Genomic DNA, 56425 nt, shown 5'->3' with positions numbered 1-56425 from the left:
GGGGAGTGCTCCGTGGCGGGGGCGGCCGGGAGCGGGACGACGGCCGGGGCGTCGGCCAGGTCGCCGTACAGGTAGTGCGAGACCGTCGGCGCCACCAGGGCGGCCAGCTGGTCCGCCGGCATGCTCGCGAGCGGCTCGAGCTCGAAGACTCGGCGCAGCAGGCACAGGCCGAGGACCTGGCTCACCACCAGGGACACCCGCTCCCGGGCCTCGTCCGGGGGCAGGTCGCCGACCAGGGCGGTGGCGACGGCGCGCAGCACGGTCGCTCCGAAGAAGTCGCGCAGCAATTCGGTGTCGCCCTTCGTGGCCACCGCGCGGCGCATCATGCTGACCATCGCCGGTCCGGTGTCCGGGGAGTCCCACACCCCCAGGAGCGTCTGCACCAGACGCAGCGGTGCCTCCTCGGCGCCGGTGGCCGCGATCTGCCCGGCCAGGGCCACGGGGTCGATGGGAATCTCCAACGCCGCGCGGAACAGCCCCTCCTTGTTCCCGAAGTAGTGCAGCACCAGCGCCGGGTCCACCGCCGCACTCTTCGCGACCGCACGGATCGAGGTGCCGGCGAACCCCTGCTCGGCGAAGAGCTCCCGGCCGGCCTCCAGGATCGTCTGCCGCGTCTCGGCGCGACCCGGGCGACGTCCGGTCCGGCCCCCGCGGTCGGGGGCGGACGACCCGTCGCCGGGGGCGAGGGCGTCGGAGCGTCGGTCGTCACGGGTCATCGCTGCTCCAGGGTGGAGGAATTCAACACCTGTTGAGTCAACGGTAGACCCGGATTCCGGGGAAGGCCACAGATTTCGGGCGCGGGGCTGTCGGTTTCCCCGGCCGACCGGCGAATCCTGAACTTGTCGGCCGAAACTTCGCCTGACAAGTTCAGCGATCCCCGGTCGACCGGGGAAACCACCACCCGCCGGGCACCCCCGCGCGCCCGCCCGCAGTCCGCGCCGCCGGAGGCGCGAGCCGACGAGCTGCCTCGGCCGGGCGGTCAGCCGTGCACGAGGGCGAACGTCGCCAGCGCGTGCACCAGCGACTTGCCCTCCTGCTCCACCTCGGCCTCGCACACGGTGATGTTCTCGCCGCGCTTGTGCACCTTGGCGCTCACCTCCAGCGGCCCGGGCTTGCCGGGGCGCAGGTAGGTGATGCTGAGCTGGCTGGTCGCCGGGGTCTCATCGCCGATGGCGCTGCGCACGGCCGCGCCCATCGTGGTGTCCACCAGCGTCGCGAGCAGCCCGCCGTGGACGGTGCCGGCCGGGTTGAGGTGGCGCTGCTCCGCCTGCAGGGTGAGCGTCGCCGTGCCGTCGGCGGCCTCCGGAGCCTGGGCGCCGATGAGTTCGATGAATCCGAGGTCTGTGTCAGTCACGCGGCGCCAGTACCCATCCGCGCGCTCCCGACTCAGGAATCCGCCGATGGGCTGCGGTCGTCACGCCCCAGCGTTGCGGGGCCTTCGCTTCAGCTGATGAGGAGTCGGCCCAGCGCGATCAGGGCGATGGCTGCGAACAAGGTGCTGAGCCCGTCGAAGCGGAAGGCGCCCGGTGTCCTCCCGACGATCACGATCGTTGCGCGGACCAGCAGCACCACGCCGACGAGCATGAGGAGGACGCCCGCTCCGTCCGCGGTGCTCATCGGTCCTCAGATGAGCTCACTGAAACGCTCCACCTTCTCCTGGGGGCCGGACACGATGACGATGTCGCCGTGACGAACGACGGTGGCCTCGGTGGCGTGGGTGAAGTCCTCGCCGGCGCGCTTGACGCCGACGATCGTGACGCCGTGCTTCGTGCGAACCCCCGACTCGCCCAGGCTGACGTCGAGGACGTGGCGCGGGGGTGTGGTCTTCACGATCGCGTAGCCGTCGTCGAACTCGATGTAGTCCAGCATCCGTCCCCGGACCAGGTGGGCGACGCGCTTGCCCATGTCGTGCTCGGGACGCACCACGTGGTGGACGCCGATCTGGTTGAGGATGCGCGCGTGGGAGTGGCTGATCGCCTTGGCCCACACGTTGGGCACCGCCAGGTTGAGCACCACCGAGGCCGAGAGCAGGCTGGCCTCGAGGTCGTTGCCGACACCGATGACGGCTCGGTCGAACTCGTGGACGGCGAGCTGGCGCATCGCCTCCTCGTTGGTCGAGTCGGCCTCGACCACGTGGGTGAGGCGCCCGGCGAGCGACTGCACGATCTTGCGATCGCAGTCGATGCCGAGGACCTCGGTGCCCTCCTTGACGAGCTCGAGGGCCAGGGACCTGCCGAAGCGCCCCAGACCGATGACGACGACTCCGCTGGTGTGCTTGGACCTAGCCAATGAGAGGCCGCCCTTCCGGTAGCTCGTACAGACGTTGCCGCTCGCGCATCGCGAGAGCGGAGACCAGGGTGATCGGGCCGAGCCGGCCCAGGAACATCAGTCCGGTGAGGATCAGCTGGGCCGAGGCCGGCAGGTGCGGCGTGATCCCGGTCGACAGGCCCACGGTCGCGAACGCGCTGACCGCCTCGAAGAGGACCGCGTCGGTCGACACTGCGGTGAGCTCCAGCAGGGCCAGCGTCGCGGTCGTCACCGCCGCGACCGACAGCAGCGCGACGGTGAGCGCCTGCCGTGTCGCGCGGTCGTCGATGCGCCGGTCGAAGGCGTCCACGTTGCGCTCGCCGCGCACCTCGGCGTAGATCACGTAGAACAGGACCAGGAACGTGGTGACCTTGATGCCACCGGCCGTGCCCGCGGAGCCACCGCCGATGAACATCAGCACGTTGGTGCCCAGCAGCGTGCCCTCGTGCATCTGTCCGTAGTCCAGCGAGTTGAAGCCCGCGGTGCGCGGCATCACCGCCTGGAAGAACCCGGCCAGCAGCCGGCCCGGGGCGTCGAGTGCGCCCAGGGTGCCGGGGTTGCTCCACTCGTTGGCGGTGACGAAGAGGGTTCCACCCGCCAGCAGGACGCCGGTCATCGCCAGGGTCATCTTGGTGTGCAGGCTCCACAACCCCGGGGCGCGCAGCTGCTTGCGGAGCTCGAAGAGGACCGGGAAGCCCAGGCCGCCGGTGATCACCGCGACCGCGATCGGCAGGCAGATCCACGGATCGGCGACGAACCCCATCAGATTGTCGGAGTAGAGGGCGAACCCCGCGTTGTTGAAGGCCGAGACCGCGTGGAAGACGCCGTGGTAGATGGCGGTGGGCAGCGCCTCGTCGTACCCGAGGCGGAAGCGGAGAGTGAGGCAGAGCGCGGTCGCTGCCTCGAAGATCAGGCTCACCTTCACGACGCCCTTGATCACCGAGCGCACGTCGCCCAGGCCGACCGCCTTCGTCTCGGCGGCCGCGGTCAGGCGGGTGCGCAGCCCCATCCGCCGCGACACCAGCAGCCCGAGGAGCGAGGCGAGGGTCATGATCCCGAAGCCGCCGATCTGGATCAGCAGCAGGATGACGCCCTCCCCGAAGCCCGACCAGTACGACGGGGTGTCGACGACGGCGAGACCGGTGACGCAGACCGCGCTGGTGGCGGTGAACAGGGCGGTCACGATCGGCGCGCCACCGTCGCCGGTGCGTGCGACCGGCAGCATCAGTAGCACGGTCCCGGCTGCCACGGCGGCGGCGAACCCGAGCACCACGGCTTGCGAGGGATGGCGGACCAGTCGCCGCGACGAAGGCCGGCTGCGTGAGAGGCCCAGCAGCTCCGGCACGGCGAGACACTCCACTGGGTCGAGGTTGCTGGGAAGCGGAGGCCGCTTCAGCGCAGGTCGCGCCTGTCCGCCCCCACCCTGCCCCGTAGCGGGGGCACCGCGGCGCCAACAGGCGTTAAGACGGCGTCAAGATCTGCCGCTCCTGGACGTGGGGCCCGGGCTGCGCCGGTCATCGCCCCCGGAAGACCGGCCTGCGCTTCTCCGCGAACGCCCGCGGCCCCTCCTTGGCGTCCTCGGAGGCGAAGACGGCGGCGCCCACCCGGGCATCGTCGCCCCAGCAGTCGTCCTCGTGCCTGCCCTCGGAGTCGCGCATGGTCTTGAGGATGGCCTGTACGGCGAGCGGACCGTTGGCCACGATCTGGTCGGCGATCTCGTGCGCCTTCGCCAACGCCGTGCCGTCGGGCACAACGTGCCCGATCAGGCCGATCTCCTTGGCCTCGGCAGCCAGGACGTGGCGGCCGGTGAGCAGCAGCTCGGCGGCCACGGTGTAGGGGATCTGGCGGACCAGGCGCACGGCGGAGCCGCCCAGTGGGTAGAGGCTCCACCGGGCCTCGGAGACGCCGAACTTGGCGGACTCGCCGGCGACGCGGATGTCGGTGCCCTGCAGGATCTCGGTGCCTCCGGCGATCGCCGGGCCCTCGACGGCCGCGATCAGCGGCTTGCTGAGGCGGTAGCTCTTGAGCAGCGACTTGATCCGCGAGGGGTCGAAGTCGCCGGAGGCGAAGCTGTCGCCGGGGGCCGTGCGGGTCATCGCCTTCAGATCGGCGCCGGCGCAGAAGTAGCCGCCGGCCCCGGTCAGGATCACCGCACGGACATCCGCGTCGCTGTCGGCGCGGTCCCAGGCCTCGCTCATCAGGGCGAGCATCTCGCCGGACAGCGCGTTGCGGGACTCGGGCCGGTTCATGGTCACGATGAGCTTGTGGTCGGCGTACTCGACCAGGCAGTGCGGCTGCTCGGCGGTGGGTGTGGGCTCGGGGATGGTGTCGGTCACCGGTGCTCCTGGATGGCGAGAGGAAGGGCGGGCGACCGTCCCAGCGGGCTGTGGGGCCGGGTCGCGGCGTACTCGGGAGCCTAGCCATAAACGAGAACGTGTTCTAGTCTCACGCTCATGCGCACCGACATCTGCGAGCAGTTCGGCATCGACTACCCGATCTTCGCGTTCACTCCCTCCGAGCACGTCGCGGCGGCCGTCTCGCGCGCCGGTGGCCTGGGCGTGCTCGGCTGCGTGCGGTTCAACGATCCCGAGGAGCTCGAGAGGACGCTCACGTGGCTCGACGACAACACCGACGGCAAGCCGTACGGCGTGGACATCGTGATGCCGATGAAGGTGCCGACCGAGGGCACCTCGCTCGACCTGGCCGCGATGATCCCCGAGGAGCACATCTCCTTCGTCGAGCGCACCCTGCAGAAGCTGGGCGTCCCGCCGCTGCCCGAGGGCGAGGGGCGCGAGGGGGTGCTCGGCTGGCTGCACTCGGTGGCCCGCTCCCACCTCGACATCGCGCTCAACCACCGTCCGGTGCTGATCGCCAACGCATTGGGTTCCCCGCCCAAGGACGTCATCGACAAGTGTCACGAGCGCGGGGTGCAGGTCGCCGCCCTCGCCGGCGCGGCCAAGCACGCGGTCAACCACGTCCGCAACGGCGTCGACATCATCGTGGCGCAGGGCTACGAGGCAGGCGGGCACACCGGCGAGATCGCCAGCATGGTGCTCACTCCCGACATCGTCGACGCCGTGGGTCCCGACGTGCCGGTGCTCGGCGCCGGTGGCATCGGCTCGGGGCGGCAGGTGGCGGCGTCGCTGGCGCTGGGGGCGCAGGGCGTGTGGACCGGGTCCATCTGGCTCGGCACCACGGAGTACCAGAACCTGCAGTCGCACGACGGCTGGACCGAGGCGTTCACCCGCGCCACGTCGAGCGACACCGTGCGTACCCGGGTCTACACCGGCAAACCGGCCCGCCTGCTCAAGACGAAGTGGACCGAGGCCTGGGCCGAGGAGGGCGCACCGGAGCCGCTGCCGATGCCGCTGCAGAACCTGCTCGTCGCCGAGGCGCACAGCCGGATCAGCGCGTCGGGGGACCCGGACGTGATCTCGATGCCGATCGGCCAGATCGTGGGCCGGATGAACGAGGTGCGCCCGGTCGCGGACGTGATGGCGGACCTGGTCGCGGAGTTCGACCAGGTCGTCGCCCGGCTCGACTCGCTGCGCGGGGCGGCCGCTCCTCTCTGAGCGGGGCCGCTCAGGAGCGGTCGGCGACCCGCTCGGCCAGCGCCACGGCTGCCCGCTGCGCCATCGTGGCGGTCTCCGGGTCGGCGGCGGCCTGCTCCGGCACCAGCCCGGCCAGCAGGCCGGCCGGCTGGGTCAGCCACACCCACGCGCGCCACGGCTCGATGCCGGCGGCGAGCAGCGGTTCGAGCAGCGGGGCGAGGTCGGGGCGGGGCTCGCCGTCCTCGGTGAGCTGGAAGGCGGGCACCAGCGTGCGCTCGTCGGCCGGGACGACCAGCAGCCGGTGGTTGTTCGCGGCCTTGTGCACGGCGAAGCGGGTGGCGTCGGCCGAGGTCCCGCGCACCTCGGCCAGGGTCTCGTAGGTGAACCAGTCGCTGGCCAGCAGCTGCTGGCGCAGCCGGGCCAGGCGGGCCAGCTGCAGCAGCGCCACCGGCACCGCGTGCTCGGGCTCGGATCCGTCCTTGTGCAGCATCGCGTCGAGCTGCTCGAGCTGCTCGAGGCTCAGCGGCTGCTGGGTGTTGGGGTCGGTCCAGGCCGCGCGCCCGTCCGCGTCGCGGGTGAACGTCGGCAGGCCGGCCTCGGTGAGCTGGTCGGTGAGGTGCAGGTCCTCCAGCCAGGTGGCCAGGCGCTCGCCGAGCTCGGTTGCGCGTTCGTCGGGGGAACCGTCCTGCGAGGTCATGGGACCAGCCTGCCGCATGTCCGTCCCGCGGGGTCTCGCGGGCTCCGTCCGACCGCGGCGGGGGCCATGATGGGGGGAGCGTCGACATCCGCCGGGAGGCACCCGTGACCGAGACCATCGCAGGCATCCAGATCCCCGACACCGAGCTGGCCCGCGCGGCGACAGCGCTGGTGCGTGAGGCGAACGACGACCCGGCGCTGGGCGACGCGCTGTTCCACCACTCCCGTCGCGTCTTCCTCTGGGGCATGCTCAAGGCCCGGGCGCGCGGACTGCAGGTCGACCCCGAGCTTGCCTACGTGGGCGGGATGTTCCACGACCTGGGGCTCACCCGCCGCTACCGTCAGGCCGATCAGCGCTTCGAGATCGACGGTGCCGAGGTCGCCTTCGACTTCCTGCGCGAGCATGGCCGCTCGGAGTCCGATGCGGGCGACGTGTGGCTGGCCATCTCCCTGCACACCACCCCCGAGGTGCCGTTGCGGCTGGCCCCCGAGGTCGCCGTGGTCACGCTGGGCGTGGAGACCGACGTACTCGGGCTGGGGTTGGCGGAGATCGGCGAGGAGGTCAGGCGCGCGGTGCTCGAGGCCCACCCGCGCCCCGACTTCAAGCGCCGGATCCTGCGCGCCTTCTACGAGGGGATGGCCGATCGCCCGGACACCACCTTCGGCACCATGAACGACGACGTGCTGGCGCACTTCGACCCGCACTTCCGGCGGCGGGACTTCGTCGACGTCATCCAGAACAGCGCCTGGCCGGAGTAGGGCCGGGCCGGGCGCGCTGGGTGCGCGCTGGGGCAGAACCACCGACGCGGGGCTGGGCGGCGCGCGTGCTCCAGGGCACGCCCGCGATCGGAACTTCCCCCGTGGACGGTCCGTTGAACGAGCATCATGCGCAAGAAGAAGCCCCGACCAGGCCAGGCCATTCACACTCGAACTGAGGCGCCTCGAGGCGCCGTGGCGGGGATGGGTGGCCGATGATCACGATCCTGTCGCTCCTGCTGGGTCTGCTGGTGGTGTTGGCCATCACCGCCGCGACCGGCTACTTCGTGGCTCAGGAGTTCGCCTACATGGCGGTCGACCGGTCCCGACTGAAGGCGCGCGCCGCCGCCGGGGACGCCACGGCCGCGCGTGCGCTGCGAGTCACCCGACGGACCTCGTTCATGCTCTCGGGCGCCCAGCTGGGCATCACCGTCACCGGGCTGCTGGTCGGCTACGTCGCCGAGCCGCTGATCGGTGACTCCCTCGGCACGATGCTGGGCGGTGTGGGCGTCCCGACGGCGGTCGGCGTCGGGATCGGCACGGTTCTGGCGCTGGTGTTCTCCACGCTCGTGCAGATGCTCTTCGGTGAGCTGTTCCCCAAGAACCTGGCCATCTCCCGCCCCGGTCCGGTGGCGGACTGGCTGGCCCGATCAACACTGGCCTACCTGAAGGTGACCGGCCCGCTCATCTGGGTGTTCGATCAGTCCTCCAACCTGTTGCTGCGCGCCCTACGCATCGAGCCGGTGCACGACGTCGAGCACTCCGCGTCGGCACGCGACCTCGAGCACATCGTGGCGGAGTCACGCGCGGCCGGCGACCTGCCCGAGGAGCTGTCCGTGCTGCTCGACCGGGTGCTGGACTTCCCGACCCGAGACGTCGAGCACGCGATGGTGCCGCGCAACCGAGTCGACGTCGTCAGCGTCGGGACCGAGGTCTGCGAGGTACGCCGGCTGATGGCTGCCGGACACTCCCGCTACCCGGTCACCGACGCAGAGCAGGGCATCGTCGGCGTCGTCCACCTCGTTGACGTACTGGACGCCGCCCCCGGTGCCACGCTGGCCGATCTGGTGCGCCCGGCGCTCGTCGTACCGACTCGGATGGCGCTGCCGGACGCGCTCGAGGAGCTGTCCCGCACCCGCAACGAGCTGGCCGCCGTGGTCGACGAGTACGGCGGGTTCGTCGGCGTGCTGACCTTGGAGGACCTCGCCGAGGAGCTGGTCGGTGAGCTGACCGACGAGCACGACCGCGCCGAGCCGATCGTGGTCAACGACACCGGCGGCTCCTGGCTGATCCCGGGGGACCTCCCGCTCGACGAGGTCGAGCGGACCCTCGACCAGGACCTGCCGGAGGGTGACTACCAGACCCTGGCCGGCCTGGTCATCGCCGAGCACGGCCGGCTGCCCGAGGTCGGCACCCTCATCGAGATCCGACTGCCCGATGACCCGGCCGACCTGGCCCACGACGAGGAACCGGGTCCCCGCCATGCGCGCTTGGAGGTGATCGAGGTCGAGCAGCACGTCCCCTCGGTCCTGCGCATCACCATCGAGCAACACCCGGCCGAGGAGAAGTCCTGATGGAGAACCCGATTCTGGTGGCCGTCGCCACCGTTGTCATCATCGCCGCGAGCGCGTTCTTCGTGGCTGTCGAGTTCGCGCTGATGGCCGCCAAGCGGCACCGCCTCGAGGATGCGGCTCCCGACAGCCGGTCCGCTCGGGCGGCGTTGCGCAGCTCCTCGGAGCTCACCGTCCTGCTGGCCGGCTCCCAGCTGGGCATCACGATCAGCGTGCTCGCCCTGGGCGCGATCACCAAGCCGGCGGTCCACCACTGGCTCACGCCCCTCTTCGAGGGTTGGGGCGTCGCGGTCTGGCTCGCCGACGTGACCGGGTTCGTGCTGGCCCTGGTCGTGGTCAGCTTCCTGCACCTGGTGGTCGGCGAGATGGCCCCCAAGTCCTGGGCGATCGCACATCCGGAACGCTCGGCCACGATGCTGGCGATCCCGATGCGCGGCTTCATGTGGCTGACTCGGCCGCTGCTGCGCGCGCTCAACGAAGCGGCCAACTGGTGCCTGCGCAAGGTGGGGGTGACGCCGATCGACGAGATGGGGGCAGGGCAGGACCTCGCCGGGCTGCGTCAGCTCGTCGAGCACTCCGCCAACGTGGGCGCGCTGGACGCGTCGTACTCGGTCCAGCTCTCGGGTGCGCTGGAGCTCGAGACCCTCACCCTCGGAGACCTGGTGCGGGCCACCCCGACCACGGCCGTGCCCGAGGGGGCCCGGATCGCCGACGTGCAGGCCGCCAGCCGGCGGACCGGCCATCTGCGGATCCTGGTCGGAGGCGCCGAACGACCAGTCGGTGTCGTCCACGTGCGTGACACCCTCGAGTCGGACGAGACCGAGCCGATCACCGCCGTGACGCGGCCAGTGCTCACCCTGTCCGCCGACACCAAGGTGTACGCCGCCCTGGCGCGGATGCGCGAGACCAGCAACCAGCTGGCCGTCGTGACCGACCCGAGCGAGGGCGACCGGATGCGTGGTCTGGTCACCATCGCCGACCTGCTGCAGCGACTGTTCCCGCTGCGCGAACAGCCGGCGTAGCCGACCCGGACGTGGCGGCTGGCTGCAGGTTTCCCCGGCCGACCGGGGAAGCCTGAACTTGTCGGCCGAAATTTCGCCTGACAAGTTCAGCGATCCCCGGTCGGCCGGGGAAACCACCAGGGGCAGAAAGGCCCAAGACCCGGCGTCAGGCCCGCGCCACCACCGCGTACGCCGTGCCTCGCTCCTCGCGCACCCAGAGCGGGTCGGGGGCGGCCGTGCCCTGGCGGACCAGCTCGCGCTTGAGGATCTTGTGCGTCGCGGTGCTCGGCAGGTCCGCGGCGATCCGGACGTAGCGGGGCCAGGCCGTGGGGGAGAGGTCGCCCTGTGCGGTGAGGAAGGCCTCGAGCTCGGCCGGCTCGAGGCGCGCGCCGTGGTTGAGCACGAGCGCGGCCATCACCTGGTCGCCGTCCCGCGCGCCGGGCACGGCGTAGACGGCCACCCGATTGATCTTCCGCAGCCGCATCAGGATCCGCTCGAGGGGCGCGGGAGCGAGGTTCTCGCCGTCCACCCGCAGCCAGTCGTCGGTGCGCCCGGCCAGGGAGACGAAGCCGTCCGCGTCGCGGTAGGCGAGGTCGCCGCTCCAGTACATCCCGTGCCGCACCCGCTGGGCGGTGGCGCGCTCGTCGTTGTAGTAGCCGGAGAACCAGCAGGCGCCCTCGGTGTTGACCAGCTCGCCGATCGCCTCCGCGGGGTTGGCCAGCGCGCCGTTCTCGTCGAAGAGCGCCCGGGGGCACTCCGCCGCGGTGGCGGGGTCGTAGACGGCGACGCCCGCGTACGGCTGGCCCACCGAGCCCGGCGGTGTCTCGTCGACGCGCAAGATGACGACCGCCGCCTCGGTCGAGGCGAACCCGTCGCGCACCTCGCAGTCGAAGCGGCGCCCGAAGTCCGCGATGTCACGCTCGTCGGCCTCGTTGCCGAACGCGACGCGCAGCGGGTTGTCGGCGTCGTCGGGCCGCTCGGGCGTCGCCAGCACGTAGGCGAGCGGCTTGCCGACGTAGTTCATGTAGGTGGCGCCGTAGCGGCGGACGTCGTCGAGGAAGCGCGTGGCGCTGAACTGCGCCAGCGCCATCGCCGCTCCCGTGCAGATGCCGACCGCCCACCCGGCCAGGAGCGCGTTGGAGTGGAACAGCGGCATCGACAGGTAGCAGACGTCGGCGCCGGTCAGGGTGTACCTGTCGCGCAGCGTCATCCCCGCGATCAGCACCATCACGTCGCTGAGCGGCACCGCCTTCGGGTCGCCGGAGGTGCCCGAGGTGAAGATCAGCATGAACGTGTCGAAGGGCTCGCTCTCCCGGTGCACGACGAGGTCGCGCGGAGCCGCGGACAGCAGTTCGGCGTAGGCCGCGCTGGAGGTGTCGACGACCCGGACGTCCCCGAGGTCGAGGCCGTCGAGCAGCGAGTGGTGCTCGGCGTCGGTGAGCAGCACCTGGCACTCCGCGAGCCGTACGTCGCGCGCAAGGCCGGCGCCGCGGCGGGTGGTGTTGATGCCGCACAGCACGAAGCCGCCCAGTCCCGCGGCGGCCAGCGCCCGCGCCATGTCGGGGGTGTTGCCGAGCAGGACGCCGACGTGCAGCGGCCGGGCCGGCGCGGCGACCCGGATCAGCGCCCGGGCGAGCTCGGCGGCTTCGGCCAGGTGCTCGCGCCAGGTCCAGCAGCGATCACCGAACCGCAGCGCGGGGGTGTCGTCGTCGAGTCTGGTGCGCAGCAGCTGCTGCACGGTCTCCTGCACCATCGGTCCTCCAGGGTCCGGGTGCGCCCAGCGCACGACGTGGGCCTAGAGGTACCAGATTTCGCCGCCCGATGTGCGGTGAGTCACGTTGTCACACCGGCTCGGTCGCCAGCGCACGCCCGATCGCCCGTGCCTGCTCGGTGGTGCCCCCGAAGGCGAGCTCGAAGCGCTTGGCGGCGGTGAAGTAGCGGTGCGCCTCTGCGTCGAGGTCGATGCCCACCCCGCCGTGCACGTGCACGGTGGTGTGCGCGACCCGGTGCCCGGCGTCGGCCGCCCACAGCTTGGCGGTGGCCACCTCGGTCGTCGCGGGCAGCCTCTCGTCGAGGCGCCAGGCGGCCTGCCACAGGGTGAGCTGCTGACCGAGCACGTCGATGTAGCCGTCGGCCAGGCGCTGCGAGACCGCCTGGAAGGAGCCGATCGGCCGGCCGAACTGCTCGCGGGCGCGGGCGTACGACGCGGTCAGCGCCGACGCCCCCTCGGTCACCCCGAGCTGCTGGGCGCAGGCCGCGAGCACCAGCAGGTCGCGCAGCCGCCCGTCCACGGTGCCGTCCGCCGGCCCGACCAGCCGGTCCCCGTCGAGCTCGGTGTCGTCGAGCTCGAGGCGGGCGACGGTGTCGCCGTCGGAGACCCGGCCACCGACCAGCCGCGCCCCGGCGTCGTCGGGGAGCACCAGGAAGACGCCCACTCCGCGCGGCGTCTGCGCAGGCACCAGCAGCGCGTCGGCGTCCATCCCGGCTGGCACCACGACCTTCGTGCCGCGCAGGCGGTGCCCGGTGCCGCCCGGCGTCGGGGTGGCCGTGGTCGTCGGCCGCACCGGGCAGAAGGCGTGCTCCTCGGAGACCGCCGCGGTGAGCAATACGGCGCCCGAGGCCGCGCCCGGGAGCCAGTGGTCCTGCTGGGCGAGGCTGGCGTGCTCCGCGAGCAGGCGCCCGGCGGGCCCGTGCCAGGCCAGCGGCACCGGCGCCACCCGGCGGCCGACCTCGACCAGCACCCGGCAGAGCTCGATCAGCCCGAGCCCGGCACCGCCGTGCGTCGCGGGCAGCGCCAGCGACAGCAGCCCCGCCGAACCCAGCTCGGCCCACAGGTCCCGGTCGAAGCGGTCCCCGCCCTGCTCGACGGCGCGCATCCGCTCCGGGGTGGCCCGGTCGGTGAGGATCTCGGCCGCCAGTGCGGCTGCCGACTCCTGCTCGGCGGTGAAGGTGAAGTCCACGGTTCCCCTATCGCTTCGCGGCCGGCAGGCCGAGCCCGACGTAGCCGATGATGTCGCGCTGGATCTCGTTGGTGCCGCCGCCGAAGGTCATTACCAGCGACGAGCGGTGGTAGCGCTCCAGGCGCCCGGCGAGCACCGCTCCGGGGGAGTCGCCGGTCAGCGCCGCGGACGGGCCGACCACCTCCATCAGCGCGCGGTAGACCTCGGTGGCCAGCTCGGAGCCGTAGACCTTGGTGGCCGAGGCGTCGGCCGGGGAGAGGTCGTCGACGGCCGCGGCGAGGCGCCAGTTGAGCAGGGTCAGCATCTCGACGCGGGCATGCGCGCGGCCGAGCAGCACCTGCACCCACTCGGCGTCGACGACGCGCTGGCCGTCGGGGGTCTTGGTCTCCTGCGCCCAGCGCCGGACGAGCTCCAGGGAGTGCGCCAGCGGAGCCGAGGAGGTGAGGGCGACCCGCTCGTGGTTGAGCTGGTTGGTCATCAGCGACCAGCCGCCGTTGAGCTCGCCCACCAGGTTGCCGGCCGGCACCCGGACGCCGGAGAAGTAGGTGGCGCTGGTGCCGACCCCGGCCAGGGTGTGCACCGGGGTGTAGGAGAAGCCCGGCGCGTCGGCCGGGACGAGGAGCATCGACAGGCCCTTGTGGCGGGGCAGGTCGGGGTCGGTGCGGCAGGCCAGCCAGATCCAGTCGGCGTACTGGATCAGCGAGGTCCACATCTTCTGCCCGTCGATCACCCACTCGCCGTCGTCGAGCGTGCCGTCGAGCACGGCCCGGGTGCGCAGCGAGGCCAGGTCGGTGCCGGAGTCGGGCTCGGAGTAGCCGATCGAGAAGTGCAGCTCGCCGGCCAGGATCCGGGGCAGGAAGTAGCGCTTCTGCTCGTCGGTGCCGTAGCGCATGATCGTCGGCCCGACCGTGTTCAGCGTCAGGTAGGGGATGGGTACGCCGGCGACGGCCGCCACGTCGGTGAAGATGAGCTGCTCGATCATCGACCGGTTCTGCCCGCCGTACTCCTCGGGCCAGCCGATGCCGAGCCAGCCGTCGCGGCCGAGCTGGCGGACGACCTCCTTGTAGACCTCGCCGTCGCCGAACTCGCCGGAGGCGGCGGCGAGCGCGGCCCGGCGCTCGGGGGTGACCAGCGCGGCGAAGTACTCGCGCAGCTCCTCGCGCAGCGCCTGCTGCTCGGTCGTCAGTGCCACGTGCATCGCGCTCTCCCACACCAGCCGAGCACCCCGGGGGGGTGAGGGCGACGAGGGTGGCGCCCGCACCCGGCAAACTATAACCTGTTCTCGTTTTGGTCCACCGTCCGCGCGCCGACACCCCGGAGGCAGCACCATGACTGAGACCCGCCTGCTCGACCACGGCACCCCGCCCGAGCGCTTCGCCCGCGGCTGGCACTGTCTCGGCCTGGTCCGGGACTTCGCGGACGGGGAGCCGCACGCCGTCGAGGCCTTCGGCGGCAAGCTCGTGGTCTGGAGCGACACTGCCGGCGAGGTGCACGTGCTCGACGGCTACTGCCGCCACATGGGCGGCGACCTGACCCAGGGCACGGTCAAGGACGACGAGATCGCGTGCCCGTTCCACGACTGGCGCTGGGGCGGCGACGGGAAGTGCAAGGCGATCCCCTACGCCCGCCGCGTGCCGCTGCGTGCGCGCACCCAGGCCTATCCCACCGCCGTGCGCAACGGCCAGCTGATGGTCTGGCACGACGCCGAGCACGGCCCCGCCGACCTGACGATCCTGCCGCCCGAGCTCGACGGCGTGGGCGCCGACGCCTGGACCGACTGGACCTGGAACGTCCTCGACGTGCCCAGCGCGCACTGCCGCGAGATCGTCGACAACGTGGTGGACATGGCGCACTTCTTCTACATCCACTTCGCCTTCCCCACGAGCTTCCGCAACGTGTTCGAGGGGCACACGGCCTCGCAGTTCATGGAGTCGACCGGGCGTCCGGACATGGCCGGCGCCGGGTACGGCGACGAGAGCCTGGTGCTGAGGTCCGAGGCGACCTACTTCGGGCCGTCGTACATGGTCAACTGGCTCAACGTCGACTTCAAGGGCTTCGAGACCGAGGTCGTGCTGGTGAACTGCCACGTGCCCACCTCCGACAACTCCTTCAAGCTCCAGTACGGCCTGTGCGTGCGCAAGCCCGAGGGCCTCGACGAGAAGACCGCGCAGTACATCGCGAAGAAGTACTCCGACATGTTCGGCGACGGCTTCATGCAGGACGTGGACATCTGGCTGAGCAAGGCGCCGGTGCAGAACCCGCTGCTCTGCGAGGAGGACGGGCCGGTCTACCAGCTGAGGCGCTGGTACGAGCAGTTCTACGTCGACGTCGCCGACGTGACCCCGGAGATGACCGAGCGCTTCGAGTTCGAGGTCGACACCACCAAGGCCAACGAGTTCTGGCGCGCCGAGGTGGCCGAGAACCTCGCCCGCAAGGCCGCGGAGGACCGGGCGGCCGGCTCGGACGACGCGAGCGGCACCGCCGGACCCGACACGCCGCGCGGCGTGATGACGGGCACCTGATGGCCTCGTTCGTGCCGTCGCGCGCGGAGACGCTGGAGGACCAGCGCCTCTACACCCAGGCCCGGCTGGTCGAGGTGGACTGCCTCGACTGCCTGGCCCGGGTGGGGGTCAAGAAGAACAGCGAGCACCACACCTCCATCCAGTGGCCGGAACCCGCGCTCGCGCAGTGCCAGGAGTTCGCGAAGATGTCCTCGGCGCCCGGTGGGCGCCGCGTGCACGCGCCCTGCCCCAGGCTGGCCGCGAGCATCGAGTCCGCTGTACGTGACGGGGCGATCCCGATCGGAGCCGAAGATGGATACTGAGTCCTTCACCCTCGAGGTGCTGGACGTGGTCGTCGAGACCGCGGACGCGCACTCGATCGTGCTGGCCCTGCCCGACCGGGGCCGTGAGCACTTCGCCTACACGCCGGGCCAGTTCCTCACCGTCGCGGTGCCCAGCGACCAGACCGGGATCGCCGCGCGCTGCTACTCGCTGTCCAGCAGCCCCGGGGTCGGCGATGAGTCGCTGACCATCACCGTCAAGCGCACCGCGGACGGCTACGCCTCGAACTGGCTGTGCGACAACGTGCGCCCCGGCGACACCCTGCGGGTGCTGCCGCCGAGCGGGATCTTCAGCCCCAAGAGCCTCGACGCCGACCTCCTGCTGTTCGCCGGCGGCAGCGGGGTCACCCCGATCATCTCGATCGTGCGGACCGCCCTGGCGCAGGGCAGCGGCCGGATCGTGGTGTTCTACGCCAACCGCGACGAGCCCAGCATCATCTTCAAGGACGCCTTCCGCGAGCTCTCCGCCGCGCATCCCGACCGGCTGGTCGTCGTGCACTGGCTCGAGACCGTGCAGGGGCTGCCGACCCAGGAGCAGCTCAAGGCGTTCGCCGCGCCGTTCACGTCGTACGACGCGTTCGTGTGCGGGCCCGCGCCGTTCATGAAGGCCGCGGTGAGCGCGCTCAAGGAGCTGGAGCTGCCGCGCGAGCGACGCCACCAGGAGAAGTTCGTCTCGCTGGGCGGCAACCCGTTCGGAGAACTGGCGGACGTCCAGGAGGCCGAGCACGAGATCCAGGCCGCCGAGACCGACGACGACGACGCGGCCGCCGACGTGCTGGCCGTGGCTCCTCAGGCGCCGGTCAAGGTCGAGGTCGAGCTCGACGGCACCGACTACAGCTTCGACGACTGGCAGCCGTCGGTCACCCTGCTCGACCACCTGGAGGCCAAGGGCGTCCCGGCGCCGTACTCGTGCCGCGAGGGCAACTGCTCGGCGTGCGCCTGCCGGGTGCTCGAGGGCGAGGTGAAGATGCTGCACAACGAGGTGCTCGACGCCGAGGACCTCGCCGACGGCATCCGGCTGGCCTGCCAGGCGGTCCCGGTCACCGACACCGTGAAGGTCACCTACCACTGAGGGGTCCACCCCCAGGCTGCGTTCGCACAAGTGTTCGAACCCGTGGCACCATAGGGGAGTGGCCGGTGGGATGAACAAGCGCGGTGGGGGGATCCCCATGGCGGAACGGGTGCGGCTCGGTGCGACCTCCGATCCGGGCCCGGTCGAGCCCCCGTCGGAGGAGGGTCCGGCCAAGCACTGCTGGGTCGCCGACGCGATCGACCGACACGGCGTGAAGCGGCCGGGGCTGCTCGTGGAGTGGCGCCAGGCGCCGGTCGGCTGGGAGGGGCGCGTGCTCTACGCCGCGATGCTGCGCCCGGGGGAGTGGGCCGTGGTCGAGGAGTGGCTGCCGGCCGAGCTGCTGACGCCGCGCTGAGCGACGCCCCGTAGCCTCGGCACGTGGTCGCTGATGCCGAGATCGTGCCGGAGGGTCCGACGTCCTTCGTCGTCCGGGTGGGCGGCACCGACCAGTCCCACGTCGACCTCGCGGACCCGACCCGGCTGGTCTTCGACTACGTCCGGCGGATGGCCGACGTGGTCGACGCACACCGCCCCGCCGGCGAGCCGATGTCGGTCGTGCACATCGGAGGGGCCGGCCTGACGCTGGCGCGCTACGTCGCCGCGACCCGTCCCCGCTCCGGGCAGATCGTGCTCGAGCCCGCCGAGGAGCTGACCGCGCTGGTCCGCGATCGGCTACCGCTGCCGCGCCGCAGCGGCATCAAGGTGCGCCCCGTCGACGGAAGGGCCGGGCTGCCGGCCCTGCGTGACGCCTCCGCCGACCTCGTCGTGCTGGACGCCTACGCCGGCGCGCAGGTGCCCGGCGAGCTCGTCACGGTGGAGTGCTTCGCCGAGGTCGCCCGGGTGCTGGCGCCGGACGGGCTCTTCCTGCTCAACCTCGCCGACCGCGCGCCGTTCGCCTGGACCCGCCGGGTGGTGGCGGGGTTGCGGACCGACTTCGCGCACCTGCTGCTGAGCGCGGAGCCGGCCACCCTGCGCGCGCGCCGGTTCGGCAACCTGCTCGTGGTCGCCTCCCGCGCCGACGTGCCCGAGCTGGCCCTGCGCCGTCGGGCCGCCAGCTCGGAGCACCCCTACCGCGTGCTCGGCGCCGCCGAGCTGAGCGACTCCTTCGGGGGCGGCGCCCCGCTGTGCGACCAGGCGACGGCGCCCTCACCGGCGCCTACCCGCTGACCGGCAGTTCGGCGCCTACTGGGCTCTCCCTCTTGACCACCCGCGGGAGGCGGCAGCCCCTGCGGTCCAAGGCGCCGCTCGCCGCCCGCCTACCCGCAAGTAACTGGAGGATCGCACGCACCAGGTGCACGGGAATCTCCAGTTACCTGCCGGTCACCTGAGGGAGTCCACCGTTCGCAGGCCTCACCGGCGTACGGCCGTCCGATCCGGACACACCCGTCAGCTCAGGCAAACGGCGGGGTCACCATCCGCGCTCGCGCCACTCCTTCAGATGGGGTCGCTCTACACCTAAGCGAGAGTCGTTGCCGTGTCCGGGGTAGAACCACGTGTCGTCGGGCAGCGTGCCGAAGATCTTGGTCTCCACCTCGTCGACGAGCTGGGCGAACGCGTCCGCGTCGCCGAAGGTGTTGCCGACCCCGCCGGGGAACAGCGAGTCGCCGGTGAACAGGTGCGGGTGCCCCTGCGGGTCGTCGTAGACCAGGGCGATCGAGCCGGGGGTGTGGCCGGCGATGGCGAGCACGCGCAGCGTCTGGTCGCCCACGCCGATGGTGTCGCCGTGTGCCACCCGGCGGGTCACCTCGACGCCGGTCTGCTCGGTGATCGCGTCCGCGTCGGGAGCCCCGGCCACCACGGCCGCGCCGGTGGCAGCGACCACGTCGGCCAGCGCGCGGTGGTGGTCCCAGTGCTGGTGCGTGGTGACCACGGCGCTCAGCCCGGCGTCGCCGATCAGCGGAAGCAGCCGCTCGGGCTCCGCCGCCGCGTCCACCAGCAGCTGCTCGCCGGTGGTCAGGCAGCGCAGCAGGTAACAGTTGTTCGACATCTTCTCGTCGACCGCGAGCTTGGTGATGCTCAGGCCGGGGAGCTCGCGGGTGTCGGGGGAGCCCCCGGGGGTCACTTCGCCGGTGTACGTCGCCATGCGCCGATCCTAGGCAGGGTGCCGCCGCTGGTGCGGAGCGCAGCGCCGGCCGCGGACGGGTCGGCGCGCCCGGTCAGCCACCAGGCCAGCTCCGGCGCCCCGCCCGAGACCACCGGCCCCTCGCCCTCGCCCACCTGCCAGGTACGGCGCAGGTCGGTCGCCTCGATCCGGAACGGGCCGGACTCGACGAGGTCCGCGGCCAGCTCGTCGAGCAGGCCGGTGAGGAAGTCGGTGGGCCACGCGCCCGGCCCGTAGTCGAGGCCGAGATCGGCATGGTGCACCTCGACCTCGCGCCGGCGCCCGGGGACGATCGCCGCGCCGGGGACCCGCGGCCCGCCCGGCACCCGGGGCACTCCCGCGGCCCAGGCCTCGGCGGGCACCCGGGTCACGGCCTCGTGGAACAACGCTGACTCGGCGAGCAGTCGGCCGCGCAGCGTGGCGGCATCGGCGGTGGCCAGTCCGTCGATGTCGGCGTCACGCTGGGCGGCGGAGGCGTAGAACGCCACCTCCTCGCCGCGGGCGAGCCCGTCCAGCGCAGCGGCCAGACCCGCGGCGTTCAACGCGAGGTGGGCCACCACGTGGGCGCGCGACCACCCCGGCAGCACCGACGGCGCGCGCAGCTGCTCCTCGGAGAGCGCGTCCACGGAGCGGAGCAGCCGGCGAGTGGACTCCTGGCAGGCGGCCAATGCGTGGGCATCCATGGGTGACATTCAACACCTCGCGTGCGGGCATGGCGCGCCTCGTAGGATCGTTGACACGACAGGCGTGGCGGGTTGCACTCGACCCCGTGATGGCGAACACTTGTTCGAACCCGGCGCCGTGTGCTGCGCCCGTCGCGTCTCGAGACGCCGACCCGACCCCGACCCTAGGAATGCTGTGACCGACCAGATCCTCATCCGGGGTGCTCGTGAGCACAACCTCAAGGATGTCTCACTCGAGCTCCCGCGAGACTCGCTCATCGTGTTCACCGGACTGTCGGGGTCCGGCAAGTCGAGTCTCGCCTTCGACACGATCTTCGCGGAGGGACAGCGCCGCTACGTCGAGTCGCTGTCGGCCTACGCCCGTCAGTTCCTCGGGCAGATGGACAAGCCCGACGTCGACTTCATCGAGGGGCTCTCACCCGCCGTCTCGATCGACCAGAAGTCCACGTCGAAGAACCCGCGCTCCACGGTCGGCACGATCACCGAGGTGTACGACTACCTGCGCCTGCTCTACGCCCGCGCCGGTCGCCCGCACTGCCCCACCTGCGGGGCGCCCATCGAGCGGCAGACGCCCCAGCAGATCGTGGACCGGATCCTCGACCTCGAGGAGGGGCGGCGGTTCCAGGTGCTCGCGCCGGTCATCCGCGGGCGCAAGGGCGAGTACGTCGAGCTGTTCAAGCAGCTGCAGACGCAGGGCTTCTCCCGCGCCCGGGTGAACGGCGAGACGCACGCGCTCGACGACCCGCCCAAGCTGGACAAGCAGAAGAAGCACACCATCGAGGTGGTCGTGGACCGCCTCGCGGTCAAGGAGTCCTCCAAGCGTCGGCTCACCGACTCCGTCGAGACCGCTCTCGGCCTGGCCAGCGGGCTGGTGGTCTTCGATTTCGTCGACCTGGACGCCAAGGACCCCGGTCGGGAGATGAAGTTCTCCGAGAAGATGTCGTGCCCCAACGACCACGCCATCGACACCGACGACCTCGAGCCCCGCTCGTTCTCCTTCAACTCCCCGTTCGGCGCCTGCACCGTGTGTCACGGCATCGGCACCCGGATGGAGGTCGACCCCGAGCTCGTCGTGCCGGACCCCTCGGCCACCCTCGGCGAGGGCGCCATCCAGCCGTGGAGCGGCGCCCACGTCGCGGACTACTTCCTGCGGATCCTCGGCGCCCTCGGCAACGAGCTCGGCTTCGACCTGAACACCCCCTGGGAGCAGCTCTCCGCCAAGGCGCAGAAGGCCGTGCTGGACGGTCACCCGACCAAGGTGCACGTGCGGCACCGCAACCGCTACGGGCGCGAGCGCTCCTACTACACCGAGTTCGAGGGCGTGCGCAGCTACATCGAGCGGCGCCACAACGAGGCGGAGACCGACACCAGCCGGGACCGCTTCGAGGGGTTCATGCGCGAGGTGCCCTGCCCGGCCTGCGGCGGCAGCCGGCTGCGTCCGGTCTCGATGGCGGTCACCCTGGGCGGCAAGAACATCGCCGAGGTGTGCCGGATGCCGATCAACGAGACCGCGGAGTTCCTGCGCGAGCTCGACCTGAGCGAGCGCGAGCGCCAGATCGGCGAGCGGGTGCTCAAGGAGATCCAGGAGCGCCTGAACTTCCTGCTCGACGTCGGCCTGGACTACCTGTCGCTGGACCGCCCCTCGGGCTCGCTGTCCGGCGGGGAGGCTCAGCGGATCCGGCTCGCCACCCAGATCGGCGCCGGGCTCGTCGGCGTCCTCTACGTCCTCGACGAGCCCTCGATCGGGCTGCACCAGCGCGACAACCAGCGACTCATCGAGACGCTGGTGCGGCTCAAGGAGCTGGGCAACACGCTGATCGTCGTCGAGCACGACGAGGACACCATCCGGGCCGCCGACTACGTCGTCGACATCGGCCCCGGGGCCGGGGAGCACGGCGGCCAGGTCGTCCACGCCGGCTCGGTGAAGGGGCTCTACGAGCACCCCGACTCGCTGACCGGGCAGTACCTCTCGGGGCGCCGCGAGATCGCGGTGCCGCAGATCCGACGGCCGAAGACCAAGGGCCGCGAGCTGACCGTGCACGGCGCCCGGGAGAACAACCTGCACGACGTCGACGTGTCGTTCCCGCTGGGCATGTTCGTCGCCGTCACCGGCGTCTCCGGGTCGGGCAAGTCCACCCTGGTCAACGACATCCTCTACACCGCGCTGGCCAAGCAGATCTACAACGCCCGCACCATCCCGGGCCGGCACCGCAAGATCACCGGCACCGAGCACATCGACAAGGTCATCCACGTCGACCAGTCGCCGATCGGCCGCACGCCGCGGTCCAACCCCGCGACGTACACCGGCGTCTTCGACCACGTCCGCAAGCTCTTCGCCTCCACCCCGGAGGCGAAGATGCGCGGCTACCTGCAGGGTCGGTTCTCGTTCAACGTCAAGGGCGGGCGCTGCGAGGCCTGCCACGGCGACGGCACCATCAAGATCGAGATGAACTTCCTCCCGGACGTCTACGTCCCCTGCGAGGTCTGCCACGGGGCGCGCTACAACCGCGAGACCCTCGAGGTGCACTACAAGGGCAAGACCATCGCCGAGGTCCTCGACATGCCGATCGAGGAGGCGGTCGACTTCTTCGGTGCGGTGCCCGCGATCGCACGCCACCTGAAGACCCTGGTCGAGGTGGGCCTGGGCTACGTGCGCCTCGGCCAGCCCGCGACCACCCTGTCGGGCGGCGAGGCGCAGCGGGTCAAGCTCGCAGCCGAGCTGCAGAAGCGCTCCACCGGACGCACCGTCTACGTGCTCGACGAGCCGACCACCGGCCTGCACTTCGAGGACATCCGCAAGCTGCTGCTGGTGCTGGGCCGACTGGTCGACCAGGGCAACACCGTGTTGGTCATCGAGCACAACCTCGACGTGATCAAGACCGCCGACTGGCTCGTCGACATGGGCCCCGAGGGCGGTTCGCGCGGCGGCATGGTCGTCGCCGAGGGCACCCCGGAGGAGGTCGCCACGCACCCGGACAGCCACACCGGCCGATACCTGGCGCCGCTGCTCGAGGGGCGTCACGCCACCGCCTCCGAGGCGGTGGACGCGCCGGCGCCCGTGGTGAAGGTGACCAAGGCCGCGGCCAAGCGCGCGGCCGCGCTGGAGCGCGCCGAGAAGGCCGCGGCCAAGAAGGCGGCTGCGGAGAAGAAGCCGGCGAAGAAGGCGGCCGCCAAGAAGGCCGCCGCACCCCGGAAGGCGGCGCGCAAGACGGTGGCGCCGAAGGGCTGAGCGGCGTGACTAGGCTGCGGTGCGAGGTACGTCAGATGAGGAGTGCAGGATGACCCACGAGTTCCAGCCCAGCCGCAGGATCGTCTTCCACGGGTTGGGGGCGCTGGCCGTGGCGGCAGCGCTCGCCGGCTGCGCGGGTGATGACGACTCCGAGCCGGGCTCCGGCTCGAAGGAGGACGGCGGCTCCTCGGGCGGGGCGAGCTCCTCGGGCGGCGGGAGCGCGGCGGCAGGCGAGTCGCTGGCCACCACCGACGAGGTGCCGGTCGAGGGCGGTGTGATCCTGGTCGGCGCCAAGATCGTGGTGACCCAGCCCAGCGAGGGCGAGTTCAAGGCCTTCTCCGCGATCTGCCCGCACCAGGGACAGCTGGTCACCGACGCCGGTGACGGCACGATCGTCTGCTCCTACCACGGCAGCGAGTACGACGCCGCCACCGGCGACGTCACCCAGGGCCCGGCCACCACCGGGCTGACGCCGGTGGAGATCAAGGTCGAGGGCGACCGGATCCTGCTGGTCTGAGCACCGACGGCGGCTGCGGTTCCGACGGCGGCTGCGGCGCCGACGGGGACCGCGGCGCCGGACGCTGAGCCGAGGTCCGGCAGGCGAGCCGCCACCGGGCGTCGCGCGGGCTCGGGCGGCGGTCCAGCCTGCGGTCGAGCAGCTCGCGTGCCTCGTCGTAGCGGCCCGCCCGCAGCAGGGCGCAGATCCGCGTCTCCTCGAGGATCTCGCGCTGGGCGTCGGAGCCGCCGAGGCGCCAGCTCACCGCGCTCAGCCGGGCCAGGCCGTCGGCCGCCTGTGAGGGCTGCCCGCGGTGCAGGGCGAGCAGGGCGCGTGCCAGTGGAGCCACCACCTCGCGATGGGTCGGGTGCGCGTGGGCGGCGCTGCGCGCGGCGAGCCGCTCGAGTCCGCAGCCGTCGCCGAGGGCGAGCAGCGCCACCGCGGCGTGCATCGCCACGAACGGCGTCGCCGGCCGCGCGAGCACCTCAGGGCCGACCGCCGCCGCGACGTCGTCGAGCGAGGGGACGTCCTCGGCCCCCGGGGTGAGCGCCCAACGCCACACCAGCGACCCGGTGTCCACCAACGCCCGACTGCCCGGAGCGCTCGACGGCGTCAGCTGGGAGCGGTGGCGAGCCCGGACCGCCGGCAGGTCTCCCAGCGACAGCTCGTGCAGCGCGGCGTGCCAGGAGAAGTGGCTACGTCCGTCGCTGCCGGCGCCGTGCGTGCTCACCCAGTCGTCCATCCAGGCCAGGCCGGCGCCGTGATCACCGGTCTCGTAGTGCGCGTGGGCCCGGGCGTGCGCCGAGTGCCCGGCGGTGGGCTCGACCGCGAGCGAGCAGTTCGCCAGGTCCATCGCCTCGTCGTGGCGGCCCTGCTCCTGGCGGACGAAGGCCAGCATCCCGGCGAACCACCAGTCGTCGCCGTAGGCATCGGCGGCGCCCTCCACGAGGCTCCACGCCTCGGCCGGCACCTCGGTCGCCCCGGAGAACGCGATCGTCGGCACCGCCACCGACAGCAGCAGCGCGTCGCGCGGACAGTTGCGGACCTGCGCCAGCAGCGGAGCGGAGTCACCCCGGACATGGGCGATCACCGCCTGCACGTGGCGCCGCTCGCGCTCGGTGGCCCGGCGCGCGTGCAGCTCCGCGTCGCGCAGCCGGGCCGCCACGTCGACCGGCACGCACATCTCGTAGCCGAGCAGGGCCAGGGTGGAGTGCGCCAGCGCGAACGTGGGATCCAGGGCCAGCGCCTCGGCGATCGACCCGGCGGCTCCGCTGCGCAGGCGCAGCACCTGCGAGAGCCCGCGGTTGTACGCCGCGGCCGCCTCGCGGCTGGTGGTCTGGGGGAGCCCGTACAGGTCGTGATGCCGCATATAAGTACAGTAAACCAGTAGACAAAGATTCGCTGGCATTCCTGACGGGTGCGGGTCGCGGCCCTGTCCCCGCCGCCCCGTAGGGTTGTCGGGTGACGCCCGCTCGACCCTCCCCACGCTCCCGGGGACCGCTCTCCTACCGTCCGGAGCCGGGGTCGATCCCCACCCAGCCGGGCGTCTACCGGTTCCGGGACCCGCGTGGGCGGGTGATCTACGTGGGCAAGGCCAAGAACCTGCGCGCCCGTCTCTCGTCGTACTTCCAGGACATCGGGGGCCTGCACCCGCGCACCGCCACCATGGTCACCACCGCGGCCAGCGTGGAGTGGACGGTGGTCAACACCGAGGTCGAGGCGCTGCAGTTGGAGTACTCCTGGATCAAGGAGTACGACCCGCGCTTCAACGTGAAGTACCGCGATGACAAGTCCTACCCGTGGCTCGCCGTGACCGTCGGCGAGGAGTTCCCGCGGGTGATGGTCGGCCGCGGCGCCAAGAAGAAGGGCACCCGCTACTTCGGCCCCTACAGCCACGCCTGGGCGATCCGCGAGACCGTGGACCTGCTGCTGCGGGTCTTCCCGATGCGCTCGTGCTCGACCGGCGTGTTCAAGCGGTCCGCGCAGATCGGGCGCCCCTGCCTGCTGGGCTACATCGACAAGTGCTCGGCGCCGTGCGTGGGCAACGTCAGCGCCGAGGAGCACCGACGGATCGTCGAGGACTTCTGCGACTTCATGGGCGGGCAGACCACGGCGTTCGTGCGACGCGTCGAGAAGGAGATGTACGCCGCCTCCGAGGCGCTCGACTTCGAGAAGGCGGCCCGCCTGCGCGACGACCTCGGGGCGCTGAACCGGGCCCTGGAGAAGCAGGCCGTGGTGCTCGGCGACGGCACCGACGCCGACGTGATCGCGTTCGCCCAGGACCCCCTCGAGGTCGCGGTCCAGATCTTCTACGTGCGCGGTGGGCGCATCCGGGGTCAGCGCGGGTGGGTGGCCGACCGGGTCGAGGAGGGCGAGACGCCCGAGCTGGTCGAGAACTTCCTGCTCCAGCTCTACGCCGGCGACGCCGGCGACGCGATCCCGCGCGAGGTGCTGGTGCCGGCGCTGCCGCCCGACGTGGAGACCCTCGAGCAGCTGCTCGGGGAGCTGCGGGGCAGCCGCGTCGCGATCCGGGTGCCGCAGCGCGGGGACAAGAAGTCGCTGCAGGAGACGGTGGCGCGCAACGCCGAGCATGCCCTGAACCTGCACCGCACCAAGCGGGCCAGCGACCTGACCACCCGCAACCGGGCGCTGGAGGAGATCCAGCAGGCGCTGGAGCTCGACGAGGTGCCGCTGCGCATCGAGTGCTACGACGTGTCGAACCTGCAGGGCACCGAGGTGGTCGCCTCGATGGTGGTCTTCGAGGACGGCCTCGCCCGCAAGGGGGAGTACCGGCGCTTCGTGATCCGCGGCGTGGAGGGGCAGAACGACGTCGCCTCGATGCACGAGGTGATCACCCGGCGCTTCCGTCGCCTCCTCGACGACCAGGCCAAGACCGGCGAGGTGACGACCGGGGGCGAGGTCGCGGCGGAGTCGGGGCCGATGCTGGTCGATCCCGACACGGGCCGACCGCGCAAGTTCGCCTACGTGCCCGGGCTGGTCGTCGTGGACGGCGGCCCGCCGCAGGTGACGGCCGCCCAGCGGGCCCTCGCGGAGCTCGGCATCGACGACATCCCGGTGTGCGGGCTCGCGAAGCGGCTCGAGGAGGTGTGGGTCCCCGGGGAGGAGGATCCGGTGATCCTGCCGCGCTCGAGCGAGGGCCTGTACCTGCTGCAGCGCATCCGCGACGAGGCGCACCGCTTCGCCATCAACCACCACCGCGGGCGCCGCTCCAAGACGATGGTCGAGAGCGCCCTGGACGGGGTGCCCGGGCTGGGTGAGGTGCGCCGCAAGACGCTGCTCAAGCACTTCGGCTCGCTGCGCAAGCTCAAGGGCGCCACCCTCGAGGAGATCGCCGCGGTCCCGGGCATCGGGCCGCGCACGGCGACCGCGATCAAGGAAGCCGTCACGCAGCCGGCGCCGACCGGCCAGACTGTCCGCATCAACACCGCAACCGGCGAGATCGAGGAGGACTGATGACCCCGACCAGCGAGGCAGCCAGCGAGGTGCCGCGGGATCCGGCGCCGGCCACGGCGGGGGAGCTGGTGATCGTCACCGGGATGACCGGCGCCGGGCGCAGCACCGCCGCCAAGGAGCTGGAGGACCTCGGCTTCTTCGTCGTCGACAACCTGCCCCCGCGCCTGCTCAAGGACGTCGTGGAGCTGGTCGACGAGAGCCGGGGGAGCACCCAGCCCATCGCGGTGGTCGTCGACGTGCGATCGGGGTCGTTCTTCGGGTCGCTGCAGTCGATCCTGGCGCGCTCCGCGACCGGACGGCGCACGACCCTGCTCTTCCTCGAGGCCACCGACGAGGTCCTCGTGCGACGCCAGGAGGCGGCGCGCCGCCCGCACCCGCTCCAGGCCGAGGGGCGCCTGCTCGACGGGCTGCAGCGCGAGCGCGTCGTACTGGCCGATCTGCGCAGCAACGCCGACCTGGTGATCGACACCAGCAGCCTCAACGTGCACCAGCTCACCGACCGGGTGGCCGAGGCCTTCGGGACCCCGGACGCCACCCGGCTCAAGGTCAACGTGATCAGCTTCGGCTTCAAGTACGGCATCCCGGTCGACGCGGACTTCGTCGCGGACATGCGCTTCCTGCCCAACCCGCACTGGGTCCCCGAGCTGCGTCCGCGCTCGGGTCGCGACAGCGAGGTGGCCGACTACGTGAAGAGCCGGGACGGCGCGCAGGAGTTCCTCGACCAGTTCGTGCCGCTGCTGCACACCGTGACCGCCGGCTACCTCACCGAGGGCAAGCGCTTCATGCGCGTCGCGATCGGCTGCACCGGCGGCAAGCACCGCAGCGTGGCGATGTCCGAGGAGATCGCGTCCCGGCTGACCGAGGCCGGTATCGAGGCGCGTGCCACCCACCGTGACCTCGGGCGGGAGTGACCTTGCCGGACTCCGCACCGACCGCAGGCACCTCGGTGGTGGCGCTCGGCGGTGGGCACGGGCTGCACGCCTCGCTCTCGTCGCTGCGCCGGGTGGTCGACGACCTCACCGCGATCGTCACGGTGGCCGACAACGGCGGCTCCTCGGGGCGGTTGCGCGGGGAGTTCGGCGTCCTGCCGCCCGGCGACCTCCGGATGGCCCTCGCCGCCCTCTGCGGTGACGACGACTGGGGCCAGACCTGGTCGAAGGTGCTCCAGCACCGCTTCGCCGGCGACGGCGAGATGCACGGCCACGTGGTCGGGAACCTGCTGATCGTCGGGCTCTGGGAGCTGCTCGGCGACCACGTGCAGGCGCTCGCGCTGGTGGCCCGGCTCCTCGGTGCCCAGGGGCGGGTGCTGCCGATGTCCATCTCCCCGCTCGACATCACCGCCGACGTGCGTGGGATCGACCCCGGCGACGCCCAGGCCCTGACCCGGGTCCGGGGGCAGGTCGAGGTGGCCACGACGGACGGCGCGATCGTCGGCATCCAGCTCGACCCGCCCGACCCGGCGGCCTGCCCAGAGGCGGTCGAGGCCATCCTCTCGGCCGACTGGGTGGTGCTGGGCCCGGGCTCCTGGTACACCTCGGTCATCCCGCACCTGCTGGTGCCCTCGCTGCGCGACGCGCTGGTGGCCACCGAGGCGAGGCTGCTGGTGGTGCTCAACCTCGAGGGCCAGCAGGGGGAGACGCTCGGCTACGCGCCGGAGGACCATCTCGCGGCCCTGCTCGAGCACGCGCCGCAGCTGCGCATCGACACCGTCCTGGCCGATCGCGCAGCGGTGCCGGACCCGCATACCCTCGAGCAGGTGGTCGCCTCCGCCGGAGGCAGACTGGTGCTCGACGACGTGGCCCGCTGTGACGGCACGGCCCGCCACGATCCGGTCCGACTCGCCGCGGCGTACGACCGGATCCTGAGGTGTGGCTGACCCCCGCGGCAGGCTCGGCCGGGCACGGACGGAATTGACGGACATGGGAGGATCTCGGGCATGGCGATGACAGCACAGGTGAAGGCAGAGCTGTCGAGCACTCCGATCACGAAGACCTGCTGCCGCAAGGCCGAGGTCGCCTCCCTGCTCCGCTTCGCAGGCGGCCTGCACATCGTCAGCGGCAGGATCGTGGTCGAGGCCGAGCTCGACACCGGCGCGGCCGCGCGACGTCTGCGCAAGGACATCGCCGAGGTCTTCGGCCACCAGTCCGACGTGGCGGTCGTGCAGGGCAACGGCATCCGCAAGGGCACCCGCTACATCGTGCGGGTGATCCGGGACGGGGAGTCGCTGGCCCGCCAGACCGGCCTGCTCGATGTGCGCGGTCGACCCGTGCGGGGGCTGCCGCCGCAGGTGGTCTCCGGGGGCGGTTGCGATGCCGTGGCCGCCTGGCGCGGAGCGTTCCTGGCCCACGGCTCGCTCACCGAGCCGGGGCGCTCCTCCGCGCTGGAGGTGACCTGCCCCGGCCCCGAGGCCGCGCTCGCGCTGGTGGGCGTCGCCCGTCGGCTGGGGATCCAGGCCAAGGCCCGCGAGGTCCGCGGCGTGGACCGGGTGGTGATCCGCGACGGCGACGCGATCGGGGCCCTGCTCACCCGGCTCGGCGCGCACGAGTCGCTGATGGCCTGGGAGGAGCGTCGGATGCGGCGCGAGGTCCGCGCCACGGCCAACCGGCTGGCGAACTTCGACGACGCCAACCTGCGCCGTTCCGCGCGCGCCGCGGTCGCCGCGGGCGCCCGCGTCGAGCGCGCCATGGAGATCCTCGGCGAGGAGGTCCCCGACCACCTGCGGATGGCCGGTCATCTGCGTCTGGAGCACAAGCAGGCCTCGCTCGAGGAGCTCGGGCAGCTGCACGAGCCGGTGCTCACCAAGGACGCCATCGCCGGTCGGATCCGTCGACTGCTCGCGATGGCGGACAAGCGCGCCGAGGAGCTCGGCATCCCCGACACGGAGTCGTCGTTGACCCCCGACATGCTCGCTGAGGACGTCTGACCCCCTCGGTAGGGACCTCTGGCAGGTATTGGCCTGCTCAACGTCTCGCAGCCCCCGCGCGGGAGCGTGACGTGGGTCGCGCGGGGTAGGGTTTTCCATGGCGCAGAACCCGGGTGCTCTCTGAGCGCTCGGCTCCAGTCGACAACGCACAGAGGAGTCCTCAAAAGTGACGGTTCGTGTAGGCATCAACGGGTTCGGCCGCATCGGCCGCAATTTCTTCCGTGCAGTGCGCGCTTCGGGCGCTGACATCGAGATCGTGGGGGTGAACGACCTCACCGACAACGCGTCGCTCGCTCACCTGCTGAAGTACGACTCGATCCTCGGTCGCCTCGACGCGGAGGTCTCCTCCACCGAGACCTCGATCAAGGTGGGTGACCAGGAGATCGCCACGTTCTCCGAGCGTGACCCCGCCAACCTGAAGTGGGGCGAGCTGAACGTCGACGTCGTCATCGAGTCGACCGGCTTCTTCACCGACGCGACCAAGGCCAAGGCGCACATCGACGCGGGCGCCAAGAAGGTCATCATCTCGGCCCCCGCCAAGAACGAGGACATCACGGTCGTGATGGGTGTCAACCACACCGACTACGACCCGGCCCAGCACCACGTCATCTCCAACGCCTCGTGCACGACGAACTGCCTGGCGCCGATGGCCAAGGCGCTCCACGACGAGCTCGGCATCGTCAAGGGCCTGATGACCACGGTCCACGCGTACACCGCGGACCAGAACCTGCTCGACAACATCCACCGCGACCCGCGTCGTGCCCGCGCCGCCGCGCTCAACGTGGTGCCCACCTCGACCGGTGCCGCGAAGGCCATCGCCCTGGTCATGCCCGAGCTCAAGGGCAAGCTCGACGGCTACGCACTGCGCGTCCCGGTCCCGACCGGCTCCGCCACCGACCTGACCTTCGAGGCGGGTCGCGAGACCACCGTCGAGGAGGTCAACGCGATCGTCCAGGCCGCCGCGGAGGGCGCCCTCAAGGGCTTCCTGAAGTACTCGACCGACCCGATCGTGTCCTCGGACATCGTCACCGACCCGGCGTCGTGCATCTTCGACGCGCCGCTGACCAAGGTCATCGGCAACCAGGTGAAGGTCGTCGGCTGGTACGACAACGAGTGGGGCTACTCCAACCGCCTCGTGGACCTCATCGGCTACATCGGTGAGAGCCTCTGATCGTGCCTGACTCCAGCGCAGGTCTGGCCGCCCTCGGCGACGTACGAGGCAAGCGCGTCCTGGTCCGCTCGGACCTGAACGTGCCCCTCAAGGGGACGACCATCACCGACGACGGCCGGATCCGAGCCAGCGTCCCCACCATCCGGACGCTGGCCGAGGCCGGCGCCCGGGTGGTGGTGGTCGCCCACCTCGGCCGGCCCAAGGGTGCGCCCGACCCGGCGTACTCCCTGCGGCCGGTGGCCGCCCGGCTCGGCGAGCTCCTCGGCAAGGACGTCGCGTTCGCCACCGACACCGTCGGCGACAGCGCCCGCGAGACCGTCGCCGCGCTCGGTGACGGCGACGTCGCCGTGCTGGAGAACGTCCGGTTCAACCCCGGTGAGACCAGCAAGGACGAGGCCGAGCGGGGGGCATTCGCCGACCAGCTCGCCGCGCTCGCCGACGCCTTCGTCTCCGACGGCTTCGGGGTGGTGCACCGCAAGCAGGCCTCGGTGTACGACGTGGCGCAGCGGCTGCCGCACGCGATGGGCAACCTGGTGGCGACCGAGATCGACGTGCTGCGTCGTCTCACCGTCGACCCCGCGCGGCCCTACGTCGTGGTGCTCGGCGGGTCGAAGGTCTCCGACAAGCTGGGGGTCATCGACCACCTGCTGGAGAAGGCCGACAAGCTGCTGATCGGCGGCGGCATGGTCTTCACCTTCCTCAAGGCCCAGGGCCACGAGGTCGGGCAGAGCCTCCTCGAGGAGGACCAGCTCGACGCCTGCCGTGCCTACCTCGACCGGGCCCGCGAGTCCGGCGTCGAGATCGTGCTGCCCACCGACATCGTCGTGGACCACACGTTCCCGACCGGCGACACCACGCCCGACCCGATCGTCGTGCCGGCCTCGAACATCCCGGCCGACACGCTGGGTCTCGACATCGGTCCCGACTCCGGGGTGGCCTTCGCGGCTGCGCTGGCCAACGCCAAGACGGTGTTCTGGAACGGCCCGATGGGCGTGTTCGAGGTCGACGAGTTCGCCGCCGGCACCCGCGCGGTGGCCGAGGCCCTCACCAAGGTGGACGGGCTCTCGGTCGTGGGCGGAGGCGACTCCGCCGCGGCCGTGCGCAAGCTCGGCTTCGAGGACAGCGCCTTCGGGCACATCTCCACCGGCGGCGGTGCCAGCCTGGAGTACCTCGAGGGCAAGGAGCTGCCCGGCATCTCCGTCCTGGAGAGCTGAGCGCCCAGCACCTCGCTCGCGCGTCCCGGGACCCTGTCCCGGGACGCGCGGCGCGGGCCCCCGGGCCCGCATGTTCCCCCCGACGTCGCCATGGCGGCGACCAACTCGCAGCCGAAGGATCCCGATGGCCAAGAACGCACGCACGCCGCTGATGGCGGGCAACTGGAAGATGAACCTCAACCACCAGGAAGCGGTGGTGCTGGTCCAGAAGCTCGCGTGGACCCTCTCCGACAAGAAGCACGACTTCGCCAAGGCCGAGGTCGTCGTGGTCCCGCCGTTCACCGACCTCCGCTCGGTGCAGACGCTCGTCGACGGTGACAAGCTCTCGGTGAAGTACGCCGCCCAGGACGTGTCCGAGCACGACGCGGGCGCCTACACCGGCGAGATCTCCGCGGGCATGCTGGCCAAGCTCGGCTGCAGCTACGTCGTGGTGGGTCACTCCGAGCGCCGCGAGTACCACGCCGAGAGCGACGCGGTCGTCAACGCCAAGGCGCACAAGGCCCTGGCGGCGGGAATGACTCCGATCGTCTGCGTCGGTGAGGGTCTGCCGATCCGTCAGGCCGGCGAGCACGTGCCGTTCACGCTCGCGCAGGTCCAGGGATCGCTGGCCGGCTTCACCGCCGAGCAGGTGGCCGACCTGGTCGTCGCCTACGAGCCGGTGTGGGCGATCGGCACCGGCGAGGTCGCCACGCCCGAGGACGCCCAGGAGGTCTGCGAGGCCATCCGCGGCAAGATCCGCGAGCTGCACGGCGACGACGCGGCCGACAAGATGCGCATCCTGTACGGCGGTTCCGTCAAGGCGTCGAACGTCGCGGGCATCATGACCAAGGACGACGTGGACGGCGCCCTGGTCGGCGGCGCGAGCCTCCAGGCCGAGGAGTTCGCCGGGATCTGCCGTTTCTACGACCTGCCTGTCCTCTGAGTCCCCGTACGTGACGTAGGCTGACTGACCGTGACACTCCTCTTCACCGTTCTGCTCGTGATCACGAGCCTGTTGCTCATCCTCCTGGTGCTGCTCCACAAGGGGCGCGGTGGAGGCCTCTCCGACATGTTCGGCGGTGGCGTCTCGAGCTCCCTGGGGGGCTCGTCGGTCGCTGAGCGCAACCTCGACCGCCTGACGGTCGGGATCGCCGTCATCTGGTTCGCCTGCATCGTCGCCCTAGGCCTGCTCAAGGCCTACGGCGGCGTCTGAGAAAGGGTTCGTCGCGTGGCTGGTGGAGGAAGCGCCATTCGGGGCAGTCGGGTCGGAGCCGGCCCGCTGGGCGAGGCTGAGCGGGGTGACGCCGCGCCCCGGCAGACAGTCACCTACTACTGCTCCAACGACCACCGGTCGGTGATGGCGTTCGCCATCGAGGCGCTGGCGCCCGAGGCGTGGGACTGCCCCAAGTGCGGCCTGCCGGCCAGCCAGGACAGCGACAACCCGCCGCCGGCTCCCAAGAACGAGCCCTACAAGACTCACCTGGCCTACGTGAAGGAGCGCCGCTCCGACCAGGAGGCCAAGGACATCCTCGCCGAGGCCCTGCAGTTGCTGCGTAGCCGGCGCAAGTCCGGCGACATCATCTTCTGACCCGAGTCGGCGTGAACTCGCGCGGCTACGGCGTCGAGTCGGCGTGAACTCGCGCGGGTACGGCGTCGAGTCGGCGTGAACTCGCGCGGGTACGGCGTCGAGTCGGCGTGAACTCGCTCAGGCCACCCGTCGGCCGTGGCGCTCTCGGGCTCGGCGGACGCCCTGCCACATGAGCTCCTCGCAGTCACGCTGCTGGCCGAACACGTTCCCCGCGCGCATCGCCACGATCTCCCAGCCGAACTCCTGGTCGAGCTGCTCGCGCCGGGCCAGGTCGTGCGCCCGCTGCTGGCCGCTGGAGTGCCACTCGGCGCCGTCGTACTCCGCGGCGAACCGGAGCTCCTCGTTCCCCATGTCGAGGCGGGCGATGAGGATGCCGTTGCGGATGACCTCGATCTGAAGCCGCGGTGCTGGCAGGCCGGCGTCGATCCAGCGCAACCGCAGGACCGACTCGCCGGGCGACTCGGCCAGCGGATCCACTACCAACACCAGCTGACGCAACTGGACCACCCCGCGCATCCCGCGGAATCGGACGACCGCGTGCCGCAGCATCTCCAACGAGAATCCGCCCAACCGGGCCATCGCATCGAGCCCGGCGATGGCGCGATCTCGTCGTTCGAGACGGCCGAGGTCGAGGGCCGTGCGCAGCGGTGTCGTCACCAGCAGACCGTGCAGCTCCTCGGTGTCGCCGTCGGCGAACCACCTCTCACCGCTGTCGGCCAGCTTGTTGCGCAGCCTGCCGTGCCCGGATGGCCGGAAGATGCAGATGGGTTGGAGCTCGAGGTGCTCGTGTGGCGCCAGCACCATCTCGGCACCGTGCAGCCAACCGGCGTGCCGCCCGCAGATGACGGCGTCGGCAGGCGCCACCTGGGCCAGCGCCGCCGCGCGCAGCGCCACCGAATCGCCGGCCTGCGAGGCGAGGTAGACGCCGCGGATCGGGCGTCGCAGAAGTCGCGCATCCACCAACCGGGTCAGCATCAAGGAGCTCACCCCCTCCTGCAGCGCCATCGCCGTGGTGAACGGTGCGTCGAGGGGGAGCGGGAAGGTCGCGTCGAGGAGGGGCTGTTGCAGCCAGGTCTTCGATGTCATGCCGCCAATGTCGCGGCGCCGGGACGGACTGCCAACGGGACATTCACACGTCTGTGGATAACGACCCGCCCATGTCCGCCGTACGGCGTGAGTTCACGCCGACTCGGCACCCGTACGGCGCGAGTTCACGCCGACTCGGCACCTGTACGGCGTGAGTTCACGCCGACTCGGCACCTGTCCGGCGTGAGTTCACGCCGACTCGGCACCTGTCCGGCGCGAGTTCACGCCGACTCGGCACCCGTACGGCGCGAGTTCACGCCGACTCGGCACCCGTACGGCGCGAGTTCACGCCGGGTCGGCACCTGCGGGGGCTGCGGGGGTGGTGAGGTACCAGGTGGTCTCGTGGCGGCCTTGGACGGCTCGGGCGGGGATCTCGTGGGGGTCGCCGCCGGCCAGCGCACGGGCCACGGCGTCGGCCTTGGCCGCCCCGTCCACGACGAACCACACGGCGCGGGCTCGGTTGAGGCTCTCGAAGGTGAGCGAGATCCGTAGCGGCGGCGGCTTGGGGGAGTCCCGCACCCCCACGACCGTGCCGGTGGCGCCCAACCCCGGATGCCCGGGGAACAGCGAGGCCACGTGGCCGTCCGGTCCGAGTCCCAGCATCACCACGTCGAACTCGAAGCCGACGCCGTCCTCGCTCCCGCCGACAGCCTGGTCACGGCCGAGCGCCGCCAGCTCCCGCGCGTACGACGCCGCACCGGCGTCCACGTCAAGAACGTCGGCGCTCGACGGCATCCGGTGGACGCGGGCGGGGTCCAGCGGCAGCTGGTCGAGCATGGCCTCGTCGGCCTGGGCGTCGTTGCGGTCGGCGTCGCCCGGAGCCACGAACCGCTCGTCGCCCCACCACAGCTCCACGCGCGACCAGTCCACGCGCGAGTCCACCGCGCGGCGGGCGATCTCACGGTGGATCTCGACGGCGATCGAGCCTCCGGTGAGCACCACCTGCGGCACCCGGCCGGCCTCCTGGACGGCCTCCAGGCGGGCCAGCAGCGTCGAGGCCACCTCACCGGCCAGCGTGGCAGGGTCGGGCAGCACCACGAGGCGGGGCTCGGTGCCGGCCATCTCAGGCCTCCGCCGCGGCGGCCAGGTGACGCACGGTGGCGGCGTACACGTCGTCCTCGTCCAGGCGCCGCAGCTCTTCGGCGAGCAGCTCGGCGAGTCCGCGGGTGCGCAGGGCCGCGGTTCGGTCCGGCTGGCCGGGCGTGCTCAGCGTGGCGGCGTGCTCGTCGCGGCGAGTGATCCGGACCGGGCCGCTGGCCGTCTCCAGGACCACCTCGTGGATCCCCGGCTGCTCGGCGTGGTGACGGGTCACCTCGACGCGCAGTCGATCGGAGAGCCAGGCGGCCAGGAGCTCCGCGCTCGGGTCGTGCCGGGGGGCGGTGACCTCCACAGCCAGCACGCGCTCCTGGTGCTGGTCGAGCGCACCGGCGAGCACGGCGCGCCACGGGGTGATCCGGGTCCAGGTCAGGTCGGTCGAGCCGGGTGCGTAGGAGCGGCACCGGGCCAGCAGCGCCCCGGCGCTGGCCGGGCCGCAGGTGAGGTCGGTGATCCGGCGCTGGGCGAGCCTGCCGATGGGGTCGGCACCGGGCTCGACGGGGGCGCGGCACGACCACCACACCACGACCGGGGAGTCCGGCAGCAGCAGCGGCAGCACGACCGACTCGGAGTGCGCGACGACCCGGCCGGTGAGCCGGATCAGCGCCACCTCCCCGGTCCAGCCACCGCCGTTGCCGACCCGGGCGGACACCTTCGCCTTGCCGCGGCCGTCGCCGAGGACCACCACCAGCACCCGCGCCGGGTGCTCGTGGGTGGCCTCGCGCGCGGCGTCCATCGCGGTGTCGAGGCTGTCGTCGTCCGCGACCACGACGAGCGTCATCACCATCCCGATCGCGGGGGAGCCGGCGCGCACCCGGGCGCGGACCAGCTCGGCGGCGATCGACGTGGCGCTGGTGTCCTCGAGCTCGATCATGGGCGCCTCCAGGTGCGTCCGTCGCGGGCCAGCATCGCATCCGCGGACGGCGGGCCCCAGGTGCCGGCCGGGTAGGTGTCCGGCTTCCCGCTGCGTGCCCAGTAGTCGATGATCGGGTCGAGGATCTGCCAGGACAGCTCGACCTCCTGGTGCTGGGGGAACAGCGGTGGGTCACCGAGCAGCACGTCGAGGATCAGCCGCTCGTAGGCCTCCGGGCTGGCCTCGGTGAAGGCCTCGCCGTAGGCGAAGTCCATGCTCACGTCGCGGATCTCCATCTGGGTGCCCGGCACCTTGGCGCCGAACCGGATGGTGACGCCCTCGTCGGGCTGGACCCGGATCACCAGCGCGTTGCTGCCCAGGTCCTCGGTGGCGGTGTCGTGGAAGGGCAGGTGGGGTGCGCGCTTGAAGACCACCGCCACCTCGGTGACCCGGCGACCCAGGCGCTTGCCGGCGCGCAGGTAGAACGGCACGCCCGCCCAGCGCCTGTTCTCCACCGCCAGGGTGATCGCGGCGTAGGTCTCGGTGGTCGAGGAGGCCGGGATGTCCTCCTCGTCGGTGTAGCCGGCGACCAGGTGACCGCCCGCCCAGCCCTCGACGTACTGGCCGCGTGCGGTGGCGAGGTCGAGGCGCTTGGGCACCGTGACGGAGGAGAGGACCTTCTGCTTCTCCAGGCGCAGCGAGAGCGCGTCGAAGCTCGGCGGCTCCTCCATCGCGATCAGCGCCATCAGCTGCAGCAGGTGGTTCTGGATCACGTCGCGGGCGGCGCCGATCGCGTCGTAGTAGCCCGCGCGTCCACCGATCCCGATGTCCTCGGCCATGGTGATCTGCACGTGGTCCACGTAGTTCGCGTTCCACACCGGCTCGAACAGGGTGTTGGCGAAGCGCATCGCCAGGATGTTCTGGACGGTCTCCTTGCCCAGGTAGTGGTCGATGCGGAACACCGACTCGGCGGGGAAGACCTCCTCGACCATCGCGTTGAGCTCGCGGGCGGAGGCGAGGTCGTGGCCGAACGGCTTCTCCACGACCACCCGGTGCCAGGCGTCGCCCTTGGGCTCGGCCAGGCCGTGCTCCTTGAGCTGGCCGATCACGTCGCCGAAGAACCGCGGCGGGATCGACAGGTAGAAGGCGTGGTTGCCGCCGGTGCCGCGCTCCTCGTCCAGCGTCTCGAGGGTACGGCGCAGCTCGGCGAACGCCTCGTCGTCGGCGAAGTCGCCCTGCACGAAGCGGATGCCCTCGGCGAGCTGCTGCCAGGTCTCCTCACGAAACGGCGTGCGGGCGTTGTCGCGCACGGCGTCGTGGACGACCTGGGTGAAGTCCTGGTCGGCCCAGTCGCGCCGCGCGTAGCCCACCAGCGAGAACCCCGGCGGCAGCAGACCCCGGTTGGCGAGGTCGTAGACGGCCGGCATCAGCTTCTTGCGGGCCAGGTCGCCGGTCACCCCGAACAGCACCAGCGTGCACGGTCCCGCGACGCGCGGCAGCCGCCGGTCGTCGGGGGACCGCAGCGGGTTCGTGTACGTCGTCACGCGAGCGCCGCACGCACCGAGGCGAGGCCGGAGGGGTTCTCCACGTGCAGCCGGAGCACCGGACGACCCGCGGCGGCGAGCACCTGGCCATCGCCGACGGCCTGCGCGGTCAGGAACTCGTGGAACGTGAACGGACGGTCGGGGACCGCCAGGTCGGCCTCCGGCTGGCCGGTGATCTGCAGGTAGACCCCCGTGGCCGGCCCACCCTTGTGGTACTGCCCGGTGGAGTGCAGGAAGCGTGGCCCCCACCCGAAGGTGACCGGGCGCCCGGTCCGCTCGGCCAGCGGGGCGCGGACCGTGGCCAGGGCCGCGTCGCGGTGCCGGTCGAGGTAGGCCTGCACCGACAGGTAGCCCCGCCGCTCGTCGAGCCGGCCCAGCAGGGCGGCCACGGCGTCGGCGACGGTGTCGGTGCCGGCCGGGAGCCACCCCTCGGAGGCGTACACGGTGACCGGGCCGTCCACGAACAGCGGCGTCGGGCCGGAGGCGCCCCCGCCGAGCATCTCGCGGGCGGCGGCCTTGGCGCTCTCCACGTCCGGCTGGTCGAAGGGGTTGATCCCCAGTACCCGTCCGGCGACCGCGGTGGCGTGCTCCCACAACAGCAGCTGCGCCCCCAGCGGGGCGTCGACGCGGACCGCGAAGCCGGAGGCGGGGGAGACGTCGGCGAAGACGTCGTCGGGGCCGAACGCGCACAGCACCTCGTCGGGGCGGCTGGGCTGGAAGTCGACGGCGTGGACGTCCTCGACGACCACGGGCAGCACGCCCTGGCCGTCCTTGCCGGTCGACTCGGCGACCAGCTGCTCGATCCAGTCGCCGAGGCCGGAGAACGCCGCGCCGGCGTTGGCGAGCACCAGCTTGTCGACGCCGGCCAGGTTGGCGGCCCCGAGCAGGGCACCCAGCCGCAGGGACGGGTTGTCCGGCGAGTCGGCCTCGAGGGCGGGTCGAGCCGCCGCCGCCTCGTCGAGGAGCCGGGTGAGGTCGGCGCCGGCCAGGCCGCTGGGCACCAGGCCGAAGGCGGTCAGCGCGGAGAACCGCCCGCCCACCGCCGGGTCGGCGTGGAAGACGCGGTAGCCGGCGTCGGTGGCGCTCTCGGACAGCGGCGAGCCGGGGTCGGTGACGACCACGATGCGTCGGGTCGGGTCGATCCCGGCGTCGGCGAACGCCTTCTCGAAGGCGCGGCGCTGGCTGTCGGTCTCGACGGTGCCGCCGGACTTGCTGGAGACCACCACGACGGTCTCGGCGAGCCGGTCCTCCAGGGCGGTGCGCACGAAGTCGGGGTCGGAGGAGTCGAGCACGACCAGGTCGACGCCCTCCGCGGCGCAGATCACCTCCGGGGCGAGCGAGGAGCCGCCCATCCCGCACAGCGCGACCCGGGTCAGGCCCTCGGCGCGCAGCTCCTCACGCAGAGCCGCGATCTCGGCGAGGAGCGGGCGCGAGCTGTGGGGCAGGTCGATCCAGGCGAGCCGCTTGCCGGCCTCCGCCTCGGCCGCGGGACCCCACAGGGAGGGATCCTGGTCGGCCAGGCGGGAGGCGACCCGGTCGCTGACCAGCTGCCCCACCACCGCGTCGTACGACGCGGGGTCGGGGCAGGTCAGGTGCAGGGTGGAGCCGGGGGCCGCTCCGGCCCCCTCGCTCTTCACGACGGTCCAGGCGGCCCCGCTCACGCGCCGGCCCCGGCCTGTGCGCCGCGGGCCTTGTCGAGCTGCCCGCTCACCGTCTCGACGAGCTCGGCCCAGGAGGCGTCGAACTTCTCGAGCCCCTCGCGCTCCAGGACGGCCAGGACGTCGTCGAAGTCGACGCCGACCGCGGCCAGGCCGGCCAGCACCTGCTCGGCCTCGCCGGCCCGGCCGGTGACCGTGTCGCCGGTCACCTCGCCGTGGTCGGCGAAGGCCGTCAGCGTCTTCTCCGGCATCGTGTTGACGCTGCCGGAGACGACCAGCTCGCTGACGTAGAGGTCGTCGCGGTAGGCCGGGTCCTTGACTCCGGTCGAGGCCCACAGCGGCCGCTGCGCTCGCGCGCCGTGGGCGGCGAGCGCCTCGAAGCGCGGCGAGGAGAAGACCTGGGCGTAGGCGGCGTGGGCCAGCCACGCGTTGGCCAGCGCGGCCTTGCCCTTGAGCACCTGAGCGGTGTCGGTGCCGATGGCGTCCAGGCGCTTGTCGACCTCGCTGTCCACCCGCGAGATGAAGAACGACGCCACCGAGCTGATCGAGGCCAGGTCACGGCCCTGGGCGTGGGCCTGCTCGAGGCCGGTGAGGTAGGCGTCCATCACCGCACGGTAGCGCTCGAGGCTGAAGATCAGGGTCACGTTGACGCTGATCCCCTCCGCGATCGCCGAGGTGATCGCGGGCAGCCCCTCGACGGTCGCGGGGATCTTGATCATCGCGTTGGGGCGGTCGACCGCGGCCCACAGCTCGTGGGCCGCCTTGGCCGTGCCGGCGGTGTCACGGGCCAGGCCCGGCTCCACCTCGATGGAGACCCGGCCGTCGGCGGGGGTCTTCGCGAACACCGGGGCGAGGATGTCGCAGGCGTTGCGGACGTCCTCGGTGGTGAGCTCGAAGATCGCTCGGTCGGCGTCGGCGCCGTCGGCGACCAGCGCGCGGACCTGGGCGTCGTAGCGCTCGCCGTTGGCCAGTGCGGAGGCGAAGATCGTCGGGTTGGTGGTCACCCCCACCACCGACGAGTCGCGGACCAGGTCGGCCAGGTTGCCGCTCTCGATGCGCTCGCGCGACAGGTCGTCGAGCCAGATCGAGACTCCGGCATCGGACAGGGCCTTCAGACGGTCAGACAATGTGCTTCCTCCCAGGTGGTGGAGCGGGGTCGTGGGTGTGACGGTTCCCCGTCGGGCGCTTCGTCAACGCCCCCGACGCTCAGCGGGTGACCGCGGCGATGCTGTCGCGGGCCGCGTCGGCGACCGCCTGGGCGGTCACGCCGTACTCGGTGAAGATCCGGGCGTAGTCGGCGCTGGCGCCGTACTGCTCGATCGAGACCATCCGGCCGGCGTCGCCGACCAGGTCGCGCCAGCCCATCTTGATGCCGGCCTCGACCGAGACCCGCGCCTTCACCGACGGCGGGATCACGGTGTCGCGGTAGGCCTGCTCCTGCTCGGCGAACCACTCCAGGCACGGCATCGACACGACCCGGGCGCGGACGCCCTCTTCGGCGAGGAGCGCGTGCGCCTCGACGGCGAGCTGGACCTCGGAGCCGGTGGCGAGGAGCACCACGTCGGGCAGGCCGCCGTCGGTGTCGAGCAGCACGTAGCCGCCGCGGTGGACCTGGGAGGTGTCGCTGAAGCCCTCGGTGCCGCGCGGGAAGACCGGGACGTTCTGCCGGGTCAGGCACAGGCCGGCGGGGCGGTCGGTGTGCGCCATGATCGCGGCCCAGGCGGCGGAGACCTCGTTGGCGTCGGCGGGGCGGACCACGTCGAGGCCGGGGATCGCCCGTAGCGCCGCGAGGTGCTCGATCGGCTGGTGGGTCGGGCCGTCCTCGCCGAGGCCGATGGAGTCGTGGGTCCACACGTAGGTGACCGGCAGGCCCATCAGCGCCGCCAGGCGCACCGCGCCGCGCATGTAGTCGGAGAAGGTGAGGAAGGTGCCGCCGAAGACGCGGGTGCCGCCGTGCAGGGCGATGCCGTTCATGATCGCGCCCATCGCGTGCTCGCGGATGCCGAAGTGGAGCACCCGTCCGGCGAGCGGGTCGCCCTGCCACTGGTCGGTGGACCGGTCGCCGGGGATGAAGGAGGGGGCGCCCTTGATCGTGGTGTTGTTGGACTCGGCGAGGTCGGCGGAGCCGCCCCACAGCTCGGGCATCAGCTCGGCCATCGCGTTGATCACGGCGCCGGAGGCCTTCCGGGTGGCGACGCCCTTGGGGTCGGCCTCGAAGGTCGGCAGCGTGTCGGTGAGCCCGACCGGCAGGGCGCGGGTCTGCAGCCGCTCCCAGAGCGCGAGGTCCGCGGACTCGTGCCACTTCTCGAAGGAGGCCTGCCACTCCTGCTGGGCCAGTTTGCCGCGCTCGACCAGGGAACGGGTGTAGGTGAGCACGTCGGCCGGCACCTCGAAGGTCCGGTCGGGGTCGAAGCCGAGGATCTCCTTGGTGGCCGCCACCTCGGCGTCACCGAGGGCCGAGCCGTGGGAGGCTCCGGTGCCCTGGGCGTTCGGCGCGGGCCAGGCGATCACGGTGCGCAGCACGATGAAGCTGGGCCGGTCGGTGACCTGCTCGGCGGCGCGGATCGCGTCGTAGAGCGCGGGCACGTCCTCGGTGTAGGTGGTGCCGTCGTGGGTCCAGTCGACGGTCTGGACGTGCCAGCCGTACGCCTCGTAGCGCTTGGCGACGTCCTCGGTGAACGCCACGTCGGTGTCGCCCTCGATCGAGATCCGGTTGGCGTCGTAGATCACGGTGAGGTTCCCGAGCTGCTGGGTCCCGGCGATCGAGGAGGCCTCGCCGCTCACGCCCTCCTGCAGGTCGCCGTCGCTGCACAGCGCGTAGACGCGGTGGTCGAACGGTGAGGTGCCGGCGGGAGCGTCCGGGTCGAGCAGCCCGCGCTCGCGGCGCGCGGCCATGGCCATGCCCACGGCGTTCGCGACGCCCTGGCCGAGCGGGCCGGTGGTCGTCTCCACACCGGCGGTGTGCCCGAACTCGGGGTGCCCGGGAGTCTTGCTGCCCCAGGTGCGCAGCGCCTTGAGGTCCTCCAGTTCGAGGCCGAACCCGCCGAGGAACAGCTGGGTGTAGAGCGTGATGGAGCTGTGCCCCAGGGAGAGCACGAAGCGGTCGCGTCCTGCCCAGTTGGGGTCTGCCGGGTTGTGCCGCATCACCTTCTGGAACAGCAGGTGGGCGACCGGGGCCAGGCTCATCGCGGTGCCGGGATGGCCGTTGCCGACCTTCTGGACCGCGTCCATGGCCAGCACGCGCGCCGTGTCCACCGCCCTCTGGTCAATTTCGCTCCAGTCCAGACGCGCGGTGTCGCTCACGGGGTTCCTCTCGTTCACGGGTTTGTCCGGCCGGGCCGGAGCACTGTTCTCGGCGTGGAGCCGAGATGGATGCCGGGGGAGTGCAGCCGCCTCTGAGCCTACTCACCCCGAGCGATAGACTCGACCCCGCACCAACCCCACCCCCGCGAGGATCTCTGTGACGTACGTCGGCCGCTCGGCCCCAGCTGCTCCTGACCCTCAGGAGCACCCTGCAGGGCATCTCCCGGGCGGCGCAGCGGGCGACACGGGAGCAACCCCGGAGGGACGGGCCAGCTTCCGCGACGTGGTCGGGGCCTACATCGGCCTGACCAAGCCGCGCGTGATCGAGCTGTTGCTGCTCACCACCGTCCCGGTGATGTTCTTCGCCGCGCGGGGGGTGCCCGGGCTCGGTCTGGTCGCAGCCACCGTCGTGGGCGGCACGCTCTCCGCGGGCTCGGCGTCGGTGCTGAACTGCGTCTACGACCGTGACATCGACGAGCAGATGCGTCGGACCCGTCGCCGCGCCCTGCCCCGCCACATGGTCTCGCCGCGCGCGGCCCTGGTGTTCGGGCTCGCCCTCGGGGTGATCTCGACGGTCATCCTGTGGCTGTGGGTCAACCCGCTCTCGGCGATGCTCTCCGTGGGCGCGAACGCGTTCTACGTGCTGATCTACACGATGGTGCTCAAGCGCCGGACCACCCAGAACATCGTGTGGGGCGGACTCGCCGGGTGCTTCCCGGCCCTGATCGGCTGGACGGCCGTCACCAACGAGCTCGCCTGGACGCCGGTCGTGCTGTTCCTGGTGGTGTTCTTCTGGACGCCGCCGCACACCTGGGCGCTGGCCCTGCGCTACCGCGAGGACTACGCGAACGTCGACGTGCCGATGCTGCCCGTGGTCGCGCCGGCCAACGTGGTGGGGCGCCAGATCGTGATCTACAGCTGGGTGCTGGTGGCCACCTCGCTGCTGCTGTGGCCGGTGGCGGACACCGGCTGGGTCTACCCCGTCGCCGCCACCGTGCTCGGCGCCTACTTCCTCTACGAGGCGCACGCCATGTGGCGGCGTACCCGGGCCAGCGACAACCTGACCGAGATCCGGCCGATGCGGCTCTTCCACAGCTCGAACCTGTACCTGTCGCTGCTGTTCGTCGCGGTCGCGCTCGATCCGCTGCTCACCCGCTGAGGGGCCTGCGGCTGGCGTGGTGCGCCTCCCAGGCTGCCGTTTGGTCCCCAACGGCGTGATTTCGCGGCCGAGAAGGTCCGTTTCTGACCAATCGGTGGCCCTGGAGGGCTGCCCACGCGAGTTGCGCGGGTCGGTGGGCGTGGCTGGACGGTGCTGCGGCGTACGACGGCAGTCCCGAGCCGCTGGCAGCGGCCCAGGGGAGTGCGCCGTACGGCCGGATGGAGGCCGGCGCTGGGTCAGTGGCGTAGCCGGGGCCATCACCGAACGGTCAGATCCGGCCCACCGCTACCCGGCCTGGCGTCCCCGTCCCTGAGGGACCACGGCGATGATGAGACCGCCGTTTGGTCCCCAACGGCGTGATTCTGCGGCCGAGAAGGTCCGTTTCTGACCATTCGGCGGCCCCGGAGAGCTGGTCTTGCGAGCGAGCGGCGCGGGTGGGTTGGTCGTGGGGTGGTTTCGCACCGTACGACGGCAGGGTCGCGCCGTTGGCAGGGGGCCGAGGGGAGTGCGCCGTACCGGCCGGGAAGAAGTCGACGCTGGCTCACTGAAGGGGCCGGCGACCTTCACCGAATGGTCAGAAACGGCATGCCGATACCCGGAATGGCATCCGTTGGGGACCAAACGGCGACGAGGCGGCGATGCGGTCGGAAAAATTCCGGCCCACCGGGCAACCATCTCGGTGTCCCACGCGTCAGAGACAGGCAGGCGGTGCGGGGCCGGGTCCGTCACGGGGGTGTGGACCCGGCCCCGCACGGCCTGACCACACCGCCCGACCGGACCGCCTGACCGAACGGCCTCGCGCCGCCAAACGCGCACCGCCGGCCTGGGCACGCCAGCCTGAATCCGTCGGTCCGGACTAATCGGCCCGGACTAGTCGGCTGACCCGGTCCACCCGGACCGGCCGAATCACCCGGCCCGGTCCACCCGGACCGGCCGAATCACCCGGTCGAAACCCGGCCAGCCCACCAGCCGGCCAGTCCACCAGCGGTCAGCTCGCCGAAGCCGGGGTCCCGTGTGCGCGCAGCAGCACCCAGGTGACCGCCGCCGAGAGGATCGCGGCGCCCAGCATGTGCAGCCCGACGAGGATCTCGGGGAGGTCGGTGAAGTACTGCACGAAGCCGAGCACCCCCTGGGCCAGCTCGAGGGCGAGGAGCACGCCCGCCGCGGAGGCCAGCGCCCGGGCGCCCTGCCGGTGTGCCAACCAGGCCAGGGCCACGGTCAGCGCCAGCAGCAGGTAGACCGCCCAGGCGTGCACGTGGCTCATCGCCTGCGGGTCCAGGCCGTTGCGGCGCGCGTCCACGTCGCCGGCGTGCGGGCCGCTGCCGGTCACCACGGTGCCGAGGTAGAGGACCACCCACATCACCGCGAAGACCGCCCAGGTCAGGCGGCGCAGGCCCAGCCCGGGTCGCGCGGTGGCCGGAGCCCGGTCCGCTGCGCTGGCGGGCCTGCCCAGCTCGTCGAGCAGCATCACGCACACGCCGATGATCGCCATCGAGGCCAGCAGGTGCAGGGCGACGATCCAGGGGTTGAGCTCGGTGAGCACGGTGATGCCGCCGATCACGCCCTGCAGCGGGATGCCCAGCACCACCACCAGGGCGAGCCGGGTGGCGCGCTCGCGGCCCGAGCGCCAGACCAGGACCAGGCAGGAGACGGCGATCGCGACCAGCACCCAGGTGAGCATCCGGTTGCCGAACTCGATGGCGCCGTGGATGCCGAGCTCGGGGTGGGCGACGAAGGACTCCTCGCTGCACTTCGGCCACTCCGAGCAGCCCAGGCCCGAGGCCGTGAGTCGCACGGCGCCGCCGGTGACGACGATCGCGATGTTGGCGACCAGGTTGGCAATGGAGATGCCCCGCAGCCAGCGGTGGTCGGTGGGGATGAGGCGCTCGAGGGTGTCGGTGGTGTTCACGAAGGTCACTCCCACTTGAAGAAGCGTGAGGCGAGGGCGGTGCCGAGCAGGGCCCAGCCCAGCAGGATGAGCAGTGGCAGCACCGGGGTGGTGCCGTCCAGGAGAGAGGCGCGCATGGCGTCGCCGAGGGCAGCCGAGGGCAGGAACTGCAGGAGGTCGCCGACCGAGCCGTACGACGAGCGCGGCAGCACCACGGCGCCGCCGGCCATCAGCAGCAGGTAGACGAGGTTGGCCGCGGCCAGCGTCGCCTCGGCGCGCAGGCTGCCGGCCAGGGCGAGGGCCAGGCCGGCGAAGGCGGCCGTGCCGAGGGCGGCGCTGAGGATCGCCAGGGCGACCCCGGCCAGGCCGCCGCGGGGGCTCCAGTCCAGGGCCAGCGCGACCCCGCAGATCACGACCGCCTGCAGCACCTGGACGCCGAGCAGCGCGCCGACCTTGCCGGCCAGCAGCCCGCTGCGCGGCAGCGGGGAGGCCCCCAGCCGCTTGAGCAGGCCGTAGCGGCGCTCGAAGCCGGTGGCGATGGCCAGCGAGGTGAACGCGGTCGACATCACCGCGAGGGCGAGGACGCCCGGGGTGAGCACGTCGACGCCCGGATGCGAGAAGGACAGGTCGAGGCGGCGCGCCGCCAGCACCCCGCCGACCAGGACGATCACCGGGATCACCACCGCGATCAGGATCTGCTCGCCGTTGCGCAGCAGCAGACGGGCCTCCATCGCGGTCTGGGCGCGCACCTGCTGGCGGTACGGCGCGGCGCCGGGTGCGGGGCTGAACGTGCCGGTGGGGGTGGTGCTCATCGCCCGGCCACCTCCTCGGTGCCGAGCTCGCGCCCGGTGAGCTGCAGGAAGACGTCCTCGAGGGTGCGCTGTCCCAGCGTCAGCGACTCGGGGACCACGTCGTGTCGCTGGCACCAGGCCGAGACGACGGCCAGCGTGGAGGCGTCGGCCGGGCCGGTGACCAGCAGGCTGTGCTCGTTGAGCGCGGTCACCTCGGTGTGCGCGCCCAGCGCGTCGGCCAGCGACGCCGGGGCGCCGGGCGGGAAGGGCTCGGTGAGGACCAGCCGGATGGTGGCCGCACCCCGGGTCCGGGTCAGCTCGAAGGGCGTCCCCGACACGATCGCGCGGCCGTGGTCGATCACGTGGACCAGGTCCGCGAGCCGCTCGGCCTCGTCCATGTAGTGGGTGGTGAGCACGATCGTCACGCCGTCGCCCTGCATCTCGCGCAGCAGCTCCCAGGTCGTGCGCCGCGCGGCGGGGTCCATCCCGGCGGTCGGCTCGTCGACGAAGAGCAGCTCGGGGCGCCCCACCACGGCCATCGCCAGGCTCAGCCGCTGCTGCTGCCCACCGGACAGGCGCCGGTACGGCGTGCGCCCGCACTCGTCGAGACCGAGCCGCTCGACGAGCAGCCCGACCGGGAGCGGGTGGGCGTGCAGCGCGGCCACGTGACGCAGCATCTCGTCGGCACGGGCCCCTGACCAGGCGCCGCCGTCCTGCAGCATCACGCCGATCCGGGGGAGCAGCTCGCGGCGCTGGCGGACGGGGTCGAGCCCGAGCACCCGCACCGAGCCGCCCTGGGGGGCGCGGAAGCCCTCGCAGGTCTCCAGAGTGGTGGTCTTCCCGGCGCCGTTCGGTCCGAGGACCGCGGTGATCGAGCCGCGCGGCACGCTCAGCGAGAGCCCGTCCACGGCGACCTTGGTGCCGTAGCGCATTTCGAGCCGGTCGACGACGACGGCGGCGTCGGGACCATCGTCGGGGGGAAGCACGCGCCCAGTCTAGGTACGCCGCCGCGCCGGGCCCGCGCCGGGCATCGCGGTTCGCGGCACTCAGCCGCGGCGTGCCAGCAGCTCGGCCAGCACGTGCGCCTCGTCGCTGATGATCCCGGTCACGCCGATCGCGAGCATCTCCTCGAGCCGGGGGACGTCGTTGATCGGCCAGGTCATCACCACCTCCACGTGCCGGTGCAGGCGGGCCACGACCGCGGCGTCGAGCAGCGAGCTGTGCACCGAGACCCCGTACGGCGCGGGCCGGGGCGACTCCAGACGGGTCAGCAGCCGGCGCAGCTCGGCCCGGTTGCGCGCGGAGAGCACCGGGTGCACGTAGGGCAGGTCGGACATCGCGTCGACCGAGGGCCACCAGCGTCCGCAGACCACGACCGGCTGATGGCGCCCGCTCTCGTGCAGCAGCCGGGCGGCGGCCCGGCCGGCCGTGTCGCGACGGCCCTTGAGGTCGAGCATGAAGAGCGTGCCGTGGCTGTCGGCCTCGAGCAGCTCCTCGAGGCCGAGCCGGGGCGCCGACGCGGAGGCGAGCTCCCAGCGGTCCCACAGGAACGGCAGGGGACCGGCGGTCTTGAGGTGGCGCACCTCGAGCCGGCCCCGGTACTCGTGCACGTCACACTCGATCACGTCCACGCCCAGGGCGTTGGCGGCATGCAGCCCGCTCAGCGAGTTGCCGGCGCGGTGGGCGATCGCCAGCGCGCTCATCGGGGCGGTGCCTGCATCTGTCCCGACGGTTGGACGGCCCAGGAGCGGCTACGGCGGCGTCGCTCCAGGGCGAGGGCCGCGAGGTGGGCGCACAGCACCAGCGTGATGCCCCCCACCACGTCGAGCACGTAGTGGTTGGCGGTCGCGACCACCGCGAGCGCCATCAGGATCGGCATCAGCCAGCCGAGCACCCGCAGCAGCACCGAGGACGTGGCGGCGACGACGGCCATCCCCACCAGCAGGTTCCAGCCCACGTGCAGGCTGGGCATCGCGGCGTACTGGTTGACGAAGGCGGGCGGCTGCAGCACCCGGTAGGCGTGCGAGGTCTCGCTCACGGTGTCCACCAGGCCGAGCCCGGCCAGCCGAGGGGGAGCGACCGGGTAGAGCGCGAAGATGAACATGCCGACCAGGCCGGAGATCAGCATCGCGTCGCGCAGTCGCTCGAACACGGGGCGATGCTTCCACAGCAGCCACACCATGGTCGCCACGATCACCGGCCAGTGGCCCCAGATGTAGACCCAGTTGGCGAGCGTCGCCAGCCAGGGCCACCGGGTGAACGGCTCCTGCACCTGCGACTCGACGTCGATGCCCAGCGCGCGCTCGAGGGCGACGAGGTCGTGGGCGTGGTCCACAGCGGTGTGCGGCGAGCCCTCGGTCAGGCCCCGCACGCCGAAGTAGACGACGATGCAGAGCACGATGAGCGCGGCCTGGCCCAGCGCCCAGGCTCCGCGGCCGTGCGCGAGCCGGCGGTCCGGCGCAATGTCCATGAACGGCTCCGGTCCGTGATCGCCCCGTCGAACCCTCCCACCCACTATGCGCGCCGACGGCGCGGCTGTCGTGGGCACTTGGCCCCTTGCCGGGTCAGGCCGCCACCGCGGAGGGCACGCTCTCGCCGGCGCGGCGCAGCTCGCGACGGGTCAGGATCAGGCTGGCGCCGCCGAGCAGCAGCGCCGGCGCCCAGGCGAGCGCCGCCTTGAGGCTCACCGCGGCCGCGGCCGCCGCCCACGGCACCCCGAGGGCGACCAGGGCCACGACGAGCGCGCCGTCGCGCGGGCTCGCGCCGTTCGGGCCGGGCACCGCGCCGGCGATCTGGCTGGCACCGAAGGCGCCGAGCACCGCGAGCGGGGACAGCGAGTAGCCGGTGGCCGCCACCGCGCCGAGCAGGAGCCCGGCGATGCTGAGCTGGTAGCCGGCGGACAGGAGCACGCCGTGCAGGAGCTGGCGGGGCCGCGGCAGCGGGCGGCGGGGCAGCCACTGCGGGCGCGTGCGGCGGATCACCAGCACCGCGGCCACGACGAGCATTCCGACGGCGAGTGCGGCCAGCAGCGTCCGGGGCGGCAGCGCCGTGCCGGCGAACACGGTGAAGGCGGCCAGCCCCAGCGCGCCGACGAGGCGGTCCAGCCCCACGCTCATCACCGCGTCGGCGCGCGGCAGCCCGACCCGGACCAGCCGGTGCAGGCGCCACGCGTCCGCCCCCACGTGCCCCGGGGTGAGCAGCCCCAGCAGCTCCGACTCCGCGTAGGCACGCAGGTGCCAGCCCCGGCCGAGGCCGGCATCGGTGAGCGTCTGCCAGCGCAGCGGGCACAGCACGTACTTGCCGATCACCCAGGGCAGCAGCCCCCACAGCAGCGGCCACAGGCTGACCTCGGGCAGCCGAGGCAGGGTGACGGCGGGGACGACGAGGCTGAGCGCGATGCCGAGCCAGAGCACGACGCGGGAGTGGAGTAGGGCTCTCAGCCGCACGAGGCCCTCCAGCGGGAGGTCGGGGGTGGGGCGCCACCCATGAAACAGCGCGGTATCCGGACGGGCAAAATTCATGCCCGCGGGGCCGCGGGGGAGTGGAAAGCAGGCTTAGGTGACCCTTACTTGAATGCGTTCGGGCATTAACGTCACACTTGTGTTGTGGAATTCTCCCGGACCTCCCTCGCTGCCCCCACCGGGGACGCGTCGACGCGTGCGCGCGTGGGTCGGTCGATCCTCGAGAACGGGCCCTCCACCGCGGCCGCCCTGGCCGAGCGACTGCACTTGACCCCCGCCGCCGTGCGCCGCCACCTCGACCACCTCGTCAGCGAGGGGACGGTGGAGGCAGCCGACCAGCGGGTGCACGGCAGCCGCGGCCGCGGCCGCCCGGCGAAGGTCTTCGGCCTGACCCAGGCGGGGCGCGACTCGTTCGACCAGCAGTACGACGACCTGGCCGTCCAGGCGCTGCGCTTCCTCGCCGAGACCCAGGGTGAGGAAGCGGTCCTGGAGTTCGCCAAGCGGCGCGTCGCGTTCATCGAGCGCGACTACGCCGGCATGGCCGAGCGGCACCCGGAGCTCTCCGCGGCCCAGGTGCTCGCCACGGTGCTCACCGAGAACGGGTACGCCGCCGGTGTCCGCGAGCTGCCGATCGGCGACCAGCTGTGCCAGCAGCACTGCCCGGTCTCCCACGTGGCCCACGAGTTCCCCCAGCTGTGCGAGGCCGAGACCACGGCGATCAGCCAGGTCCTCGGCCGGCACGTCCAGCGCCTGGCGACGATCGCCCACGGCGACGGCGTGTGCACCACCTGCATTCCAGACCTCAACAAGAAGGACGGAGCGTCAGCATGACGACGATCGAAGAGCTCAACCCCGGACTCCAGGGCATCGGCCGCTACGAGTTCGGTTGGGCCGACCGCGACGACGCTGGCTCCATCGCCAAGCGCGGCCTCAGCGAGGAGGTCGTGCGCGACATCTCCGCCAAGAAGAGCGAGCCGCAGTGGATGCTCGACCAGCGACTGAAGGGCCTCAAGCTCTTCCACCGCAAGCCGATGCCGCAGTGGGGCGCCGAGCTCGGCGACATCGACTTCGACAACATCAAGTACTTCGTGCGCTCCAGCGAGAAGCAGGCAGCCACCTGGGACGACCTCCCCGAGGACATCAAGAACACCTACGACAAGCTCGGCATCCCCGAGGCCGAGAAGCAGCGCCTGGTCTCCGGCGTCGCGGCTCAGTACGAGTCGGAGGTCGTCTACCACTCGATCCGCGAGGACCTCGAGGAGCAGGGCGTCATCTTCGTCGACACCGACACCGCGGTGCGTGAGCACGAGGAGCTCCTCAAGGAGTACTTCGGCACGGTCATCCCGGTCGGCGACAACAAGTTCTCCGCGCTGAACACCGCGACCTGGTCCGGCGGCTCGTTCATCTACGTCCCCAAGGGCGTTCACGTGGACATCCCGCTGCAGGCCTACTTCCGGATCAACACCGAGAACATGGGCCAGTTCGAGCGGACGCTGATCATCGTCGACGAGGACGCCTACGTGCACTACGTCGAGGGCTGCACCGCCCCGATCTACTCCTCGGACTCGCTGCACTCCGCGGTCGTGGAGATCATCGTGAAGAAGGGCGGTCGCTGCCGCTACACGACCATCCAGAACTGGTCGAACAACGTCTACAACCTGGTCACCAAGCGCGCCACCTGCGACGCCGGCGCCACCATGGAGTGGGTGGACGGCAACATCGGCTCCAAGGTGACCATGAAGTACCCGGCGATCTACCTGATGGGCGAGCACGCCAAGGGCGAGACCCTGTCCATCGCCTTCGCCGGCGAGGGCCAGCACCAGGACGCCGGCGCCAAGATGGTGCACGCGGCTCCGCACACCTCGAGCTCAATCCTGTCGAAGTCGGTCGCCCGCGGCGGCGGTCGCACGTCGTACCGCGGCCTGATCCAGATCAACGAGGGGGCCTACGGCTCCAAGTCCAACGTGCTGTGTGACGCTCTGCTGGTGGACCAGATCAGCCGGTCGGACACCTACCCCTACGTCGACATCCGCGAGGACGACGTCTCGATGGGCCACGAGGCCAGCGTCTCGAAGGTCTCCGACGACCAGCTGTTCTACCTCATGTCGCGTGGCATGGAGCAGGACGAGGCGATGGCGATGATCGTGCGCGGCTTCGTCGAGCCCATCGCCAAGGAGCTCCCCATGGAGTACGCCCTGGAGCTCAACCGGCTCATCGAGCTGCAGATGGAAGGCGCCGTCGGCTGATCCACGGCGCCGCGCGCGGCGCCGCCGGAGCCCCCGATCCCGAACCGAGAAAGCTGACGATTAGTGACTGTGACTGACACGCCCGCCGTCGCGGGCGCCCTGGAGACGACCGACAAGGTCTCCAGCCACCTCCACCCCGAAGGATCCTTCGCGGTCGCGGACCACGAGGTCCCGACCGGGCGCGAGGAGATCTGGCGCTTCACCCCGCTCAAGCGGCTGCACGGCCTGCACGACGCCGTGCCGTTCGCCGAGGGCGCGTGCACGCTCGACGTCCAGGCCGCACCCGGCGTGGTCGTCGAGCAGGTCGGCGCCGACCACGCCCTGCGCGGGGCCTCCGGGCTCGTGCCGCGCGACCGGGTCTCGGCTCGTGCCTGGGAGGCGGCCGCGGGGGCGACCGTCGTCCGGGTGCCGAGCGAGGCCGTCGTCGCGGGCGCCACGATCATCACCCACACCGGCACCGGCAGCGACGCTCCCGGCGCGGGCCACGCGGTGATCGTGGCGGAGAAGTTCTCCCGTTCCACCGTCGTGCTGCGCTTCGAGGGCTCGGCGGTCCTCGCCGACAACGTCGAGATCGTCGTGGAGGACGGCGCCGAGCTCACCGTGGTCTCCCTGCAGGACTGGGCCGACGACGCGGTGCACCTGTCCACCCAGCACGCCAAGATCGGGCGCGACGCGACGCTGCGCCACGTGTCGGTGTCGTTCGGCGGCGACGTGGTCCGCCACGACGCCACCGCGACGTACGACGGACCCGGCGGCTCGGTGGAGATGCTCGGCATGTACTTCGCTGACGAGGGCCAGCACATCGAGCACCGACTCTTCGTCGACCACAACGAGCCCAACACGCGCTCCAACGTGATCTACAAGGGCGCCCTGCAGGGCGACGGAGCGCACGCGGTCTGGATCGGCAACGTGCTGATCCGCAAGGTCGCCGAGGGCATCGAGACCTACGAGGAGAACCGCAACCTGGTGCTCACCGACGGCTGCCAGGCCGACTCGGTGCCGAACCTAGAGATCGAGACCGGCGAGATCCAGGGCGCCGGGCACGCCTCGGCCGTGGGCCGCTTCGACGACGAGCAGCTGTTCTACCTGCGGGCCCGCGGGATCGAGGAGGCCGAGGCGCGCCGCCTGGTCGTGCACGGCTTCTTCAACGACCTGATCCGCCGCATCGACGTGGCGGAGCTGGAGGAGAAGCTCACCGAGACCGTCGAGGCGGAGCTCGCGAAGAACGTCCTGAAGGGCCTCTGATGGCCCTCGTGCGTGCCTGCGCGACCGACGAGGTGCCTCACGACGAGGGCTTCGCGGTCGTGCTCGACGGCGTCGAGGTCGCGGTGGCGCGCGACGGCGAGGAGTTCTTCGCCGTGCACAACCTCTGCACGCACGCCGCCGTCGCGCTCGCCGAGGGCGAGGTCGCGGACTGCCAGATCGAGTGCTGGCTGCACGGCTCGCGCTTCGACCTGCGCACCGGCAAGCCGACCGGCCCGCCGGCCGTCGACCCGGTCGCGACCTTCCCGGTCGAGGTCCGCGGCGACGACGTCTTCGTCGACGTCTCCACGACCCTGAACGGCGTCACCCCGGGCTGAGCCCGGCCACCAGACTTCAACACAGAAGAGAGAGAAACCACACGATGAGCACCCTGGAGATCAACGACCTGCACGTCTCGGTCGAGACCGAGGACGGCGCCAAGGAGATCCTCAAGGGCGTCACGCTGACCATCAAGGACGGCGAGACCCACGCGATCATGGGGCCCAACGGCTCCGGCAAGAGCACCCTGGCGTACTCCATCGCCGGCCACCCGAAGTACACCGTCACCGGCGGCACCGTGACCCTCGACGGCGAGGACGTCCTCGCGATGTCCGTCGACGAGCGGGCGCGCGCCGGCCTGTTCCTGGCGATGCAGTACCCGGTCGAGGTCCCCGGCGTCTCGGTGTCGAACTTCCTGCGCACCGCCAAGACCGCCATCGACGGCGAGGCGCCCAAGCTGCGCACCTGGGTCAAGGACGTCAACGCCACCCTCGCCGCGCTCGACCTCGACCCCACGTTCGGGCAGCGCTCGGTCAACGAGGGCTTCTCCGGCGGTGAGAAGAAGCGCCACGAGATCGCCCAGCTCGAGCTGCTCGCCCCCAAGGTGGCCGTCCTCGACGAGACCGACTCGGGCCTCGACATTGACGCGCTCAAGGTCGTCTCCGACGGCGTCAACCGCTTCTCCGCCAACGGTGACAAGGGCGTGCTGCTGATCACGCACTACACGCGGATCCTGCGCTACATCAAGCCCGACTACGTGCACGTGTTCGTCAACGGCCGGATCGCCGAGCAGGGTGGCCCCGAGCTGGCCGACCAGCTCGAGGCCGAGGGCTACGACAAGTACGTCAAGGCAGGGGCCGGCGCCTGATGTCGTCCCCGGCGACCGTCGGTCGAGCCGGTCAGGTCGACGGCCTCCTCGACGGCCTCGACCTGATCCGCGCGGACTTCCCCATCCTCACCAGGACGCTCGCCGGGGACCGCCCGCTGGTCTACCTCGACAGCGCGAACACCTCGCAGAAGCCGCAGATCGTCATCGACACGATGGTCGACCACCTGGAGCGGCACAACGCCAACGTGGCCCGTGCCATGCACCAGCTCGGCGCCGAGTCCTCGGAGGCGTTCGAGAACGCGCGCGACCGGGTCGCGGCGTTCCTCAAGGCGCCCTCGCGTGACGAGGTGATCTTCACCAAGAACGCCTCCGAGGCGCTCAACCTGGTGGCGAACACGCTGGCCTGGGCCCGCGGGCCGCTCGAGGTCGGTGAGGGCGACGAGGTCGTCATCACCGAGATGGAGCACCACTCCAACATCGTGCCGTGGCAGATGCTCACCCAGCGCACGGGTGCCAAGCTGCGCTGGTTCGGCCTGACCGACGACGGCCGGCTGGACCTGTCGAACATCGACGAGCTGATCAACGAGCGGACCAAGGTCGTCTCGCTGACCTGGGTGTCGAACATGCTCGGCACGATCAACCCGGTCGCCGACATCGCCCGGCGCGCTCACGAGGTCGGGGCGATCGTCGTGGTCGACGCCTCCCAGGCGGCGCCGCAGCTGCCGATCGACGTGGTCGCCAGCGGCGCGGACCTGCTCGCCTTCACCGGCCACAAGGTGGTCGGGCCGACCGGCATCGGCGTGCTGTGGGGCCGACGCGAGATCCTCGAGCAGCTGCCCCCGTTCCTGGGCGGCGGCGAGATGATCGAGACCGTCACCATGGAGCGCTCGACGTACGCCGGGCTGCCGCACAAGTTCGAGGCCGGCACACCGCCGATCGTCGAGGCCGTGGGCCTGGGCGCGGCGCTGGACTACCTCGACCACGTCGGGCTGGACAACATCCACCGCCACGAGCAGGCGATCACCGGCTATGCCCTCGAGGGGCTGGCCACGATCCCCGGCCTGAAGGTGCTCGGCCCGCAGGACGCGCAGTCGCGTGGCGGCGCGATCTCCTTCGAGATCGACGGCGTCCACCCGCACGACGTGGCTCAGGTCCTGGACAGCCGGGGGATCGCGATCCGCGCCGGGCACCACTGCGCCAAGCCGGCACACAAGCGGTTCGGCGTGCAGTCCTCCTCGCGCGCCTCGTCGTACCTCTACACGACGCCGGGCGAGATCGACGCCCTCGTCGACGGGTTGGAATACACCCGCTCCTACTTCAAGTTGTCCCAGGGTTAGGAGGGGTGCAATGACCGCGGAGCTCGATGCGCTCTACCAG

General features: G+C 71.8%; 54 protein-coding genes (2 of these 54 running past the window's edge). 28 read left to right on the top strand and 26 right to left on the bottom strand.

Annotated features, from left to right (window positions below; genetic code table 11):
• From AC6EH9_RS11075 to AC6EH9_RS11050, 6 genes are all read right to left on the bottom strand, one after another.
• Nucleotides 1-716 carry the 5' portion of a TetR/AcrR family transcriptional regulator gene (locus AC6EH9_RS11075; protein ID WP_498423068.1) on the bottom strand. 16 nt of this gene lie to the left of the window's left edge, so only the first 716 of its 732 coding nucleotides appear in the window; it begins with the start codon at nucleotides 714-716; the stop codon falls past the left edge of the window.
• A 263-nt stretch (nucleotides 717-979) separates the two neighbouring features.
• On the bottom strand, nucleotides 980-1354 hold the full coding sequence (locus tag AC6EH9_RS11070; protein WP_498423066.1) for a PaaI family thioesterase: 375 nt from the start codon (nucleotides 1352-1354) through the stop codon (nucleotides 980-982).
• A gap of 89 nt (nucleotides 1355-1443) precedes the next feature.
• Nucleotides 1444-1617 (bottom strand): hypothetical protein, encoded by a 174-nt coding sequence (locus AC6EH9_RS11065; protein WP_498423064.1) that lies wholly within the window; start codon nucleotides 1615-1617, stop codon nucleotides 1444-1446.
• 6 nt (nucleotides 1618-1623) lie between these two features.
• Complete coding sequence (locus AC6EH9_RS11060; protein ID WP_498423062.1) at nucleotides 1624-2289, bottom strand: potassium channel family protein; 666 nt, start codon at nucleotides 2287-2289, stop codon at nucleotides 1624-1626.
• The gene (locus AC6EH9_RS11055; protein WP_498423139.1) at nucleotides 2282-3652 is read right to left on the bottom strand and encodes a TrkH family potassium uptake protein; all 1371 of its coding nucleotides are present in this window, start codon (nucleotides 3650-3652) and stop codon (nucleotides 2282-2284) included. Before AC6EH9_RS11055 ends, AC6EH9_RS11060 begins: the two co-directional genes overlap by 8 nt.
• A 169-nt stretch (nucleotides 3653-3821) precedes the next feature.
• On the bottom strand, nucleotides 3822-4643 hold the full coding sequence (locus tag AC6EH9_RS11050; RefSeq protein WP_498423060.1) for a crotonase/enoyl-CoA hydratase family protein: 822 nt from the start codon (nucleotides 4641-4643) through the stop codon (nucleotides 3822-3824).
• Nucleotides 4644-4760: 117 nt separating this feature from the next.
• Between AC6EH9_RS11050 and AC6EH9_RS11045 the strand changes: the two genes are divergently transcribed.
• Complete coding sequence (locus tag AC6EH9_RS11045) at nucleotides 4761-5879, top strand: NAD(P)H-dependent flavin oxidoreductase (protein WP_498423057.1); 1119 nt, start codon at nucleotides 4761-4763, stop codon at nucleotides 5877-5879.
• A gap of 10 nt (nucleotides 5880-5889) precedes the next feature.
• Here the strand turns inward: AC6EH9_RS11045 and AC6EH9_RS11040 are convergent, their stop codons facing one another.
• Nucleotides 5890-6555, bottom strand: coding sequence for a hypothetical protein (locus AC6EH9_RS11040; protein WP_498423055.1), 666 nt, complete (start codon nucleotides 6553-6555; stop codon nucleotides 5890-5892).
• Between the two features lie 104 nt (nucleotides 6556-6659).
• On the opposite strand from AC6EH9_RS11040, the gene AC6EH9_RS11035 reads away from it, so the two are divergent.
• The 3 genes from AC6EH9_RS11035 to AC6EH9_RS11025 all read left to right on the top strand — a co-directional run bounded on the left by AC6EH9_RS11035 (nucleotide 6660) and on the right by AC6EH9_RS11025 (nucleotide 9903).
• On the top strand, nucleotides 6660-7313 hold the full coding sequence (locus AC6EH9_RS11035; RefSeq protein ID WP_498423053.1) for an HD domain-containing protein: 654 nt from the start codon (nucleotides 6660-6662) through the stop codon (nucleotides 7311-7313).
• 212 nt (nucleotides 7314-7525) lie between these two features.
• Nucleotides 7526-8884: a hemolysin family protein gene (locus AC6EH9_RS11030; protein ID WP_498423051.1), complete on the top strand. Its 1359-nt coding sequence runs from the start codon at nucleotides 7526-7528 to the stop codon at nucleotides 8882-8884.
• Entirely contained in the window at nucleotides 8884-9903 is a 1020-nt protein-coding gene (locus AC6EH9_RS11025) for a CNNM domain-containing protein (RefSeq protein WP_498423049.1), read from the top strand. The genes AC6EH9_RS11030 and AC6EH9_RS11025 overlap by 1 nt, the downstream gene beginning before the upstream one ends.
• A 145-nt stretch (nucleotides 9904-10048) precedes the next feature.
• Here AC6EH9_RS11025 and fadD1 read toward each other — a convergent pair whose 3' ends face one another.
• From fadD1 to AC6EH9_RS11010, 3 genes are all read right to left on the bottom strand, one after another.
• Complete coding sequence (gene fadD1, locus AC6EH9_RS11020; RefSeq protein WP_498423047.1) at nucleotides 10049-11635, bottom strand: fatty-acid--CoA ligase FadD1; 1587 nt, start codon at nucleotides 11633-11635, stop codon at nucleotides 10049-10051.
• Nucleotides 11636-11723: 88 nt separating this feature from the next.
• Complete coding sequence (locus tag AC6EH9_RS11015; RefSeq protein WP_498423046.1) at nucleotides 11724-12842, bottom strand: acyl-CoA dehydrogenase family protein; 1119 nt, start codon at nucleotides 12840-12842, stop codon at nucleotides 11724-11726.
• A 7-nt stretch (nucleotides 12843-12849) separates the two neighbouring features.
• A complete protein-coding gene (locus AC6EH9_RS11010; protein ID WP_498423044.1) occupies nucleotides 12850-14040 on the bottom strand; it encodes an acyl-CoA dehydrogenase family protein in 1191 nt (396 codons plus the stop codon).
• Nucleotides 14041-14170: 130 nt separating this feature from the next.
• Between AC6EH9_RS11010 and AC6EH9_RS11005 the strand changes: the two genes are divergently transcribed.
• The 5 genes from AC6EH9_RS11005 to AC6EH9_RS10985 all read left to right on the top strand — a co-directional run bounded on the left by AC6EH9_RS11005 (nucleotide 14171) and on the right by AC6EH9_RS10985 (nucleotide 17923).
• The gene (locus AC6EH9_RS11005) at nucleotides 14171-15364 is read left to right on the top strand and encodes a 3-ketosteroid-9-alpha-monooxygenase, oxygenase component (protein ID WP_498423043.1); all 1194 of its coding nucleotides are present in this window, start codon (nucleotides 14171-14173) and stop codon (nucleotides 15362-15364) included.
• Nucleotides 15364-15666: a hypothetical protein gene (locus tag AC6EH9_RS11000; RefSeq protein ID WP_498423041.1), complete on the top strand. Its 303-nt coding sequence runs from the start codon at nucleotides 15364-15366 to the stop codon at nucleotides 15664-15666. The genes AC6EH9_RS11005 and AC6EH9_RS11000 overlap by 1 nt, the downstream gene beginning before the upstream one ends.
• Complete coding sequence (locus tag AC6EH9_RS10995) at nucleotides 15656-16756, top strand: 2Fe-2S iron-sulfur cluster-binding protein (RefSeq protein ID WP_498423040.1); 1101 nt, start codon at nucleotides 15656-15658, stop codon at nucleotides 16754-16756. Before AC6EH9_RS11000 ends, AC6EH9_RS10995 begins: the two co-directional genes overlap by 11 nt.
• 97 nt (nucleotides 16757-16853) lie before the next feature.
• Entirely contained in the window at nucleotides 16854-17111 is a 258-nt protein-coding gene (locus tag AC6EH9_RS10990) for a hypothetical protein (RefSeq protein WP_498423038.1), read from the top strand.
• Between the two features lie 23 nt (nucleotides 17112-17134).
• Nucleotides 17135-17923, top strand: a complete 789-nt coding sequence (locus tag AC6EH9_RS10985) for a spermidine synthase (protein WP_498423037.1) — start codon at nucleotides 17135-17137, stop codon at nucleotides 17921-17923.
• A 241-nt stretch (nucleotides 17924-18164) separates the two neighbouring features.
• Here AC6EH9_RS10985 and AC6EH9_RS10980 read toward each other — a convergent pair whose 3' ends face one another.
• Both AC6EH9_RS10980 and AC6EH9_RS10975 read right to left on the bottom strand, forming a co-directional pair.
• Nucleotides 18165-18839: an MBL fold metallo-hydrolase gene (locus AC6EH9_RS10980; protein WP_498423035.1), complete on the bottom strand. Its 675-nt coding sequence runs from the start codon at nucleotides 18837-18839 to the stop codon at nucleotides 18165-18167.
• The gene (locus AC6EH9_RS10975; protein ID WP_498423034.1) at nucleotides 18815-19540 is read right to left on the bottom strand and encodes a maleylpyruvate isomerase family mycothiol-dependent enzyme; all 726 of its coding nucleotides are present in this window, start codon (nucleotides 19538-19540) and stop codon (nucleotides 18815-18817) included. Before AC6EH9_RS10975 ends, AC6EH9_RS10980 begins: the two co-directional genes overlap by 25 nt.
• A gap of 175 nt (nucleotides 19541-19715) precedes the next feature.
• On the opposite strand from AC6EH9_RS10975, the gene uvrA reads away from it, so the two are divergent.
• Complete coding sequence (gene uvrA / locus AC6EH9_RS10970) at nucleotides 19716-22769, top strand: excinuclease ABC subunit UvrA (protein WP_498423032.1); 3054 nt, start codon at nucleotides 19716-19718, stop codon at nucleotides 22767-22769.
• Nucleotides 22770-22818: 49 nt separating this feature from the next.
• On the top strand, nucleotides 22819-23286 hold the full coding sequence (locus AC6EH9_RS10965; protein WP_498423030.1) for a Rieske (2Fe-2S) protein: 468 nt from the start codon (nucleotides 22819-22821) through the stop codon (nucleotides 23284-23286).
• Here the strand turns inward: AC6EH9_RS10965 and AC6EH9_RS10960 are convergent.
• A complete protein-coding gene (locus AC6EH9_RS10960) occupies nucleotides 23252-24634 on the bottom strand; it encodes a tetratricopeptide repeat protein (RefSeq protein ID WP_498423027.1) in 1383 nt (460 codons plus the stop codon). The genes AC6EH9_RS10965 and AC6EH9_RS10960 overlap by 35 nt on opposite strands.
• Before the next feature lie 92 nt (nucleotides 24635-24726).
• Here AC6EH9_RS10960 and uvrC point away from each other — a divergent pair, with 92 nt between their 5' ends.
• The 9 genes from uvrC to AC6EH9_RS10915 all read left to right on the top strand — a co-directional run bounded on the left by uvrC (nucleotide 24727) and on the right by AC6EH9_RS10915 (nucleotide 33614).
• On the top strand, nucleotides 24727-26739 hold the full coding sequence (gene uvrC / locus AC6EH9_RS10955; RefSeq protein ID WP_498423025.1) for an excinuclease ABC subunit UvrC: 2013 nt from the start codon (nucleotides 24727-24729) through the stop codon (nucleotides 26737-26739).
• Nucleotides 26739-27650 carry an RNase adapter RapZ gene (rapZ, locus tag AC6EH9_RS10950; protein WP_498423023.1) on the top strand — a complete coding sequence of 304 codons (912 nt, stop codon included), beginning with the start codon at nucleotides 26739-26741 and terminating at the stop codon, nucleotides 27648-27650. The genes uvrC and rapZ overlap by 1 nt, the downstream gene beginning before the upstream one ends.
• Complete coding sequence (locus tag AC6EH9_RS10945) at nucleotides 27647-28615, top strand: gluconeogenesis factor YvcK family protein (protein ID WP_498423022.1); 969 nt, start codon at nucleotides 27647-27649, stop codon at nucleotides 28613-28615. The genes rapZ and AC6EH9_RS10945 overlap by 4 nt, the downstream gene beginning before the upstream one ends.
• A gap of 60 nt (nucleotides 28616-28675) precedes the next feature.
• The gene (gene whiA / locus AC6EH9_RS10940; protein ID WP_498423020.1) at nucleotides 28676-29662 is read left to right on the top strand and encodes a DNA-binding protein WhiA; all 987 of its coding nucleotides are present in this window, start codon (nucleotides 28676-28678) and stop codon (nucleotides 29660-29662) included.
• Between the two features lie 166 nt (nucleotides 29663-29828).
• A complete protein-coding gene (gap, locus tag AC6EH9_RS10935; protein WP_498423018.1) occupies nucleotides 29829-30833 on the top strand; it encodes a type I glyceraldehyde-3-phosphate dehydrogenase in 1005 nt (334 codons plus the stop codon).
• Between the two features lie 2 nt (nucleotides 30834-30835).
• Nucleotides 30836-32047 carry a phosphoglycerate kinase gene (locus AC6EH9_RS10930; RefSeq protein WP_498423016.1) on the top strand — a complete coding sequence of 404 codons (1212 nt, stop codon included), beginning with the start codon at nucleotides 30836-30838 and terminating at the stop codon, nucleotides 32045-32047.
• Between the two features lie 124 nt (nucleotides 32048-32171).
• Entirely contained in the window at nucleotides 32172-32969 is a 798-nt protein-coding gene (tpiA, locus tag AC6EH9_RS10925; protein ID WP_498423013.1) for a triose-phosphate isomerase, read from the top strand.
• A gap of 30 nt (nucleotides 32970-32999) precedes the next feature.
• Nucleotides 33000-33239, top strand: coding sequence for a preprotein translocase subunit SecG (gene secG, locus AC6EH9_RS10920; RefSeq protein WP_498423010.1), 240 nt, complete (start codon nucleotides 33000-33002; stop codon nucleotides 33237-33239).
• Nucleotides 33240-33254: 15 nt separating this feature from the next.
• The gene (locus AC6EH9_RS10915; RefSeq protein ID WP_498423008.1) at nucleotides 33255-33614 is read left to right on the top strand and encodes an RNA polymerase-binding protein RbpA; all 360 of its coding nucleotides are present in this window, start codon (nucleotides 33255-33257) and stop codon (nucleotides 33612-33614) included.
• Between the two features lie 117 nt (nucleotides 33615-33731).
• Here the strand turns inward: AC6EH9_RS10915 and AC6EH9_RS10910 are convergent, their stop codons facing one another.
• The 7 genes from AC6EH9_RS10910 to tkt form a co-directional block, all read right to left on the bottom strand.
• A complete protein-coding gene (locus AC6EH9_RS10910) occupies nucleotides 33732-34700 on the bottom strand; it encodes a type IV toxin-antitoxin system AbiEi family antitoxin domain-containing protein (protein ID WP_498423007.1) in 969 nt (322 codons plus the stop codon).
• 285 nt (nucleotides 34701-34985) lie between these two features.
• Complete coding sequence (pgl, locus tag AC6EH9_RS10905) at nucleotides 34986-35762, bottom strand: 6-phosphogluconolactonase (RefSeq protein ID WP_498423005.1); 777 nt, start codon at nucleotides 35760-35762, stop codon at nucleotides 34986-34988.
• A gap of 1 nt (nucleotide 35763) precedes the next feature.
• Nucleotides 35764-36669: a glucose-6-phosphate dehydrogenase assembly protein OpcA gene (locus tag AC6EH9_RS10900; protein ID WP_498423003.1), complete on the bottom strand. Its 906-nt coding sequence runs from the start codon at nucleotides 36667-36669 to the stop codon at nucleotides 35764-35766.
• Nucleotides 36666-38192 carry a glucose-6-phosphate dehydrogenase gene (gene zwf, locus AC6EH9_RS10895; protein ID WP_498423000.1) on the bottom strand — a complete coding sequence of 509 codons (1527 nt, stop codon included), beginning with the start codon at nucleotides 38190-38192 and terminating at the stop codon, nucleotides 36666-36668. Before zwf ends, AC6EH9_RS10900 begins: the two co-directional genes overlap by 4 nt.
• Nucleotides 38189-39853, bottom strand: coding sequence for a phosphoglucose isomerase-related protein (locus AC6EH9_RS10890; RefSeq protein ID WP_498422997.1), 1665 nt, complete (start codon nucleotides 39851-39853; stop codon nucleotides 38189-38191). The genes zwf and AC6EH9_RS10890 overlap by 4 nt, the downstream gene beginning before the upstream one ends.
• Nucleotides 39850-40977: a transaldolase gene (tal, locus tag AC6EH9_RS10885; RefSeq protein WP_498422995.1), complete on the bottom strand. Its 1128-nt coding sequence runs from the start codon at nucleotides 40975-40977 to the stop codon at nucleotides 39850-39852. The genes AC6EH9_RS10890 and tal overlap by 4 nt, the downstream gene beginning before the upstream one ends.
• Before the next feature lie 79 nt (nucleotides 40978-41056).
• Nucleotides 41057-43081 carry a transketolase gene (gene tkt, locus AC6EH9_RS10880; protein ID WP_498423137.1) on the bottom strand — a complete coding sequence of 675 codons (2025 nt, stop codon included), beginning with the start codon at nucleotides 43079-43081 and terminating at the stop codon, nucleotides 41057-41059.
• A 223-nt stretch (nucleotides 43082-43304) separates the two neighbouring features.
• Here tkt and AC6EH9_RS10875 point away from each other — a divergent pair, with 223 nt between their 5' ends.
• A complete protein-coding gene (locus AC6EH9_RS10875) occupies nucleotides 43305-44312 on the top strand; it encodes a heme o synthase (RefSeq protein WP_498423136.1) in 1008 nt (335 codons plus the stop codon).
• Nucleotides 44313-45300: 988 nt separating this feature from the next.
• Here the strand turns inward: AC6EH9_RS10875 and AC6EH9_RS10870 are convergent.
• The 6 genes from AC6EH9_RS10870 to AC6EH9_RS10845 all read right to left on the bottom strand — a co-directional run bounded on the left by AC6EH9_RS10870 (nucleotide 45301) and on the right by AC6EH9_RS10845 (nucleotide 50404).
• Nucleotides 45301-46221, bottom strand: coding sequence for a COX15/CtaA family protein (locus AC6EH9_RS10870; protein ID WP_498422992.1), 921 nt, complete (start codon nucleotides 46219-46221; stop codon nucleotides 45301-45303).
• 5 nt (nucleotides 46222-46226) lie between these two features.
• Nucleotides 46227-47012, bottom strand: a complete 786-nt coding sequence (locus tag AC6EH9_RS10865) for an ABC transporter permease (RefSeq protein WP_498422990.1) — start codon at nucleotides 47010-47012, stop codon at nucleotides 46227-46229.
• Nucleotides 47009-47977, bottom strand: a complete 969-nt coding sequence (locus AC6EH9_RS10860; RefSeq protein WP_498422988.1) for an ABC transporter ATP-binding protein — start codon at nucleotides 47975-47977, stop codon at nucleotides 47009-47011. Before AC6EH9_RS10860 ends, AC6EH9_RS10865 begins: the two co-directional genes overlap by 4 nt.
• A 60-nt stretch (nucleotides 47978-48037) precedes the next feature.
• Nucleotides 48038-48694, bottom strand: a complete 657-nt coding sequence (locus AC6EH9_RS10855; protein WP_498422986.1) for a glycerophosphodiester phosphodiesterase — start codon at nucleotides 48692-48694, stop codon at nucleotides 48038-48040.
• A complete protein-coding gene (locus AC6EH9_RS10850; RefSeq protein ID WP_498422985.1) occupies nucleotides 48691-49461 on the bottom strand; it encodes a phosphatase PAP2 family protein in 771 nt (256 codons plus the stop codon). The genes AC6EH9_RS10855 and AC6EH9_RS10850 overlap by 4 nt, the downstream gene beginning before the upstream one ends.
• A gap of 94 nt (nucleotides 49462-49555) precedes the next feature.
• Entirely contained in the window at nucleotides 49556-50404 is an 849-nt protein-coding gene (locus tag AC6EH9_RS10845; protein WP_498422984.1) for a lysylphosphatidylglycerol synthase domain-containing protein, read from the bottom strand.
• Nucleotides 50405-50656: 252 nt separating this feature from the next.
• Here AC6EH9_RS10845 and AC6EH9_RS10840 point away from each other — a divergent pair, with 252 nt between their 5' ends.
• From AC6EH9_RS10840 to sufU, 7 genes are all read left to right on the top strand, one after another.
• A complete protein-coding gene (locus AC6EH9_RS10840; RefSeq protein ID WP_498422983.1) occupies nucleotides 50657-51283 on the top strand; it encodes a helix-turn-helix transcriptional regulator in 627 nt (208 codons plus the stop codon).
• Complete coding sequence (gene sufB / locus AC6EH9_RS10835) at nucleotides 51280-52698, top strand: Fe-S cluster assembly protein SufB (protein WP_498422981.1); 1419 nt, start codon at nucleotides 51280-51282, stop codon at nucleotides 52696-52698. The genes AC6EH9_RS10840 and sufB overlap by 4 nt, the downstream gene beginning before the upstream one ends.
• Nucleotides 52699-52767: 69 nt before the next feature.
• A complete protein-coding gene (gene sufD, locus AC6EH9_RS10830; RefSeq protein WP_498422979.1) occupies nucleotides 52768-53943 on the top strand; it encodes a Fe-S cluster assembly protein SufD in 1176 nt (391 codons plus the stop codon).
• A complete protein-coding gene (locus AC6EH9_RS10825; protein WP_498422977.1) occupies nucleotides 53943-54278 on the top strand; it encodes a non-heme iron oxygenase ferredoxin subunit in 336 nt (111 codons plus the stop codon). The genes sufD and AC6EH9_RS10825 overlap by 1 nt, the downstream gene beginning before the upstream one ends.
• A 44-nt stretch (nucleotides 54279-54322) precedes the next feature.
• Complete coding sequence (gene sufC / locus AC6EH9_RS10820) at nucleotides 54323-55087, top strand: Fe-S cluster assembly ATPase SufC (protein ID WP_498422975.1); 765 nt, start codon at nucleotides 54323-54325, stop codon at nucleotides 55085-55087.
• Complete coding sequence (locus AC6EH9_RS10815) at nucleotides 55087-56385, top strand: cysteine desulfurase (RefSeq protein WP_498422972.1); 1299 nt, start codon at nucleotides 55087-55089, stop codon at nucleotides 56383-56385. Before sufC ends, AC6EH9_RS10815 begins: the two co-directional genes overlap by 1 nt.
• A gap of 10 nt (nucleotides 56386-56395) precedes the next feature.
• On the top strand, nucleotides 56396-56425 hold the 5' portion of the coding sequence (gene sufU, locus AC6EH9_RS10810) for a Fe-S cluster assembly sulfur transfer protein SufU (RefSeq protein WP_498422970.1). Its footprint extends 438 nt past the window's final position; the window shows 30 of its 468 coding nt (coding positions 1-30); it begins with the start codon at nucleotides 56396-56398; the stop codon falls past the right edge of the window.

This window comes from Nocardioides sp. Z21_20, from assembly GCF_059766585.1.
This window is presented reverse-complemented; position numbering and strand designations above follow the sequence as displayed.

Bases quoted from the DNA above. Each gene is read 5' to 3' on its own strand.
- AC6EH9_RS11065 (WP_498423064.1), bottom strand. From the start codon at position 1,617: ATGAGCACCGCGGACGGAGCGGGCGTCCTCCTCATGCTCGTCGGCGTG.
- AC6EH9_RS11045 (WP_498423057.1), top strand. From the start codon at position 4,761: ATGCGCACCGACATCTGCGAGCAGTTCGGCATCGACTACCCGATCTTC.
- AC6EH9_RS11040 (WP_498423055.1), bottom strand. From the start codon at position 6,555: ATGACCTCGCAGGACGGTTCCCCCGACGAACGCGCAACCGAGCTCGGC.
- AC6EH9_RS11030 (WP_498423051.1), top strand. From the start codon at position 7,526: ATGATCACGATCCTGTCGCTCCTGCTGGGTCTGCTGGTGGTGTTGGCC.
- AC6EH9_RS11025 (WP_498423049.1), top strand. From the start codon at position 8,884: ATGGAGAACCCGATTCTGGTGGCCGTCGCCACCGTTGTCATCATCGCC.
- fadD1 (WP_498423047.1), bottom strand. From the start codon at position 11,635: ATGGTGCAGGAGACCGTGCAGCAGCTGCTGCGCACCAGACTCGACGAC.
- AC6EH9_RS11010 (WP_498423044.1), bottom strand. From the start codon at position 14,040: ATGCACGTGGCACTGACGACCGAGCAGCAGGCGCTGCGCGAGGAGCTG.
- AC6EH9_RS11005 (WP_498423043.1), top strand. From the start codon at position 14,171: ATGACTGAGACCCGCCTGCTCGACCACGGCACCCCGCCCGAGCGCTTC.
- AC6EH9_RS11000 (WP_498423041.1), top strand. From the start codon at position 15,364: ATGGCCTCGTTCGTGCCGTCGCGCGCGGAGACGCTGGAGGACCAGCGC.
- AC6EH9_RS10995 (WP_498423040.1), top strand. From the start codon at position 15,656: ATGGATACTGAGTCCTTCACCCTCGAGGTGCTGGACGTGGTCGTCGAG.
- AC6EH9_RS10990 (WP_498423038.1), top strand. From the start codon at position 16,854: ATGGCGGAACGGGTGCGGCTCGGTGCGACCTCCGATCCGGGCCCGGTC.
- AC6EH9_RS10980 (WP_498423035.1), bottom strand. From the start codon at position 18,839: ATGGCGACGTACACCGGCGAAGTGACCCCCGGGGGCTCCCCCGACACC.
- AC6EH9_RS10975 (WP_498423034.1), bottom strand. From the start codon at position 19,540: ATGGATGCCCACGCATTGGCCGCCTGCCAGGAGTCCACTCGCCGGCTG.
- AC6EH9_RS10965 (WP_498423030.1), top strand. From the start codon at position 22,819: ATGACCCACGAGTTCCAGCCCAGCCGCAGGATCGTCTTCCACGGGTTG.
- AC6EH9_RS10960 (WP_498423027.1), bottom strand. From the start codon at position 24,634: ATGCGGCATCACGACCTGTACGGGCTCCCCCAGACCACCAGCCGCGAG.
- rapZ (WP_498423023.1), top strand. From the start codon at position 26,739: ATGACCCCGACCAGCGAGGCAGCCAGCGAGGTGCCGCGGGATCCGGCG.
- whiA (WP_498423020.1), top strand. From the start codon at position 28,676: ATGGCGATGACAGCACAGGTGAAGGCAGAGCTGTCGAGCACTCCGATC.
- tpiA (WP_498423013.1), top strand. From the start codon at position 32,172: ATGGCCAAGAACGCACGCACGCCGCTGATGGCGGGCAACTGGAAGATG.
- AC6EH9_RS10910 (WP_498423007.1), bottom strand. From the start codon at position 34,700: ATGACATCGAAGACCTGGCTGCAACAGCCCCTCCTCGACGCGACCTTC.
- pgl (WP_498423005.1), bottom strand. From the start codon at position 35,762: ATGGCCGGCACCGAGCCCCGCCTCGTGGTGCTGCCCGACCCTGCCACG.
- AC6EH9_RS10900 (WP_498423003.1), bottom strand. From the start codon at position 36,669: ATGATCGAGCTCGAGGACACCAGCGCCACGTCGATCGCCGCCGAGCTG.
- tkt (WP_498423137.1), bottom strand. From the start codon at position 43,081: ATGGACGCGGTCCAGAAGGTCGGCAACGGCCATCCCGGCACCGCGATG.
- AC6EH9_RS10865 (WP_498422990.1), bottom strand. From the start codon at position 47,012: ATGAGCACCACCCCCACCGGCACGTTCAGCCCCGCACCCGGCGCCGCG.
- AC6EH9_RS10855 (WP_498422986.1), bottom strand. From the start codon at position 48,694: ATGAGCGCGCTGGCGATCGCCCACCGCGCCGGCAACTCGCTGAGCGGG.
- AC6EH9_RS10850 (WP_498422985.1), bottom strand. From the start codon at position 49,461: ATGGACATTGCGCCGGACCGCCGGCTCGCGCACGGCCGCGGAGCCTGG.
- sufB (WP_498422981.1), top strand. From the start codon at position 51,280: ATGACGACGATCGAAGAGCTCAACCCCGGACTCCAGGGCATCGGCCGC.
- AC6EH9_RS10825 (WP_498422977.1), top strand. From the start codon at position 53,943: ATGGCCCTCGTGCGTGCCTGCGCGACCGACGAGGTGCCTCACGACGAG.
- sufC (WP_498422975.1), top strand. From the start codon at position 54,323: ATGAGCACCCTGGAGATCAACGACCTGCACGTCTCGGTCGAGACCGAG.
- AC6EH9_RS10815 (WP_498422972.1), top strand. From the start codon at position 55,087: ATGTCGTCCCCGGCGACCGTCGGTCGAGCCGGTCAGGTCGACGGCCTC.